General features: G+C 58.0%; 57 protein-coding genes, 1 tRNA gene and 1 pseudogene (1 of these 59 only partly in view). 27 read left to right on the forward strand and 32 right to left on the reverse strand.

All coding sequences use genetic code 11. The features are described 5' to 3' along the window. Positions 1-751, forward strand: a 751-nt coding sequence (locus HMPREF1255_RS09990) for a CHAP domain-containing protein (protein WP_024111650.1), incomplete at its 5' end; no start/stop codon positions are given. On the opposite strand, the gene HMPREF1255_RS08960 is transcribed toward HMPREF1255_RS09990, so the two are convergent. The 13 genes from HMPREF1255_RS08960 to pta form a co-directional block, all read right to left on the reverse strand. Further along, positions 752-1,579: a hypothetical protein gene (locus tag HMPREF1255_RS08960; protein ID WP_155938212.1), complete on the reverse strand. Its 828-nt coding sequence runs from the start codon at positions 1,577-1,579 to the stop codon at positions 752-754. Then, positions 1,566-2,225: a hypothetical protein gene (locus HMPREF1255_RS08965; protein WP_016454935.1), complete on the reverse strand. Its 660-nt coding sequence runs from the start codon at positions 2,223-2,225 to the stop codon at positions 1,566-1,568. The genes HMPREF1255_RS08960 and HMPREF1255_RS08965 overlap by 14 nt, the downstream gene beginning before the upstream one ends. Before the next feature lie 76 nt (positions 2,226-2,301). Then, complete coding sequence (locus HMPREF1255_RS08970) at positions 2,302-2,556, reverse strand: DUF6457 domain-containing protein (protein WP_016454934.1); 255 nt, start codon at positions 2,554-2,556, stop codon at positions 2,302-2,304. 2 nt (positions 2,557-2,558) lie between these two features. After that, a complete protein-coding gene (locus HMPREF1255_RS08975) occupies positions 2,559-3,344 on the reverse strand; it encodes a twin-arginine translocase subunit TatC (RefSeq protein ID WP_024111684.1) in 786 nt (261 codons plus the stop codon). Positions 3,345-3,352: 8 nt separating this feature from the next. Beyond that, positions 3,353-3,547: a Sec-independent protein translocase subunit TatA gene (gene tatA, locus HMPREF1255_RS08980; RefSeq protein WP_016454932.1), complete on the reverse strand. Its 195-nt coding sequence runs from the start codon at positions 3,545-3,547 to the stop codon at positions 3,353-3,355. Beyond that, on the reverse strand, positions 3,544-3,936 hold the full coding sequence (locus HMPREF1255_RS08985; protein WP_016454931.1) for a hypothetical protein: 393 nt from the start codon (positions 3,934-3,936) through the stop codon (positions 3,544-3,546). Before HMPREF1255_RS08985 ends, tatA begins: the two co-directional genes overlap by 4 nt. Positions 3,937-3,970: 34 nt before the next feature. Beyond that, positions 3,971-5,101, reverse strand: a complete 1,131-nt coding sequence (locus HMPREF1255_RS08990; RefSeq protein WP_024111641.1) for a thiolase family protein — start codon at positions 5,099-5,101, stop codon at positions 3,971-3,973. Beyond that, positions 5,094-6,047: an o-succinylbenzoate--CoA ligase gene (locus HMPREF1255_RS08995; RefSeq protein WP_231477463.1), complete on the reverse strand. Its 954-nt coding sequence runs from the start codon at positions 6,045-6,047 to the stop codon at positions 5,094-5,096. Before HMPREF1255_RS08995 ends, HMPREF1255_RS08990 begins: the two co-directional genes overlap by 8 nt. Positions 6,048-6,131: 84 nt before the next feature. After that, positions 6,132-7,121: a DmsC/YnfH family molybdoenzyme membrane anchor subunit gene (locus HMPREF1255_RS09000; protein ID WP_024111659.1), complete on the reverse strand. Its 990-nt coding sequence runs from the start codon at positions 7,119-7,121 to the stop codon at positions 6,132-6,134. 2 nt (positions 7,122-7,123) lie between these two features. Next, complete coding sequence (locus HMPREF1255_RS09005) at positions 7,124-7,810, reverse strand: DMSO/selenate family reductase complex B subunit (RefSeq protein WP_024111669.1); 687 nt, start codon at positions 7,808-7,810, stop codon at positions 7,124-7,126. A 540-nt stretch (positions 7,811-8,350) separates the two neighbouring features. Further along, entirely contained in the window at positions 8,351-10,417 is a 2,067-nt protein-coding gene (locus tag HMPREF1255_RS09010) for a CocE/NonD family hydrolase (protein ID WP_024111662.1), read from the reverse strand. A gap of 20 nt (positions 10,418-10,437) precedes the next feature. Then, on the reverse strand, positions 10,438-11,982 hold the full coding sequence (locus tag HMPREF1255_RS09015; RefSeq protein ID WP_016454925.1) for a peptide MFS transporter: 1,545 nt from the start codon (positions 11,980-11,982) through the stop codon (positions 10,438-10,440). A gap of 249 nt (positions 11,983-12,231) precedes the next feature. Beyond that, the gene (gene pta, locus HMPREF1255_RS09020) at positions 12,232-13,734 is read right to left on the reverse strand and encodes a phosphate acetyltransferase (RefSeq protein WP_016454924.1); all 1,503 of its coding nucleotides are present in this window, start codon (positions 13,732-13,734) and stop codon (positions 12,232-12,234) included. A 63-nt stretch (positions 13,735-13,797) separates the two neighbouring features. Between pta and HMPREF1255_RS09025 the strand changes: the two genes are divergently transcribed. Then, positions 13,798-14,592: a deoxyribonuclease IV gene (locus tag HMPREF1255_RS09025; RefSeq protein ID WP_024111660.1), complete on the forward strand. Its 795-nt coding sequence runs from the start codon at positions 13,798-13,800 to the stop codon at positions 14,590-14,592. Positions 14,593-14,649: 57 nt separating this feature from the next. Next, the gene (locus tag HMPREF1255_RS09030; protein WP_024111666.1) at positions 14,650-16,338 is read left to right on the forward strand and encodes a formate--tetrahydrofolate ligase; all 1,689 of its coding nucleotides are present in this window, start codon (positions 14,650-14,652) and stop codon (positions 16,336-16,338) included. 3 nt (positions 16,339-16,341) lie between these two features. Here the strand turns inward: HMPREF1255_RS09030 and HMPREF1255_RS09035 are convergent, their stop codons facing one another. Continuing rightward, on the reverse strand, positions 16,342-17,694 hold the full coding sequence (locus HMPREF1255_RS09035) for a histidine kinase (RefSeq protein WP_155948525.1): 1,353 nt from the start codon (positions 17,692-17,694) through the stop codon (positions 16,342-16,344). Positions 17,695-17,965: 271 nt separating this feature from the next. On the opposite strand from HMPREF1255_RS09035, the gene HMPREF1255_RS09040 reads away from it, so the two are divergent. From HMPREF1255_RS09040 to HMPREF1255_RS09080, 9 genes are all read left to right on the forward strand, one after another. Beyond that, a complete protein-coding gene (locus HMPREF1255_RS09040) occupies positions 17,966-18,685 on the forward strand; it encodes an SAF domain-containing protein (RefSeq protein ID WP_024111671.1) in 720 nt (239 codons plus the stop codon). Then, positions 18,682-19,461: a hypothetical protein gene (locus HMPREF1255_RS09045; RefSeq protein ID WP_024111676.1), complete on the forward strand. Its 780-nt coding sequence runs from the start codon at positions 18,682-18,684 to the stop codon at positions 19,459-19,461. The genes HMPREF1255_RS09040 and HMPREF1255_RS09045 overlap by 4 nt, the downstream gene beginning before the upstream one ends. Continuing rightward, positions 19,458-20,897, forward strand: coding sequence for a CpaF family protein (locus HMPREF1255_RS09050; RefSeq protein WP_024111656.1), 1,440 nt, complete (start codon positions 19,458-19,460; stop codon positions 20,895-20,897). The genes HMPREF1255_RS09045 and HMPREF1255_RS09050 overlap by 4 nt, the downstream gene beginning before the upstream one ends. After that, the gene (locus HMPREF1255_RS09055; protein ID WP_016454917.1) at positions 20,894-21,715 is read left to right on the forward strand and encodes a type II secretion system F family protein; all 822 of its coding nucleotides are present in this window, start codon (positions 20,894-20,896) and stop codon (positions 21,713-21,715) included. The genes HMPREF1255_RS09050 and HMPREF1255_RS09055 overlap by 4 nt, the downstream gene beginning before the upstream one ends. Beyond that, positions 21,712-22,596, forward strand: coding sequence for a type II secretion system F family protein (locus HMPREF1255_RS09060; RefSeq protein ID WP_016454916.1), 885 nt, complete (start codon positions 21,712-21,714; stop codon positions 22,594-22,596). Before HMPREF1255_RS09055 ends, HMPREF1255_RS09060 begins: the two co-directional genes overlap by 4 nt. 107 nt (positions 22,597-22,703) lie before the next feature. Beyond that, positions 22,704-22,907 carry a hypothetical protein gene (locus tag HMPREF1255_RS09065; protein WP_016454915.1) on the forward strand — a complete coding sequence of 68 codons (204 nt, stop codon included), beginning with the start codon at positions 22,704-22,706 and terminating at the stop codon, positions 22,905-22,907. Next, a complete protein-coding gene (locus HMPREF1255_RS09070) occupies positions 22,908-23,261 on the forward strand; it encodes a hypothetical protein (RefSeq protein ID WP_016454914.1) in 354 nt (117 codons plus the stop codon). Position 23,262: 1 nt separating this feature from the next. Beyond that, on the forward strand, positions 23,263-23,658 hold the full coding sequence (locus tag HMPREF1255_RS09075; protein WP_016454913.1) for a TadE family protein: 396 nt from the start codon (positions 23,263-23,265) through the stop codon (positions 23,656-23,658). Beyond that, on the forward strand, positions 23,646-26,213 hold the full coding sequence (locus HMPREF1255_RS09080) for a LysM peptidoglycan-binding domain-containing protein (protein ID WP_024111646.1): 2,568 nt from the start codon (positions 23,646-23,648) through the stop codon (positions 26,211-26,213). Before HMPREF1255_RS09075 ends, HMPREF1255_RS09080 begins: the two co-directional genes overlap by 13 nt. Here HMPREF1255_RS09080 and HMPREF1255_RS09085 read toward each other — a convergent pair. The 6 genes from HMPREF1255_RS09085 to HMPREF1255_RS09105 form a co-directional block, all read right to left on the reverse strand. Beyond that, positions 26,200-27,534: an MFS transporter gene (locus HMPREF1255_RS09085; protein ID WP_024111667.1), complete on the reverse strand. Its 1,335-nt coding sequence runs from the start codon at positions 27,532-27,534 to the stop codon at positions 26,200-26,202. The genes HMPREF1255_RS09080 and HMPREF1255_RS09085 overlap by 14 nt on opposite strands. A gap of 3 nt (positions 27,535-27,537) precedes the next feature. Next, the gene (locus HMPREF1255_RS09090) at positions 27,538-28,209 is read right to left on the reverse strand and encodes a GNAT family N-acetyltransferase (protein ID WP_024111683.1); all 672 of its coding nucleotides are present in this window, start codon (positions 28,207-28,209) and stop codon (positions 27,538-27,540) included. A gap of 51 nt (positions 28,210-28,260) precedes the next feature. After that, on the reverse strand, positions 28,261-28,440 hold the full coding sequence (locus tag HMPREF1255_RS09875; RefSeq protein WP_155948527.1) for a hypothetical protein: 180 nt from the start codon (positions 28,438-28,440) through the stop codon (positions 28,261-28,263). Positions 28,441-28,442: 2 nt separating this feature from the next. Beyond that, a complete protein-coding gene (locus HMPREF1255_RS09095; protein ID WP_024111655.1) occupies positions 28,443-29,081 on the reverse strand; it encodes an RNA polymerase sigma factor in 639 nt (212 codons plus the stop codon). Positions 29,082-29,173: 92 nt separating this feature from the next. After that, entirely contained in the window at positions 29,174-29,845 is a 672-nt protein-coding gene (locus tag HMPREF1255_RS09100) for a response regulator transcription factor (RefSeq protein WP_016454908.1), read from the reverse strand. A 52-nt stretch (positions 29,846-29,897) separates the two neighbouring features. Next, positions 29,898-31,106 (reverse strand): sensor histidine kinase, encoded by a 1,209-nt coding sequence (locus HMPREF1255_RS09105; protein WP_024111651.1) that lies wholly within the window; start codon positions 31,104-31,106, stop codon positions 29,898-29,900. Between the two features lie 111 nt (positions 31,107-31,217). Here HMPREF1255_RS09105 and HMPREF1255_RS09110 point away from each other — a divergent pair, with 111 nt between their 5' ends. Continuing rightward, on the forward strand, positions 31,218-32,990 hold the full coding sequence (locus tag HMPREF1255_RS09110; protein ID WP_155948529.1) for a hypothetical protein: 1,773 nt from the start codon (positions 31,218-31,220) through the stop codon (positions 32,988-32,990). Here HMPREF1255_RS09110 and HMPREF1255_RS10105 read toward each other — a convergent pair whose 3' ends face one another. Continuing rightward, on the reverse strand, positions 32,991-33,119 hold the full coding sequence (locus HMPREF1255_RS10105; protein WP_231376291.1) for a DLW-39 family protein: 129 nt from the start codon (positions 33,117-33,119) through the stop codon (positions 32,991-32,993). It lies immediately after the preceding gene. 127 nt (positions 33,120-33,246) lie between these two features. On the opposite strand from HMPREF1255_RS10105, the gene HMPREF1255_RS09115 reads away from it, so the two are divergent. After that, the gene (locus tag HMPREF1255_RS09115) at positions 33,247-33,696 is read left to right on the forward strand and encodes an HIT family protein (RefSeq protein ID WP_024111668.1); all 450 of its coding nucleotides are present in this window, start codon (positions 33,247-33,249) and stop codon (positions 33,694-33,696) included. Positions 33,697-33,706: 10 nt separating this feature from the next. After that, positions 33,707-34,069: a hypothetical protein gene (locus HMPREF1255_RS09120; protein ID WP_016454904.1), complete on the forward strand. Its 363-nt coding sequence runs from the start codon at positions 33,707-33,709 to the stop codon at positions 34,067-34,069. Between the two features lie 95 nt (positions 34,070-34,164). Here HMPREF1255_RS09120 and HMPREF1255_RS09125 read toward each other — a convergent pair. Beyond that, positions 34,165-34,237, reverse strand: a tRNA-Ala gene (locus HMPREF1255_RS09125). A gap of 117 nt (positions 34,238-34,354) precedes the next feature. On the opposite strand from HMPREF1255_RS09125, the gene HMPREF1255_RS09130 reads away from it, so the two are divergent. The 4 genes from HMPREF1255_RS09130 to HMPREF1255_RS09145 all read left to right on the forward strand — a co-directional run bounded on the left by HMPREF1255_RS09130 (position 34,355) and on the right by HMPREF1255_RS09145 (position 39,347). Beyond that, positions 34,355-34,771 carry a DUF5318 family protein gene (locus HMPREF1255_RS09130; protein WP_024111648.1) on the forward strand — a complete coding sequence of 139 codons (417 nt, stop codon included), beginning with the start codon at positions 34,355-34,357 and terminating at the stop codon, positions 34,769-34,771. Beyond that, positions 34,764-36,941, forward strand: coding sequence for a transglycosylase domain-containing protein (locus tag HMPREF1255_RS09135; RefSeq protein ID WP_024111645.1), 2,178 nt, complete (start codon positions 34,764-34,766; stop codon positions 36,939-36,941). The genes HMPREF1255_RS09130 and HMPREF1255_RS09135 overlap by 8 nt, the downstream gene beginning before the upstream one ends. 113 nt (positions 36,942-37,054) lie before the next feature. Beyond that, the gene (locus HMPREF1255_RS09140; RefSeq protein WP_231477466.1) at positions 37,055-38,287 is read left to right on the forward strand and encodes a glycosyltransferase family 87 protein; all 1,233 of its coding nucleotides are present in this window, start codon (positions 37,055-37,057) and stop codon (positions 38,285-38,287) included. Then, positions 38,277-39,347, forward strand: a complete 1,071-nt coding sequence (locus HMPREF1255_RS09145) for a mannosyltransferase family protein (protein WP_024111664.1) — start codon at positions 38,277-38,279, stop codon at positions 39,345-39,347. The genes HMPREF1255_RS09140 and HMPREF1255_RS09145 overlap by 11 nt, the downstream gene beginning before the upstream one ends. An 18-nt stretch (positions 39,348-39,365) precedes the next feature. On the opposite strand, the gene HMPREF1255_RS09150 is transcribed toward HMPREF1255_RS09145, so the two are convergent. The 9 genes from HMPREF1255_RS09150 to glf form a co-directional block, all read right to left on the reverse strand. Further along, complete coding sequence (locus HMPREF1255_RS09150) at positions 39,366-40,220, reverse strand: PfkB family carbohydrate kinase (RefSeq protein ID WP_024111647.1); 855 nt, start codon at positions 40,218-40,220, stop codon at positions 39,366-39,368. Further along, positions 40,217-40,483, reverse strand: coding sequence for a GNAT family N-acetyltransferase (locus HMPREF1255_RS09155; protein ID WP_024111644.1), 267 nt, complete (start codon positions 40,481-40,483; stop codon positions 40,217-40,219). Before HMPREF1255_RS09155 ends, HMPREF1255_RS09150 begins: the two co-directional genes overlap by 4 nt. Next, positions 40,480-40,809, reverse strand: coding sequence for a hypothetical protein (locus HMPREF1255_RS09160; protein WP_024111638.1), 330 nt, complete (start codon positions 40,807-40,809; stop codon positions 40,480-40,482). The genes HMPREF1255_RS09155 and HMPREF1255_RS09160 overlap by 4 nt, the downstream gene beginning before the upstream one ends. Before the next feature lie 43 nt (positions 40,810-40,852). Further along, on the reverse strand, positions 40,853-41,866 hold the full coding sequence (locus HMPREF1255_RS09165) for an acyltransferase (protein WP_036917853.1): 1,014 nt from the start codon (positions 41,864-41,866) through the stop codon (positions 40,853-40,855). A gap of 323 nt (positions 41,867-42,189) precedes the next feature. Continuing rightward, positions 42,190-43,395 carry a glycosyltransferase gene (locus tag HMPREF1255_RS09515; protein ID WP_024111661.1) on the reverse strand — a complete coding sequence of 402 codons (1,206 nt, stop codon included), beginning with the start codon at positions 43,393-43,395 and terminating at the stop codon, positions 42,190-42,192. Then, a complete protein-coding gene (locus tag HMPREF1255_RS09520) occupies positions 43,386-44,477 on the reverse strand; it encodes a glycosyltransferase family 2 protein (RefSeq protein ID WP_024111658.1) in 1,092 nt (363 codons plus the stop codon). The genes HMPREF1255_RS09515 and HMPREF1255_RS09520 overlap by 10 nt, the downstream gene beginning before the upstream one ends. Positions 44,478-44,598: 121 nt before the next feature. After that, positions 44,599-45,351 carry an ABC transporter ATP-binding protein gene (locus HMPREF1255_RS09180; RefSeq protein ID WP_024111678.1) on the reverse strand — a complete coding sequence of 251 codons (753 nt, stop codon included), beginning with the start codon at positions 45,349-45,351 and terminating at the stop codon, positions 44,599-44,601. Continuing rightward, positions 45,351-46,220, reverse strand: a complete 870-nt coding sequence (locus HMPREF1255_RS09185; RefSeq protein WP_024111663.1) for an ABC transporter permease — start codon at positions 46,218-46,220, stop codon at positions 45,351-45,353. The genes HMPREF1255_RS09180 and HMPREF1255_RS09185 overlap by 1 nt, the downstream gene beginning before the upstream one ends. A gap of 16 nt (positions 46,221-46,236) precedes the next feature. Beyond that, positions 46,237-47,400, reverse strand: a complete 1,164-nt coding sequence (glf, locus tag HMPREF1255_RS09190) for a UDP-galactopyranose mutase (RefSeq protein WP_024111639.1) — start codon at positions 47,398-47,400, stop codon at positions 46,237-46,239. Positions 47,401-47,541: 141 nt separating this feature from the next. On the opposite strand from glf, the gene HMPREF1255_RS09195 reads away from it, so the two are divergent. The 3 genes from HMPREF1255_RS09195 to galE are packed head-to-tail and all read left to right on the forward strand — an operon-like array spanning position 47,542 to position 52,516. Continuing rightward, a complete protein-coding gene (locus tag HMPREF1255_RS09195; RefSeq protein ID WP_024111642.1) occupies positions 47,542-49,518 on the forward strand; it encodes a DUF6541 family protein in 1,977 nt (658 codons plus the stop codon). Between the two features lie 26 nt (positions 49,519-49,544). Further along, on the forward strand, positions 49,545-51,491 hold the full coding sequence (locus tag HMPREF1255_RS09200) for a DUF6541 family protein (RefSeq protein ID WP_024111640.1): 1,947 nt from the start codon (positions 49,545-49,547) through the stop codon (positions 51,489-51,491). A gap of 44 nt (positions 51,492-51,535) precedes the next feature. Next, positions 51,536-52,516, forward strand: coding sequence for a UDP-glucose 4-epimerase GalE (gene galE, locus HMPREF1255_RS09205; protein WP_024111657.1), 981 nt, complete (start codon positions 51,536-51,538; stop codon positions 52,514-52,516). 54 nt (positions 52,517-52,570) lie between these two features. On the opposite strand, the gene HMPREF1255_RS09210 is transcribed toward galE, so the two are convergent. Further along, positions 52,571-53,452, reverse strand: coding sequence for a glycosyltransferase family A protein (locus HMPREF1255_RS09210; RefSeq protein WP_024111652.1), 882 nt, complete (start codon positions 53,450-53,452; stop codon positions 52,571-52,573). Positions 53,453-53,642: 190 nt separating this feature from the next. Between HMPREF1255_RS09210 and HMPREF1255_RS10235 the strand changes: the two are divergent. From HMPREF1255_RS10235 to HMPREF1255_RS09220, 5 genes and pseudogenes are all read left to right on the forward strand, one after another. Then, positions 53,643-53,699 (forward strand): annotated as a pseudogene (locus HMPREF1255_RS10235) (lipoprotein); the annotation flags it as partial. 33 nt (positions 53,700-53,732) lie between these two features. Next, positions 53,733-54,251, forward strand: a complete 519-nt coding sequence (locus HMPREF1255_RS09215; RefSeq protein ID WP_024111674.1) for an Ig-like domain-containing protein — start codon at positions 53,733-53,735, stop codon at positions 54,249-54,251. After that, positions 54,194-54,334, forward strand: coding sequence for an Ig-like domain-containing protein (locus HMPREF1255_RS10240; RefSeq protein ID WP_197017002.1), 141 nt, complete (start codon positions 54,194-54,196; stop codon positions 54,332-54,334). The genes HMPREF1255_RS09215 and HMPREF1255_RS10240 overlap by 58 nt, the downstream gene beginning before the upstream one ends. Continuing rightward, the gene (locus HMPREF1255_RS10000; protein WP_024111673.1) at positions 54,331-54,459 is read left to right on the forward strand and encodes a L,D-transpeptidase; all 129 of its coding nucleotides are present in this window, start codon (positions 54,331-54,333) and stop codon (positions 54,457-54,459) included. Before HMPREF1255_RS10240 ends, HMPREF1255_RS10000 begins: the two co-directional genes overlap by 4 nt. Before the next feature lie 445 nt (positions 54,460-54,904). Next, positions 54,905-55,881, forward strand: the 5' portion of a protein-coding gene (locus tag HMPREF1255_RS09220) for a sodium:proton antiporter (protein ID WP_024111649.1). The gene runs 460 nt beyond the window's last position; only the first 977 of its 1,437 coding nucleotides appear in the window; the start codon lies at positions 54,905-54,907; its stop codon lies off the right edge, out of view.

A 55,881-nucleotide genomic window follows, 5' to 3' on the forward strand; every position in this document is an offset into this window, starting at 1 on the left:
TTTCGCAGCAAAAGACACCAAGAAGATCCTCGATCCTCGCAAGCTGCTCGCCGCCACCGGCGTGCTGGCAGCAATTGGTGCCACCACCGGCGCACTGCTATCCGGCCCGAGCGTCGTTATGGCCGCAACTCAGCCCACCGCTGCTGAGACCGTCGCGGACGCAACCATCGATCCTGTTTCCCAGGACGCCGTCGCTACCGCCGCAGAGCTTAACCGTCAGGCAGAATTGGTCAGCCGCGACTCCGCGCGCCGGGCCCTTTCAGAATGGGAAGAGGCCGAAGCTGCGGAGGCCGAGCAGCAGAAAATCGAAGAGATCAAGGCATACGATCCTTCGCAAAACTTTGCTCCAGGACAGCTGACTCCATTCACCGTTGAGCAGGCTATGGCGCGAGCCGCGTCTCTAGTCGGCAATCACGGCTACGAGCAGATGTGCCTCAAGCTTTCCGCTGATATCTACGGCTACTCATCCTCCGGCACCGCGAGCGCAATCATCGCCGCTCGAGCAATCGAGGCTGCAGGCCAGATGCACACCGACATGGAGAACATCCCCGTCGGCGCTCTGGTTTGGTACGACGGCGCCCCAATCGGAAACCCGTACGGCCACGTCGCCGTTTACGCTGGCGATGGAATGATCTACAGCAACGGCGCATCCACTGGCGTCGGCAAGATGTCCATCAACGAGCCGGCCACCGGCTGGGGACAGCCGATCATCGGCTGGTCCGGCGTCTGGCTGCCGGCAGCTACAAAGTAGCTAGCCACCGAGCCTTTTTCTTAAGGCTTCGGGTAATTTTTCTAAAACCTCGGGCGGCATAGTCGCTTCGAATGGGCGCTCGCTGCGCCATTTGCAAAGCGCGCAAAGCTTGCCTTCGCTCTTCGGGTGCAGATTTCCACATTCGACGCACTTCGCCTGAGGAAGTTCTTTCCGCGCCTCGAATGCCTCTAACAGGCTCAGGCCGATCTCGTCTTCTCGTTTGGTTTCGTCGTCGGAGAATTCCGCGCAGTAGTGCACGCTGACCCGACACGCCAGGCAAGATTCCAGCCACCCCTCATCGGTTAACCAAGAAACCTTGCAGTCCGACGCGTGCGCGCTGCAACATGGGCAGCGCATGGCGTGCAGACGCTCCTCTGCCGTCATTTCGGGCAGGGGGATAGCCTGTTGGGTAACGAGCTCGTGAAAGGCTTCGTAGGCCAGATCTTGATCGTCCTTTTCGCCGATCCCGGTGACGGCGAAAAGTTGCCTGCGCGGGAACGGCACGGACGCCATGTCCAGCCCCTCGCCCTGACCGATCCGATTGACCTCTTCGTACGGGCCGATCAGGTCGCCGAGCGCGCTCTTCCAAGCGTCGGAGGGAAGCTCGCGTTCGGGGCAGGCGTAAACCTGAAGATAATTGCAGCCGTTCGCCAGCAACACGGCCAGGGGACGAACGTCGACGTTGGCGAGGCAATCGTCCCAGCGGATGGAAAGGCAGCGTCTAGCCACCTTTGGTCTTTCCGTATGCGGGCAGTGGAGAACCGCGGTATCGATTTCGTCGTGCGCGGCCAGCCACCTGACCAGGCGGGCCAGGTTAGTCATCTTCAAGCGCGGTCTTAGCGAGGTCCGCGGTTTCGTCCAGGAAACCCTTTAGCAGGTAGCCGGCTGCCTTGTAGGTCTGGCTTTGGGCCAATTCCTGCAGACCGTCGGCGATGAAGGTGCCCAGCGGCATTGCCCAGCCGTTCACGAGGTCTCGTAGGCGATAGGCGAAGTCGATCTTGACGTCCTTGGTCGCGGTCCTCGCCGCAGCCGTCATTTTGCCGGCCAACGTGCCGCAGCTGCCCAGGATGTTAGAGATGTGCTCGTCGGGCAGCTCAGGGTAGCGCTGTAGCCCAACAACCTCCTTGGAGTTCTTCAGGCACAGCTCGCAGGGCCCCTCGTGATTGGTCAGTTTGTGAAACGCGCTCCCGGTATTGATAAGCGTGCCGTTGAAACCGAAAAGCCTGCGGAAATCTCGTGCCATCACGCCACTGTGTTCGTCGCTGTTCAGCAGCATCCGGATGCCCTTCCCGGACGTCTCGTCGCGAAGGGGCCATAGCTTCAGCAGTTCGGGATTTGTGATGTTTTCCAGCAGCCCTGCCTCTGGGGCTTGGGCGAAAAGCATAGATAGCACGCTGGCGGCTGTCGCCACCCGCACTCCACGCCCGATGAGGTCGTCTTTGTCTGATGCCTCGGTGGGGTGAAACTCATGCATTTATTCGCCTCTTTCATTGGTTATTAAGCGGGAATCTACGCTCTCGCTAACTTAAATTTAACCCTAAATATAACCCCTATGAGTTCCAGTTTTTAGCCAGCTCAGCAAGGTCGTCCGCCGCTTTGGAAGCGTCGATTCCCTTGGCTCCCGCCGCGTAACCAATCAGGTATGCGGTGATCGGGGCAGCGGGACGGCTCGGGCCGTGCGCCACGCGAGCTGTCATGTTTAATAGCGAGTCCTGGGCTGCCAAAACTTCTTCGTCGATGCCCAGCTCAGCGATAACCCGCTGCAGCCACTCCATGTGTTCCTTGGATTTTGCCGGATCGGACATTCTTACTCCTTCGTATAATCAAGTTTCTTACGTTGTGGATCGGACGTTTTTTGGTCGGCCCTGCGTCGCTGCAGCAGCCAGGTGACTAGCACTGCCAGGAAGTAGAGCGCCAGCAGAATGAGCGCCTGAACCACCATCGGCCACGGGCTCGGTAGTGGGTTAGCGACGCCCGCAAAGATAAACGCGATCATCGTCGCCCAGCGCCAGCCTTTCAGCATCGACTTGGCGCTCAGCAGATCGAGCGCGCCGAGCATCACCAGAACTTCGGGAGCCAGAAACGAGATGCCGAACGCGATGACCAGCCGCATGTAGAAGGTCACGTAGCTGGACGCCAAAATCAGCGAGTAGGCGCCATCGGGCACGAAGCTCTGCAGGATAGTTACGGCCTTTGGGGCCACCCAGACGCCCGTCGCCGAGCCCGCCACGAACAGCACGACACCGGCGATTCCGAAGAACGCCAACCAGCGTTTCTCCGAGCGTTTCAGGCCGGGGGCAACGAACGCCAGAATCTGGAAAATCCACCACGGAGAGGCAATCAAAATGCCTAGCCAGATAGAGATCTGCAGCTTCAAGTCGAACGCGGCGCCGATGGTCTGAAAATTAATCTGGGTCTTCGGGCCGGCGATTTCACGCAGCGGCTCGAGCATGAAATTCAGCACCGGATCCACCAGGAACCAGCCGCCGATCGCGCCCACGACAATGCCGACGAGCGCCCAAAGCACTCGCCTCCTGGCCTCTCTTAGGCGCCCGAGGATGCTCATCCTCGCCTCGGGGTCGCGTCGGCTCACGGGTTAAGTTATTCCTTGTCCTCGGACGGCTTGGTCTCGTCCTTGCCGTCGGTTACCGCTTTGTCGTCCTCAGTGAGATCGGACAGCTCGGACTTGAGAATCTTCGCCGACTTACCCAGCGAGCGGGCCAGCTCAGGCAGCTTGGAGGCGCCGAACAGCAGGATGATGACGATTGCGATGATTATTAGGTGGCTTGGTCTCATTGGTTATCTCCGTCATTCGCCGGCTTAGCCGGGGGATTGGTTAACTCCGAGCCGGTGTTGGCCGGGGCATTATCCTTCTTGAATTGTGCCGGCGAACCGGCCGATTTCAGCCAGGCGTCCAGTTCCTCCTGAACGGTCTGGCGGATCATCGTCTTTGGGTTGTATGACGACAGGTCGAGGCTGCGTAGTTTGCGCAACTGCTCGATGTCTTCTGGCGCTATGGAGCCCAGGTCGACGCTGGTGTCCGCCCGAAGCTGGGCGCTCCAACGACGAAACTGCTCGAGGATGCTGCGCAAACCCCTGATCGCCTGCGCGATATTTTTGGGGCCGAGCACGAGGGCGGCTACAATCAGCAGAATTATGAACTCGCTCGAGTTAATACCGAACATCTTCGCCTCCTTGCCTAGTAACCATTTTGCCGCATCAACACGCTTCGACGAGCATCGCGGAACCCTGCCCGCCGCCGATCGCTATCGCCGCCAACCCTAGCCGACCCGGCCACCTGCATTGGCGTCCATGACCGACTAGCTGGCTAAACAGCCTGACCGCCAAGACCGCGCCCGACGCGGCCCACGGGTGGCCGAGCCCGATCGCTCCGCCCTGCGGGCAGATGCGGGCTTCGTCGATGCCCAGGCCGTCGGCGCAGGCGAGCACTTGTCCGGCGAATGCCTCGTTGAATTCGAGTACAGTATCGGGGTTTTGAACGATTGCTTCGGCACCGAGTTTCCGCACCGCCGGGACGATGCCCCAGCCCGGACGATCGGGGCTGCAGGTTGCGCTGACCGCACGCAGCACGCGAAGGCCTGGGACGTCGAGCTTCTCGAAGGTTTCCCCATCAACCATCAGGACGGCCGCCGCCGCGTCGTTGACCCCGCAGCAGTTGGCTGCTGTGATGGTTCCGCCCGGTCTGAATGCGGGACGGAACCTGGCCAGCCTATCCATGGTGAACTTGCGTGGACGCTCGTCTGTCGCCTGGCCGGTTACGGGGACAATCTCGTCAGCGAAGACGCCGGTCTCGCGCGATTGATATGCCCGTTGGTGGCTGAGCAGCGCGTATGCGTCCTGGCGCTCGCGGGTGATCTGGCATTCCTCGGCCAGCAGATCGGCGGCTACTCCTAGCTCCGGATCGTCCCAAGGCGGGGGAGCGAAAGGTGCCTTCGTGAAGGGCTCTCCGGCATTCGGGTGTCCTGGCGGCCAGATTGTGATCGGTTGGGTGCTGGCCGCCTGCACGCCGCCCGCAATGACGACGCCTGGCTCGCTGCGCAGCCGGTGGTAAGCGTATTCGATTGCGGCCATCCCGGATCCGCACTGCCGATCTAAAGTAACGGCTGGGACGTTTTCTAAACCGGCCGCGAGCGCTGCCAGCCTCGCCGGGTTACCGCCCGGCCCCCGGACATTGCCGAGGACGACCTCGGTGACCTCGGAAAATTTTTCCGCGAGCCTAGCAACGACGGGCGCAGCCAGCTCGGTGGTGTCTAGGTTGGCGAACATTCCGCCGGTTGTCGCGATCGCTGTCCTTGCTGCGGCGATTATGACGGGGTTGCGTTCAGTCATTTCGCCCCGCAATCTTCCGGATCTCGCGCTCATCCACCTTGCCCGCGGGTGTCAGCGGCAACTCCTCGCAGGCGATCCAGCGCCTAGGCCGATCCGCACCTTTCAGATTGCTGCGCGCCCAGTCGCGCATTATCGGCAGGTCGGTGGGGGAACAGATCATCGTCAACACCTCACCGATACTCTCGTTGTCGAGCCCGCCTAGCCAAAAGACGCCGGTGGCAAGTCTGGAAAATTTTTCCCTCAGGGGCGCCAGCAGTACCGTTTGGCCGGCCGTGGTCACAGCTCCGGGCCGCCCAAGCAGCCGCAGGCTATCTCCGTCTAGCTCCGCGCGGTCGCCGACGCTGACGAAGCCATCGGCGTCTTCTTGCAGCTCTACCAGACCGTCAATCTCCTCGGATTCGTCGTAGAGGTAGCCCATCGCGCGCCAGGGTGAGCGCACCCACAAGACGCCACCCACCAGCTTCGCAGAGACATATTCGAACAGCCGAAGATCGTCCGCGCAGCTCCCCACTGCCACAAGCGAAAGCTCGGCTGCGCCGTAGTAATGGTGGACGGCTAGCTCGGCTACTCGGTCGCGCAGCCGGCGGCTCAGCCCGTCACCAGCGACGATCGCGTTTTCGATGCCGCTTGGCACTTCCTCGGTTACTAACCGTTGCAGGGTCGCCGGAGTCAGTTGCGCCGTGTTCTTGCCCTCCGGGGTGGTTCCCCAACTGCCGCCCACGTGCTCTGCCAGGCAGGCCGCGAAGAGGTTCATCGTCGAAGATATTGGCCCCGGAATCCACATTTGGGTGGACGAGTCCAGCCCGAAGTCGCGGGCGAGCGCGTCGAAGCTATTCACCCAAGAGTCGGTGGTTCGCACGATCAATCGCCCCGCCCCTGTGGTGGTGCCGGACGTTCGCAGCCCAATCGGCTCGCCCAGCTCGTGGGCTCGCCAAAACTCACTCACGGCGGCTGGGCTAGAAGACAAAATCATGGTGCTAAAAGAATAGCTGGCCAACCCCTCGGGCCGGCCAGCTAGCTTCGACTGTTCCTATCCGTACACCGTATTTATGCCGTCTCGCACCAGGCCCTCGTAGTGCAGGCCGCGGCCGAGCAACTCCGTCGCAACCGCAAGCACCAGGCAAATGGTGAGCAGAGTCACGAGCTTGCGGGTCGGGGTCTTGTTTGCAAGTGCGTTACCGCGGGCGGCGAGCACAACCAGCACGACGGTCAGTGCCAGGCTGACAAGGCGGATCGCCAGGTATCCGTTGTGCATCATATTCTGGGCCACCTGCTGCTGAGCCGCGGTGCCCAGGCCCAGCTGAGCCATGTGGAACGGGTAGGCCACCAGCATGACGGCCCCAGCAATGACGGAAACTGCGGTTAGCGTCCTGATGGAACGGGCCGTCAACTCGCCAACTTCGTTGGGAAGCTCTCCCGCAGGGAATAGCCCAGCGGACAAGAAACCGCGAATGCCACCCTGTTTGCCCACAGAGCGATTGTGCTGCTGCCAGGTGGCGGCCAGCGCAAGCGCGACGGCCAGCGAGCCGGTGAATGCTGCGGAACCGAAGAACAGCACCCAAGTGAACCAAGAGTTCCAGGCGGGTACGGTGGGAAGGCTCGCATAGACGCCAACCATCGACACCACGAGCGCGATGCCGCTGAGCGCAGTCAGCACCGCCAAGACGTCCCTGACCTTTCGGCTGAGCCATCCGAACCACTGGGTCAGCGCGAAAGCTAACCCGAAGGCGCCGTAAAGAACACCGAACAGGATCTCCCTAGAAAGCCAGGAGCTCTGGAAGTGCAACATGGTGTAGAGCGCGTGGAACGGGTCGTTCAGGTGGAAGAACGCGGCGAAGAAACCCAGCACGAGCAGCGGGCCGGCGGCGTACATGCCGGCATTCGTCACCCGGTCGATTGCCTCGTTACGCACCCCGCGTAAGCGGCCCGCCAACTGGATGCAGCCCAGGATGACGAACGCGCCAACAGACATCTGGGCGATCGTCGTGAAAATAATCATCGGTAATTCGTCGAGGTGCATGATCAGATCTCTTTCGGGTTCTGGACGATTCCGGTGCCCGCGTCCCAGCTCTGGGCGTCACGGTGTGGCTTAACAACTAAGTGCGGTTTGGTGATCGACGGGTCGGGCAGCGGTGCAACACCGGCCTCGGAGCCGAACTCCTCCACCAGAGCGTCGTATTCACCCCAGCCGAGCGCGCGGGTCGGACAGGCATCGACGCAAGCCGGGTTCTGCCCGCTGGAGCGGTAGTCGTAGCACAGGTCGCACTTACTCATGTGGCCGGTGCGGGCGTCGAGCTGCGGCGCGCCATACGGGCAGGCCCACTGGCAGTAGCGGCAGCCGACGCATTTGTTTTGGTCGACGTAAACGGTGCCGTCGTCGCGGATGGTCATTGCCGTGGTGGGGCAAACCTCAACGCAGATCGGGTCTTCGCAGTGGTTGCAAGCAATTGACGTGTAGTAGGCGAACACGTTCGAGGCGAATGTGCCGTCCGATTTGTTTTCGTGCCAGGTGCCTCCGGTGTATTCGACGACTCTGCGCCAGTTCATGCCGAGCGGCAGATCGTGCTTGTCTTTGCACGCGATCTGGCATGCCTTGCAACCGTTGCAGAGGTTCTGGTCGAAGAAAAATCCGTACTTAGCATCTGGCTTGGTGAACGGTTCTTCGGCGGTGTCGTGGCGCCCGCTCTCGGGAATGGCCGCGTTAGACATTGCCGCTCCTTTCAGTTTTTCCTAAACATTCGTTGTTGTCGCTCATTAGGCTTTCACCACTTAAGAAAGGTTCGGCGCGTGGCGGTGAGGGTTGATGATTTTCCGCTTTGATTAAGCACCAGACTCTCCTACCCCAGATAGTTTTCCGAGTGTAAAAACTATATCGAAAAGCGTAGGGAAATATGTCCAGAGGGCGATGTTTTTGGGGCCTTTGTGGCACCAGGGAACTAGAGTTTTTCTTAATCTCTTAAATACCGAAAACGGACGCTCAAAAACGCTAAAAATCGGAATTTTTATCTCGCGTTTTTAGGTTCACCTAATGAAGTGTTCCTTTACAAATTTCGACGAACCGCGACGTGGAGGCCCTGCGTATGTTGAGCACTACTACCTTTCGGAGCAGGCCTCAGCTTTCGTTCAATGGTGCGAAGGCTGCTGCCTCCAATTGATTAGACCCGCCTGGCCGCTTTGTTTTCGCAGGTTTTATTTAGCCGTCCAAAAAATAATTGGCCCGTAACTCGGGCCAATTATTCGTTTTATTCGTTAGCTAGCTTCGCGCGGAATGGTTTCTTCCCAGGTCTTGGAAAAGATCTTTTCGTCCTCATCAAAGCATTCGACGATCGACTGCGTGTAGAAGTTCTTCTCGTCGCAGCGGATCCGGGTGTCGGCGGTCAGCGAGGCCTCCCAGTCCATGTCCGGACGGGTCAGCTCCACCCTCCACTGCGCCTCGGTGCGTGCGCTAGTGGGGTCGTCCCAGTTGATCCAGTAACGCTCGACGGCGTCCTCGTTGTAGTGCAGGCCGTCGGGGTAGATCCTGGTGCCACCGTACATCGGGTCCACCTGAATCAGCGTTTCCTGCTTGGCCACGTCGAAGCTAATCAAACGTTCCGGGCGACGGGCGCCGGAGCGGCCCTCCTCGGGGTACTCGACGTCGATGAGCGGCGGCTGAACCGGCTCGCCGAAGACCACCGATTTGTCCAGCTCTTCCTGAGCCGAGCCCTGCTCGTGTGCCAGGCGCTCCGGAACGACGAAGCGGCTGGCGGTTAGGTCAATCTCGACCGCCTCGTTCTGCGCTTGCGGCCAAATCCACGGCCAATACGCCGTGGAAACCGAGAGCCGCAACGTGTGACCCTCGGGCACTCGGTAGGCGATGCCGGTCATCGGAATAGTGACGTCCACCCATTCGCCGGCGGGGAACTCCACCACCTTGTCGCGGCCTTCACGAGCCGTCAGGTTCAGGTTGCCGCGGGTAATCAGCGTCGATGCGCCGTCGGGGGCGACGTCACACAAGCGCACGTAAACCTGGCCGCGGGTTGCCTGCGTCGTTATCTTGAGGTTCACCTGGGCGTTGCCCAAAATCTGCAGCGGCTTGCTCAGCGGGAAATCGAACGTCGTGCTGCGGCCGTCGTCGGGGCGCTGATCGACCGGAAGGTCGGTGTCGTTGCCGAACGGGAAGTAGCGGCCGGCAAGCTGCCCGACGTCCTGCGGGCTCTTGACACGCGCAATCTGCTTGCCGTTCTGGTCTTGGGCGGGTGGGCAGCAGGCGCCATCTGCAAGTAGGAGCGTCCTCGCCTCGAATGCCGGGTTCGGCCATTCGCGCTCGGCGATCCAGCGTCCGGGCATCTCATCGTAGACAGACTTGGGCTCGTAGCCATCGAGCATCCAGGTGCGCAGCAACGGCTCGTCCATGACGTCGTTATCTTCTTCCTTCAGCCACTTGTCCCACCAACGCAGGGTTTCGCCGAGGAAGTCGATGTGCGGGCCCGGGCGCAGGTCGCGGTCCGGGTATTGGTGCGACCAGGGGCCGATGATGCCCTTGACGTTCTTGCCTTGCGCAGAAAGGTTTTCCACGAGCCGCAGGACGGTGTCGCGGTACGGGTCGAACCAGCCGCCGACTGCCATGACGGCCGCGTTGATGCGCGAGTAGTCCTCGCACACCGAGCCGTGACGCCAGTAGTCGTCGCGGGTCTGGTGGGCCAGCCAGCGGTCGATGAACGGACTGAGCTTGTTCAGCCTGCCAACCCACTGCTCGCGCCACTTGTCGCCCCAGACGCGCTTGTCTACCGGGCGAGATTCGAAAGCCATCATGGTGGCTGCCCAGGCGTGCATGTCGACGGCCAGCATCGAGCCGCCCATGTAGTGCACGTCGTTGTCGTAGCGGTCGTCGGTGGAGCAGACGGTGACGATTGCCTTCAGCGGCTCGGGCTGCAGGTAGGCCAGCTGAAGCGAGTTAAAACCACCCCATGAAATGCCGAACATGCCAACATTGCCGTTCGACCATTCGCGGCTGGCAAGCCAATTGATGACCTCGACGCCGTCGGCGTGTTCCTGGGCATCATATTCGTCGCCGGGCACGCCCTCGGAGTTGCCGTGGCCTCGAATGTCGACGCGAACAGAAGCGTAACCGTGACCCGCGTAGTAGGGGTGACGCTCCGAATCGCGCGGCCAAGTCCAGTCGCCTGCACGGTAGGGCAGGTACTCAAGAATGACCGGAACCTTTTCTTCGGTTTTAGGCAGCCACGCCTTCATCCACAGCCTGGTGCCGTCGGAAAGCGGAATCCAGTCTTCGACGACCTCCACCTCGTAGGGAAAATCGGAGATGTACTTCATATTTCCTCCTTCGAATAGATTTAACCGACTACGGTCATGCGTTTACGCATCCATGGCGTCAAAATAATCAGCATGACGCCGACTGCGCCGATGGCAACCGCCTGCCAGCCGAAGTAGCTAATGATGTTGCTCATGTGTTCGTAGTCGAAAAGTTTGACGATTTGTGCCTGCAGCCCCTGCGTCATGGCCATCGCAGAGAACCACACGGCCATCGTTTGTGCGGCGAATGCGCGCGGGGCCAGTTTGGTGGTGGCCGACATGCCCGATGTCTGCACGAATAGGTCGCCGATCCCCATGAAGATGTATGAGACGACGATCCACCACATCGCGAATAGGTGGCCATGGTCGGTTAGAGCGCCGGCCAGCGCGATGATGGCGAACGAGATCGCACCCAGAATCACGCCGATGCCCACCTTCGCGGAGACGGGCGGCTGATGCTTGCCCAGTTTGATCCACAGCGCCGCGAGCAGCGGACCCGCGGCAACCTCCACCAGCGCGATCATGGGGATGTACCAAGTTCCGGGGAACTCGAAGCCCAGAATGTTGTTGTTCGTGTGCTGGTTGGCGATGAAGTTCAGCGTGTTGCCGGTCTGGAAGTAGGTGATGTTGTAGGCCACCAGCGCAACCAGAAGCAGGGCGTAGGGGCCCAGGTTGGCCTTCTCGGTCTTCGTCACTTTGGGCGAAAAGAACATCCACGTCAGATACGCGATTGGTGCGATGATCGTGACCGCGGTCACCATGTTGATGATTAGGCCGAGCGGGTTGCCAGCCATTGCAGAGAAGCCGACGGCGAGTGCTATCACCACTGCAACCAGGCCGATGGTCAGCCAGAAGTATTTGTCGGCCTTGAACATCATGCGGATCTTGACCGCCTGCTCGCGTCCTGCCAGGTTTTTCTCGCTGAAGATGTACTGGATTACGCCCAGCACCATGCCGACGGCCGCAGCGGCGAAGCCGGCGTGCCAGTTGACTTCGGGGCCGAGGTAGCCGACGATCAGCGGGCCTAGGAAGGCGCCGATGTTGATTCCGGCGTAGTAGATGGAGAAGCCAGCGTCGCGCCTGGCGTCCTCCGGTGCGTAGAGCTCGCCAACCTTGGTGGAGACATTCGGTTTCAGCAGGCCGGTGCCGACGATGATTAGTCCCAGCCCGATCCAGGTGGTCACCTCAGCCGGGATGCCCATCGTGATGTGGCCGGCGGCGATGATGATCGCGCCCCAAAGAAGTGCGCGGTGGGTGCCGGTGACGCGGTCCGCGATCCATGCCCCTGCGATGGAAAGCAAATACAGCAGCGCGCCGAACGCTGCAACGATTGAAGAGGAGACGTCCTTGTCGTAGCCCAGACCGCCTTGAGCGATTGACGCCGCGAAGTAGAGCGCCAGAATTGCCTGGAAGCCTAGGTATGAGAACCGCTCCCAAAGCTCCAGTCCAAAGAGCGTGTAAAGGCCTTTCGGTTGGCCCATTAATCCCTTGCTGGACTGCGCCTTTGCGTCGAGTGTGCGGGCTTTTTCTAGTTTTGCTTGAAATTTTTTGGCTTTTTTGCCGGTTAAATTAATTTCATTGTTCATCAGAAAAGATGCCTAACCGTCGGTTTGTTGAACCCCAAGCGCATAACTAGTTATGTGTCTTGGCTCTACGCACGGGGCAGTGCTTTGGCGGAATCCTCCTCACCGAATAGACGACAACGAAATCCAATTTTAGTTGTTTTTGGTTAAAACCTAAGGCGGCTGCACCCTAATCGCTGGCTTAAGAAGTCGTTTTTGAGCGTAAAAAGGCGGGCAGAAAATTAATTTCCACCCGCCTTTTTATCGGTATTTTTAGCCCTGCTGTGCCTGAATTGCAGTCATGACGATCGTGTTGACAATGTCGTCGACGAGTGCGCCGCGCGATAGGTCGTTGACTGGTTTCTTGAGACCCTGCAGAACTGGGCCGTTGGCCTTGGCGCCTGCAGTTCGCTGAACTGCCTTGTAGACGGTGTTGCCCGTGTTCAGCTCGGGGAATACGAATACGTTGGCGTTGCCCGCAACCGGGTTCTCGGGCATCTTCTTCTTGCCCACGACCGGGTCGATGGCGGCATCGAATTGGATCGGGCCAGCGAAGGCGAAGTCAGGCTCGCGGGCGGCCAGCAGCTCGGTGGCCTCGCGCACTGCATCGACGTCGGGGCCAGCGCCGGAGGTGCCGGTGGAGTAGCTGATCAGCGCCACGCGCGGCTCGATGCCGAACGCGCGGGCCGTGACGGCCGAGCTGGCTGCAATGTCAGCCAGCTGCTCGGGAGTCGGGTTCGGGGTTACCGCGCAGTCGGCGAACACCAGGACGCGGTCGGCAAGCGACATCAGGAATGCGCCCGAAACAACCTTCACGCCGGGCTTGGTCTTGATGAACTCGAGGCTCGGGCGGATGGTGTTTGCGGTGGTGTTGTTCGCGCCGGAGACCATGCCGTCGGCCTCCCCCTCGTGAATCATCATGGTGCCGAAATAGCTGGCAACCTTCATCTTCTCCCGGGCCGCCTCGACGGTTACGCCCTTGTGCGCGCGCAGTTCGGCGTACTTGGCGGCGTAGCGCTCGACGTAGCTTTCGTCCTTCATCGATACGATCTTCGCGCCGGAGACGTCGACGCCAAGCTCTGCGGCCTGCTTCTTGACCTCGTCGGCCTCGCCCAGCAGGACGATGTTGGCCAGGTCGCGCTCGAGCACGATTGCGGCGGCCTGTAGAATTCGGGCGTCCTCGGCCTCGGGCAGCACGATGGTGCGCTTGTCTGCGGCGGCCATCTTGTTGATTTCGTACTCGAACATGGCCGGGGTGCGCAGCGCCTGCTTGCTGGTGGCCAGCTTCTCGGCGATCTCGGCTGCGTCGGCGTCAGCGGTGGCCAGGACGTCCACGCCCTTGGCTTCGAAACGTTTAGCTGCGAACTTGGCGGTGGCGTCGTCGCCAGCCAGCACGACTGCCGGAGCGTTCAGGGTTGCTGCGAGGCTGGCGTTGATGTCCAGCTCGGCCGGGGCGATGGCGGTGTCGTAGTCGGAGCCGACAACGACGACTGCAACGTGTGCGGCCTTCAGCGCGCCGAACTTCTTGACGATCTGTGCCTCAGCAGCAACAGCATCCTCGGCGAATTTATCGGCGGGAACACCGATGGCGTCCTCTGCCTTCTGGTCGGTACCTGCGGCATTGATTAGGCGACGGACAACCTCGTCCGAGGCGGGGGCGATCGGTCGGAAAACCGCAACCGAGCCGCTCTTGGCTAGTTCTTTAACAATCTTTTCGGCAACCTGCTCTTTGTTGACGTTGGAGCCGGCTGCGGCTACGTAAATGCTTTTGCTCACACTCTAAGAGTAACGGTGCAGGGGCTTGCCCGCGAGCTTTGAGGGCATAACTAGTCTGGATGCATGAACTTGATCGGTGCCCACGTAGACGAGCTATCCGCAATCGACGACGCTTCGAGCCTGGACGTGCCCATCGTCCAGATCAGCCTCGGCGATCCGCGCAGCTGGAAGACCCCCAAGATTTCCTTCCCAGGCGGTGCGGAGGGGCTGCGGTCGGCTGCCGAGGAGGCGAGAGTAGGCATCTATGTGCACGCTGCTTACGTAATTAATGTGGCGTCCACCAACAACCGCATCAGGATTCCCAGCCGAAAGCTGCTGCAAAAGACGCTCGATGCGGCAGCGTCCATCGGCGCCAGGGGAGTGGTGGTGCACGGTGGCCACGTCACGGCCGAAGACGACCCCGAGGCCGGCTACGAGAACTGGTTCAAGGCCGTCGACGGCCTGGAGATTTCCTGCCCGCTGCTCATTGAAAACACCGCAGGCGGCAAAAATGCCATGATGAGATTCAGCGATTCCATTGCCCGCGTTTGGGAAAAAATTTCTGCCTCCGACAACATCGAACACGTCGGCACCGTTTTCGACACCTGCCACGCCAACGGCTCCGGCGAGGACATTCTTCAGATGATCGACAAGGTTCGCGAGATCACTGGCGGCATCTCGCTGCTACACCTAAACGATTCTCGCGACGAGCCCGGCACAGGCGCCGACCGCCACGCTAACTTGGGCTCGGGCACGCTCGGTGAGGAGCTACTGATTGAGGCCGTCAACAGGGCCGATGCTCCGGCGATCTTGGAGACGCCCGGCGGGCTCGAGGGCCACCAGGCAGACCTGGCGTGGTTGGCTGAGAGAGGAAAATGACGCGTTTGATGGCAAGAAACTGGTCGCTAACTCCTAAGACAGTGTTGAATAGGGGCTATGGCCAGCGATCTTGAAATAGCACAATCCGCAAAACTTCGTCCCCTCGCAGAGATCGGCGAGCAGCTGAGTCTCAGCCCAACGGACCTCGAACCCTTCGGTCACTACGCCGCCAAGATCGAACCCGCGAAACTTCGCGAGGCTGGTAGCCAGCGCGGAAAATACGTCGTAGTGACCGCCGTCACCCCGACGCCGCTGGGCGAGGGCAAGACAACCACCGCCATCGGCCTAGTTCAGGGCTTGGGTAAACTGGGCAAAAAGGTCGTCGCGACGCTGCGTCAGCCTTCGCTCGGGCCGGTCTTCGGCATCAAGGGCGGTGCAGCCGGCGCGGGCTACTCGCAGGTCGTGCCGATGGAGACCCTCAACCTGCACCTGACAGGAGATTTCCACGCCATCACCGCCGCGCACAACCTGCTGGCCGCAATGGTTGACAACCACCTGCAGCACGGCAACAAACTGGACATCGAGCCGCACTCCATTACCTGGGGACGAGTGCTGGACATGAACGATCGCGCGCTGCGTAACATCGTCGTAGGGCTCGGCCGAAAGGTCGACGGCGTGCCCCGCCAATCCCGTTTCGACATCACCGCGGCCAGCGAAATCATGACGATCGTCGCACAATCTGCGGATCTTCCCGATCTGCGCGCCCGGCTCGGGCGAATCGTCGTCGGCTTCAACACCTCAGGCGAGCCCGTCACGGCCGAGGACCTCAAGGCCGCAGGAGCCATGGCTGTTCTGCTGCGCGACGCGCTACGACCCAATCTGTTGCAGACGCTCGAGGGCCAGGCCGCGCTGATTCACTGCGGCCCGTTCGGCAACATCGCCACCGGGAACAGCTCGATCATCGCTGACAAGTTCGCCCTAGCAAACACCGACTTCGTTGTTACGGAGGCCGGCTTCGGAGCGGATCTGGGTTACGAGCGTTTCGTCAACGTCAAGTGCGCCACTTCCGGTCTGGTTCCGGATGCTGCCGTGATCGTGGTTACGGTCCGCGCACTGAAGCTGCACTCCGGACGCCACAAGGTTGTCGCCGGCAAGCCGCTGCCGCCCGAGCTGCTGGAGGAGAATAGCGCGGACGTCGAGGCCGGCCTATCAAACCTGGCTCACCACCTGGACATCGTCCGCAAATCCGGCGTGCCCGCGGTGGTGGCAATCAACGCGTTCCCTGACGATCACGAAAGCGAACACCAGGTCATCAAGGATTTCGCCGCCAGCAAGGGCGTGGCGTGCGTGGTTTCGACGCACGTCGCCGACGGCGGCGAGGGTGCTCAGGAGCTGGCGAAGGCGGTCGTCGAGGCAGCCGATCAGGCCACAGACCTGCATTTCAGCTACGAGCCCGAGGACGCTCTGGAAGACAAGATCAATTCAATCGCGACGAAGGTGTACGGCGCTGACGGCGTCAAGATCGAGCCGGCGGCCGCCAAACAGCTGGCCAGGTTCACCGAGCTAGGTTTCGGAAAGCTGCCGGTCCTGATCGCGAAGACCCACCTGTCCACCACCGCAGACCCGGCCGATCGCGGCGCACCGACGGGCTGGACGCTACCTATCCGCGAGGTGCGCCTGGCGGCGGGCGCCGGTTACGTGTACGCCCTGGCGGGAGCCATGCAGACCATGCCCGGCCTGGGCACGCATCCGGCCGCAGAGAAGATGGACATCACCCCGGATGGGCGAATCGTCGGACTCTTCTAAGGTCTAGAACTGGCTCGCGATCTGACGCATCGCCTCGATGGTCTGGTTCATCTGGTCGGCGTCCGGCAGTTCGCTGGGCCCGGAGATGGACTCCAGCTTTTCGATGACCTGCTTGGAGCGCTCAACCTGCTCGGAGATCTTCGGTGCGATATCCGCCACCTCGGCGGGCAGTTCGCGGCCCTCGTTGCCGGCAACCCAAGAACCCAGCAGGTCGACGAGCATCTGCAGCAGACCAGCCACCTGACGGGCGTTGTCGGTTGCCTTCTTGGACTGCTGCGAGTAGTTGCTCGCCTGCTCGTTGAGCTCTTGAATGGCCTGCGAAATGGCTCGGGTGAGCAGCCCGATGTTCGAGGTGATCTCGCTGGCTGCCGGATCCGTCACCAGTTCCGCGACAAAGTTGCCGATCATGGTGGCGTGCAGCCTGGCCAGAGCGATTCGGAAGCGCGTGTGGCTTGCGGTCGATGATGTCTCTTTGAGCGTTTCGGTCAGCTCGTCGGTTAGGCCGCGAATCTCCGCATCCATGGAGCTCCACAGCGTCAACGGCATGGTCAGCGTACGCTTTTCGATGGAGTCCGAAGGCAGCTGGTTGACGGCCTCGGACACCTCGTTGGTTGCCTCGAGGATGCCGCGCAGCACGTCGGACGCTTCCTGCAGCTGCGTCGACTGATCCTTCAGATTCTGCAGATCGGACATCGCGACGCCGAGCTGCTGGTGCAGCTGGCCGACAGTCTGCAGCATCTCGCCGTAGACGCCCTCGGCGTTGCACTCGGGCATAACGTGGCCGGCCTTCTCGCGAGCCTCGATCTCGGCGGGCAGCGTCTCGAGCATGAAGTCTTCGTAGCTGTTGAAACCTGCCGCGTTGAGCAGCTCAGCGAGCTTTTCCGCGCCCACCGTCGCGGCTTCGTGACGGTTCGCTCCGTCGGCCTTCGCGATCATCTCCACTGCTAGCGCCTCTTTATAGATCTGCTCAGCGGCACCGAACGGCACAGGGCACATCGGGCGGGTGCGGACGGAAAGATAGCCATCGTCGAGCGGGGTGATGGTGGCGAACACGTCGTAGCGGCTGCCGTTATTGGCGAGGTTGTGGACGTATGCCGCGAACGGGCGTCCAGACTCTAGCGTCTGCCACATCAGCCTGAACGCGCCACCGGGCATCATCTGGTGACGAATGATGTTGTGTGCAGCGCCGATCAGATGTTCTCTGGGCCAACGCGATAGCCGGACGAATACAGAGTTCGCCTCTTCGATGACGCCTTTAGCGTCGGTCGTGGAGAAAAACAGTTCGTCAACTCCGACTTCGTGTTGTTCTCCCGAGGGCAGGATCATTCCCGGTACGAACCTGAAAGTTTCCGACATGTTTGGCCTTTCTATTCCCCCAATAGAGCAGGGTGTCATGGCTGAATCTAATGAAATCGCTAACGAATTAACTAATTTTTTAAATAGATACCTGAAGCTTGGGTTAAGGCATTAAGTCTTTCTTAAGTCTTGTTCTTGGCTTAATCGCGGATCCCCAGGAATTTAGTTAGGGAACTTAAAACCCGTTGATAACTGTGGTTTGGCTAAATTTCATCTCGTTAATATAAGCGGGCCTTTGGCATTTCTGCACACCCCAATTTCAGGAGACCAGATGGCAAATCCCCTTAGCTTTGTCGAGTCATTTTCCGGCGACGAATCGCATGCGCGGATGGTCGAATTTAAGGGTTCAAATGGAGCCGACAATGTTAGTCATAGCGCCGTTTCTAGCGGCCGAAAGGTTAATTCTGTCGCTCCTGCCAGGGCTAAACGCAATTTTCGTTTGGCAATTGCGGGCATTCTTTTCTGCGCTTTGGGTGCGCTCCTGATGGTCTGGGCTATCGCGGCCAATGGCAACACTCGTGACGTTGTTTCCGCCACTCGAAACATTCAGCGTGGCGAGGTCATCTCGGGCTCCGATCTGGCCAGCACGAGCGTCGGGGCTGCAGCGGGAGTGCCCGTCGTCGAGAAGACTGAGGCGCAGAGCCTCGTGGGGAAGATTGCGCGCACCGATATTCCGTCGGGTTCCTTGCTCGCCCCACAGTCGGTGGGCGACGCGGAGGTCGACTCAGGCTCAGCCATGATCGGGCTCAAACTTGCCACTGGCAGGCTGCCGGCAAAGGATCTGCCGGCGGGTGCCCGCGTCACATTGGTGGAGGTTGCCGACGGCGGCCCGGGGCAGGAATTCGCGGCAAACGTTGTCAGCCAGAGCGGCGTGCTCGACGGTCAGACCAAATTAGTCGACGTCACCGTCAGCAGTGAGAACGCGTCTGTAGTTGCGGCCTTGGCCGCTGCAGACAGACTGGCTCTGGTCAGGCAGGCGGATGCCGCATGAGCGTTTACGTCTTCTGCAGCGCGGGTGGTAGCCCCGGCGTAACCACAACCGCCCTCGGGCTGGCTTTGTCTTGGCCAAGGCCGGGGATGATTATCGACGCCGATCCGCACCCCAGCCAGTCCGTGCTTGCCGGGCTGCTAGCAGGGCGAACCGAACCGAGCACGGATCTTGGAGACTTCGCCGAGGCAGTCCGGTCGGGCGAGATTTCCGCCGATCTGCTTTCCGCCATCGCAATACCGCTTCCTGGTGTGACGCATGCCTCTTTCGTCCCGGGCTTCAGAAATCCGAAGGCTCCCGCGCTGTTTTCTTCGGCGCTGCCCGCGCTGATTTCCCAGGTAGAGCGGCTCTCCGATTCTGGCACGGACATATTTTTCGACCTGGGACGCCTAGACGTCACGAATTCTTCCGCGCAGATATTCGCCGCAGCCGACGCCTGTTACTTAGTTACACGCAGCAATCTGCCGTCGTTGGCTTGCGCGAAACTATGGCTGCCTACGCTGCAATCTTTGTACGACTCAGCCGCAGGGGAGCTCGGCATTATCCTCATCGGCGCCGGGCGACCGTATTCGGGGCGTGAGATTTCCGCCCAATTCGATCTTCCCGTGGCCGGCGATGTGGTTTGGGCGCCGAGCGTCGCGGCGAGGCTGTCGGATCAGGCCCCGAAGGCCGCTGTTTTGGGTCAGCGGAACTATCGCAGATCGCTTCAACTTCTGGTGGAAAAGCTCTTCGAGGTTAGCGCGCTGACGATTCGTCCCGAGCAGATGGAGGCCCGATGAACGCCAAGCGGGGAGCGGCCGCATTAGACCTGAGCAGTGCGCTGACGACGCTAGATAGGCCGCAGGTCGAGCCGGCGCCGCAGCCAAGTGTTCAACCGCGGCGAACGCTGACGATTGACGCCGGAGCCAGCATCGACTGGAAGCTGGTTGTGGAGCTACGGAAAGAGGCGTCGGAAAAGATCAGCCGTCGCCTAGAGACGTGGGGCTCCGGTGAGCAACTCGACGATGACGACCGTCAGATGATGGGCCGCGCCGTAATCCGTCAAGTGGTTCGCGCCTACGCCGAGCACCTGAGCACCAGCGGTCAGCAGCTTTGGCCGCTGGCGCTGGAGAGACGCTACGCGCAGGCCGTCGAGAACGCCATTTTTGGTTACGGCAGGATGCAGCCGCTGTTCGAGATCCCGGATGCCGAAAACATCGAGATTCATGGCTACGACTCCGTGGTTGTGCAGTATAGCGACGGGCGACGCGTCAACCATCCGCCGGTTGCCGACAGCGACGAGGAGCTCGTGGAGGCCATCAGGTTCTTCGGGTCCAGCGCGAATCCGCCGCGCGCCTTCGACGATGCCCACCCCATGATGACCGTAGCCGTTGGCAGGGATACCTCAGATCAGTTCAGGATCCACGCCGTCGGGTTCGGGCTCAGCTACCGCCCGTCGATCGTGATCCGCCACCACATTCTCACCAGCATCAGGCTCGACGACCTGGCCGCCCGCGACATGATGCCGGCAAGCCTGGCCAATTTTCTGCGGCTGGCGGTGCTCGCGCGCAAATCGATCGTCATATCTGGCGACCAAGGGGCCGGAAAAACCACGCTGCTGCGCGCCCTGATCGATGCGATCCCCGCGAACGAGCGCTTCGGCACCATCGAGACCGACTACGAGTTGCTGACGCATCTGCAGCCTGGACGTAAGAACATGCTCGCGATGCAGGCGAAAACTGGGCTCGGAGAGCTAGTGGACGGCAGGCGGCTTGGCGAATACAGCGTCGCCGAGCTGGTTCCGGAAGCGCTGCGGCAGAACCTGAGCCGGTTGATCATCGGTGAGGTGCGTGGCAGCGAGGCCGGCGCCATGTTCGAAGCAATGCAGATCGGCACGGGTTGCCTGTCCACGACGCATTCGCATTCGGCCTCCTCCACGATGGATCGGCTAGCTACGCGCGTCGCATCCGGTGCGGCGTTGAGCCTAGACCAGGCGTTTCGGCAGATCGCACTGAACCTGCATCTGCTCGTGCACGTCAACCTCGTCGACGACACCTGGCGCGGTGGCTCCCGCCGCCGATTCGTGGCCGAGGTACGGGCGTTGACGGGCGCAATCGAGAATGGCCGCCCGGTGACGCACCTGGTCTACCAGGCGGGCATCGACGGGCGTCCTGCGCTCTTCGATCCGCCGGTCGAGCTGCTCGCCGAGCTGTCCCGATACGAGGCGCAAGCGTGAACGCGCTGGTCGCCGGCCTTGGGGCATTCCTGTTTTTATTCGGCGCGTTCGTAGTGGTGGTGGGCGCTCGTTCCAGCAGTAGCCGGATCGTTTCTAAACCGCTCAACCTGCCCAAAATCAGCGTTAGGACAGGGGGTGTGCTCGCGCTGAGCGCCTTGTTTGCGCTGGTCAGCGGGTGGTTGCCCGCGTTGATCGTCGGCCCCGGAGTCGGGCTGGTTCTGCCCGATCTGTTGCGGCCCAAACCCAATCGCGAGGTGCAGTTATTAGCTGCGTTAGACCGCTGGGTTCGGCTGCTGACCGCGTCTGTAGCCACGGGCAAATCCATTCCGGACGCCATGCGCACCACCTATGCTCAGTGCCCGAAGATGTTGAAGTCAGGTGTTTCAACAGCGCTCGCGCGGCTTCGCGGCCGTTGGTCCGTTCGAGAATCGCTGCTGGCTCTCGCCGACGAGTGGGACTCCACAGACGCCGATGCCGTGCTCGCCGCCTGCATACTGTGTTCTGAGCGTGGTGGCCTGGGCGCGCACCGCACGCTTGACGCGCTAGCGGACAGCGTCTCTGACAGGCTCGCGGCGCTCCGCGAGATCGACGCGGAACGGGCCAAGCCGAGGGTCGTCGTTCGCCAGGTGACGATGATCACGGTCGTCGTTTTGGGTGCCGGGGTAGTCATTAATCCGTCTTATTTTGCGCCTTTCACCACTCCCATCGGGCAGGTGCTGGCCATCGGTTTCTTCGTCTGTTACATGCTTTCGCTGCGGATGTTGCAGCGCATGTCCAGGCCGCAAAAGCGCGAGCGAATCTTGCAGGTGAACCAATGATCGTCCAACTGTTAGCCGGCGCTGCTCTGGGCCTCGGTGTGTGGAGCTTCTTCGCCATGCTTTACCCGCCTGCCTTGCGGTTGTCCGATGCGTTAGAACTGCTGGGGAATAATGAGGCCGCCCCGCAGCCGACCACCGTTTTAGTGGCAGACGAAAACTCTCGGCTGGAGAGATTCGGTGCGTGGGTATATCGACGGTTGCCGGTGCCGCTTTCGCAGTCCAATATGGCGCTGCTGGGTCTGCAGGGCCGTTCGATTGGCGACTTCTTTCTACTCAAAACGGTGTTCGCGCTTGCCGGTTTCCTGCTCCCGGCCATGGTGGTCGGGGTGATCGGAGGGTTCTCATCCGCGCTGGGCGTTTCGCTGTTCGCGGGTCTGGTCGGCGGGATTGCCGGCTGGTTCCTGCCCACTTTGCAGCTTCGTCAGCAGTTCACCCAGACGACGCAGACAGCTGCCGAAGTCGTCCACACATACATCGACCTGGTTTTCTTGGAGCGCCTGGCGAATCGTTCCGCGGTGCAGGCGCTGTCCGCGGCGGCGGAGATCTCGCCCGCCCCGCTGCTGGTTCGGGTGCAGGCTTGCCTGACGCGCGCCCGCCTGGAACAGCGCTCGCCGTGGCCGGATCTCGAAAGGCTTTCTGAGACGCTGGGTGTGCCGCAGCTTTCGGACGTCGCCGACATTATGCGCCTGGACGAGCAGGGCGCCGCGATCGCCGACACCCTCGCCCAGCGCGCCAAGGAACTGCGAACCCAGCACCTAAACGGCGCGAAGGAACAGGCGCATGCGGTCAGCGAGCGGATGACGCTTTGGATGTCCGTGCCCGTGCTGATTTTCGCCTTCGCCTTCATCACCCCGCCACTTTTGCGAATGGCCATGCAGTGAGGAAGTAAAAAAGTTCCCTGTGGATAACTCTCTAACCACATTTTTAATACGGAAAAATAAATAGCCCGCGGCATCCTGCTTGCGGCTCGGCAGAAGGAAAAGAAAATATGCAATTGATCAGGCTCAGGGACAAGGCAATCGGGCTCTACGTTCAGGCGAAGGCTCCGGTCAGGCGCGACGAGCGAGGGCTCTCGCAGTCGACGGAGAACGCGGTGCTGCTCACGGGTGCAGTCGCGTTGGCCGCCGCGGTGATCGCAATCGTCGGCGTCTACGTGAAGGGCAAGCTGGCGACGCTGGGAGCAGAGGGGTAGATGGGCGACGAACGCGGGATGAGCCAATCGGTCAGCTGGGCTGTGCTCGCCCCGTTGGTCATGGGCGTAATCCTGCTTGCCATCGCCGCTGGGGTGCACGCGCACGCAAAAAGTGCGGCCCAGCAGGCAGCGATGGCCGGCGCCGAGCGCGCGGCTGCCGTGTATGGCGATTGCCGTCAGGGCGTCGAGGTCGCCAAACGGTTGGCGGACCGAGCTGGGCTGAAGGACGTCGAAATTAGGTTCGACGAAAACCCCTCCAGCGTTCGGTTCGAGCTCATCGCCACCACGAATTCGCCGCTGCCAGGGCCACTTTCTAGGGTCGAAGCGCAGGCCTTCCGGCCGAAAGAATTTTGAGATGAACAGCAAAGATATCAGGGGCATGGCCAGCGTGGAGGCTGCAGTGATCTTGCCTGCGATATTCCTTGTGGTCTGTCTGATCATCATTGGGGCCAGGCTCTATTGGGCGAAGGCGCAGCTTGCCGACGCCGTCTCGGCCGGTGCCCGCGCGGCCTCTGGGCAGTGCGCTAGCTGCGTGGATCCCCGCGTGCGTCAGGTGGTGGAGTCAGACCTGGCGACGTCCGGTTCCTCGTGCCGGAACCTGAAGGTGTGGACGGATTCTGCGGACGGGTTTGTGCGGGCGAGCGCCTCGTGCCAGATCGACATGACCCAAATCGGTGGTCCTAGGTTGACGCTGACCCAGACCGCAAGGGAAAAGATAGACAGTTTTAGGAGCAGCACATGCGAATGCTGAAGGCCCTCGGGGCCGCACTGGTGATGATCGCGATTGTCTTCGTGGCCCCGGTAGTGCTCGTTAGGATAGGCCGCCTCGACGCGCTGGGCTCGCTGCAGCCGACTTTCGCCTCGGTGCCGGACTTGGCGGTCGGCGTGCTGACCATCGTCGCCTGGCTTGCGTGGGTAGCTGCCTGCCTCAGTTTGGTTTTCGAGTTCGTCTCGGCACTAACCGCCGGTCAGGTTCGGTTGAGCGTGCCCGGCCTTCGGGTGTTCTCTTCCTCCAGCGCGCTGCTGGTCACCGCCTTGCTGGGCCTGGGTGCGTCGGCGGTCAATTCTGTTCCTGAGGCTCCGGCAATAGTTCAGCAGGCCGACGTTTCTGCGACGAATCATGCGCAAGAAGAAGCGCAGCGAAACGACGAGCTGTTGAGCTACACCACTTCAGCCGGGGACGATCTTTGGACCTTGGCCGAGGAGCATCTGGGTGACGGCATGCGCTGGCGGGAAATCGCCGAGCTAAACGACACAGTTTTGGGCTCTCCGACTCAGGTTTTGGACGCGGGAACTCGTCTGCTGATCCCGCACGAAACTCACGCCGTATCGCTGGCTTCTGTGCAGGATGCCGAGGAGAGCTGGTCCAGCGAGGTGGAGGTAGAGAAGGGCGACAGCCTGTGGTCGATCGCGGGTGAGCAGCTCGGAGATCCCAGCAAGTGGCCCCAGATCTTGGCAGCAAACAGCGATCTGATCAAAGATCCAGCCTTGATCAAGCCTGGTTGGCGCCTGAGCATCCCAGACGCACAGCAAGTCGATGCCCTGGAGTCTGCGGAACAAAATTCCACGCCTGTTGAGGAGGCTACGCCGGAGCTTCCGGCTGAAGAGGTGCCCGACGACCTGGTCGCCCTAGCCGACGTCGTGCCGTGCCCGACACGGGTGGAAAAGTCGCTTTCTCTTGAGTCTCCGAGGCTCGATGTTGCCAACCAGTTAGACGTTGGCCCGAGCGTGGCCAGCGTCGTCTCAGCTGTCGGTTCCTCGGCCGGTGTGTCTTTGGCGTTGGCAGCGACGCTTTCTGCGGCAATCTATCGTCGTCGCAATCGCCAGCAGGTGCAGCGACCATTAGGCAGGGCAATCAGGCGCCCGGAACATGCGGCCGGGGAGCTAGAATCCGCGATTTCGACGCTCGGTGGCCTGTGCAACGAAACCGCGAGAATCCTTTCCAGCCACGCGCATGGCCTACATGTCGGGCACGAGCTGACCGACGATTCTAAGCCCATCAGCTACGACTTCTTTGACGCTGGAATCACCTCCATCTCGGGCGACGCTGAGCGGGCGAATGCGTTCGCCACCGGCATCGTGCTCTACGTCGCAGCAAGCGAAGAGCCAGACGCGGACATAGTTTCGGCGGGCTCTGGCTTCGATTGGCTATCGACCATGGACGAGCCCAGCTTGCAGACCGCCGATGCTGCGGTGGCGTATCGAATGTTGATGGCCGATCTGGCAGGCCGAAGCGAAGCCTCGTCGCCCGATTCTTTACGTCCAAGGCTTTACGTGTTCGAACAAATGCCGTCCAACCTGCCAGCCGCCGAGGATCTGCGACGCTGCGCTCTTGGCGTGCTGGTCTGTGAAGCAAGCAACGAGCACCCGATGTTCCAGGTCGCCGACGCCACCGCAAAGATGCCAGGTGGCAGGGTCTTCTCGCCGGAACTAGTCAGCGCCCCCGCTCGACGCGGGCTGGCGGAGATCTTCGAGAAGTCGTCGAGCACCGAATACGAGCAGGCCGAGTGGTGGGGCCGCGAAACAACCGAACTAGCTGGTCAGACAGAGCGCGATCAGGAGGCACAAGTGAATAATTCCAACCCGATTCTTCTGATGCTCGGCCCCGTCACTCTAGAGTCCGCTCGTGGAAAAATACCCCCGAGGGCGCTCAAACAGTGCCAGGAATACTGCGCCTGGCTGCTCGAGCACCCGGGAGCCAGCGCGGCTCAGATGACCAGGTCGCTGCTGGTCGCCGAGGGCACCCGCCGCTCCAATATGTCTAGGCTGCGCAGCTGGCTCGGCTCCGACGAGGAAGGCAACCCGTACCTGCCAGAGGCGTATTCGGGACGCATCCGTTTGCACCCGGGTGTTTCTTCCGACTGGGAACAGTTCAGGACGATGCTGGTGGGTGGTGTGGATCGCGCTTCCGAGACCGTCCTTAGGCGGGCGCTGGAGCTGGTTCGTGGAGCACCGCTTGCGGACGCGGCCCCAGGCCAGTGGAGTTGGGCGGAACCCCTGCGAGTGGCGATGGCCAGCATGATTCGCGACACGGGGCTTCGTCTCGGGCGGTTAGCTCTGGAACACGGCGACATCGAAACGGCCCGCTGGGCGGCTGCCAAGGGTCTGTTGGCCGTCCCCGAAGACGAGCTTTTGCTTGGGCTGCGGCTAAAGACCGAGCATCTGGCCGGCAACGACGTCGAGGCCGACAGGTTAGTCCTGCACATCACTCGGCACGCGCGTCTGTTGGGCGTTGATCTGCTGGACGAGACGGTTGAACTGCTGCAACAAACCGTCGAGGGGCAGGCTAGGGCTAGAGCGATCTAGAAGATTGGCTGCGAGTTGTGCCTCGGTCATACGTCTCGGGCGATTTAGCGGAGACAACGGTGAAGATCGCCGCAACGACCAGGAACCAACAGATCATCGCCCAGAATGCCGCAGTCGATACCCCGTCGGCGGGCAGCGTGAATCCGGCTATCAATGCGCCGACCACGATGCCCAGGTTGTTGAAGATGTCGTAGATAACCATGACCCGCCCGCGATAGCGGTCGGTGGTGTGAGCCTGGACGATGGTGTCTCCGCACGCCTTGATGCTCTGCGCTAGCAGCCCGATGAGCAAGCCGCTGAACAACAACGAGATTGGCGAGAGCCAAGCGGCGGGCAGCACGAGCGTCAGCGCGGAGGCAAGCAGCAGCCCGATCACCGTCTTGCGGATTCCGAAGCTTCTGCTGGCTGGGGTGACGAGCACGCCGCATAGTGCGAAACCGAAGCCCGCGAGCCCGAACCAGGCGGCCATGTCCACCATCGCGGCCGCCTCTTGGGTCGAATCGTGGAAATGATGGCGGTAAAGCAGCACGACCGTTACGATCAGCGCTCCCCAGCACATCCTGGCGAAGAAAACCGTGGCGATCGCCCAAAACGCGGGGCGGGTCTGCCAAAGATTTTTTCCCGCGTCGACAAGCCCGCTTAGCACGCTCCGCGCGCCCGGCCCGAGCTTTGCGTGGGTGGGGCCCAGCTCTCTTCGGCCGATTCCTAGCGCAAGCCAGACTGCTCCCGCGAAGCAGACGGCCGCCAGGCAGAAGAGGAAGCCGTCGGCCTGGTTGGCTCCCCAGGCGTTACCGACCGTGATGCGGGCGATCGCAGCCGCGCCGCCGCCGGCCACCGCAGCGATCGGGCCAAGCATGGGCATCAGGCTGACCGCCTCGACGTATTCGTCTTTTTCGATCGCGAACGGCAGTCCAGCGGATAGCCCGGCTAGCTGCAGCCGGTTGATGCTGAGCGCGAATAGCAGCAGCATCATCAGCAATATCTGGCCGACTCCCGCCGTTGCGCCGGAGGCCACCGCAACCGCCATCGCGACGCAGAGCACGATTCGCGAGGCGTCGCAGACGATCGTTATCCGCTGTCTGCTGAATCTATCTAGCAGCTCGGACAAGAATGGCCCGACGACGCTGAACGGCAGCATCGTGATGGCTAAAACAGCGGCGATTGCTGGCCCAGAGGCTTGGGACTGCGGGTTGAACAGCACGTAGCTGGCCATGCCCACCTGGATCATCGAATCGCCGCCCTGGCTGAAAAGACGAAGTATTACGATTCGACGAAACAGCGGCCTGCGCATCAGATGCTGCAGTCGGCGAAGGAAATCCATGAACTACTTTCTGCTTGCCAGCCGCGACTTGTCGAACGCGTCCTGGTCGAGGTCGACAAGCTCCACTTCGTCGCCACGAAGCCCCGCCTCCAGGCGGTTCCAGGTGGGTTCGTATCCGCCGACATAGTCCTTCAAGAAGCGGCTCAGCGGCTTGGCGGGTAAAGCCGCGGGCAGTGGCTGCTGTGAGAAAACGATCAGCAACATGTCCATCGCGTTTTTGCCCGGTTCGATCGGGGGCTGTAGGTAGTCGAGCATCAGTGCCTTGGCGCCTCGCCTGGCGTAGAAGAGGCTGCGGGCGGCAGGATCGCCGTGGGCGACGGACGTGGGCGGCGTCGCCGGGTTCTCGATTTCCCCGATCAGCCACTTGGCGCCCAGTTTGGTGCCTTCGTCGATCGCGGTCTGCAGAAGTTTGCCACCGAGGCCGTGGCCGCGGGCGTGTTCGGAGGTGGATAGCCAAGAGATCAGGGCGAGGTCTTTCTCGTCTTGCACCTCAAGCGAAACTTCGCCGGCCCATCTTCCTTCGTGACGGGCTCCGTAAAGCAGCGTGCTCCCAGATATAACGGCGTCCACGAAGACGTCCGCCGATGATTTTTCGTCCGGAGGAAAGCTCACATCGATGAGCTCTTGGTGGATCTGACGGGCCTCGTCCGGGTCGGTGACACGATCAATACGCATGCATACAGGTTAGTCACCTGTTTGGCGGTTAAGGAAACAAGAATCGGCGTCTTAAATTGCCGTTAAATGAAAAAGCACCAGGGGGCTGCTAGTCACCCCTAACAACCCCCTGGGCGTCTGATATTGACTATATAAAAAAGCTTGTTCTTGCGCCAATTGAGTACGACCGCGGCATTGATATTTTGCGTTTTCTAAAATTTCTTCCAGCAGTTGGGTATATTTCTGCGCCATTTTTAGGCTGCTGCCAGCAGTTGTGGCGCGTGCAGCCGAAGTTTTCTGGCGGCCTGGCTGCAGCGGCTGCGAACCGCGTCGTGCGAGATGTTGTGGATTCTTGCGGCCTGGGAACAGCTGTATCCGCGGGCGTAGACCGTCTCCAAAACCCCCGCCGTCGACGCGCTGACTATGCCTAATGCTTTTCCGGTTGCGATTAGGTTGATTACTTCGGCTGTCGAATTTTTGTGAACATCCCTAATCGGCACTTTCTCGACCAGCAATTCCCTGCTCGATTTCGCCCCGGACCTGTTGAGCCTTTTCAGCGTGTCCAGGGCCAGATTGACGACGATGTTTTTGCGCATCCGAGTTTGTGGGAAACTCATCATGCGAAGCCAAAAGTCGGCAACAAAGTCGTCAAGGTAGTAGCGATTATGCGCCCGGGCAAGCATTTTTAGTCGGGGCAGTGTGGCGTAGAGAACCACAAAACCGCTCAACTCGTCGCCATCTTGGGCGGCCCGCAACAGCCGTGCGACCACGTCATCGTGTGCGCAAAGCTCAAGCGCTTGCCAGGCAGGGATGCGTTGCCCGAGGACCTGCGGGTCGAGTTCGTTATCGGCGATTGCGTGCCATTGCTGGTTAAGTTTGGTGGCGATGCTCATGCAAAAGAGACAACCCTGGCGGTGTTGCCACTAGGGTTGTCTCTTCGTGTGGTGATGTTGCCCGAAGGCTATAGGTGTTGTCCGGTTATTTATTAGCGGCCGATTCCGGCCTCTAGGGCGATCAGTACGAGCTGAACCCGGTCGCGAGCCTTCAGCTTGGAAAGTAGGCGTCCCACGTGGGTCTTGACCGTGCCCTCTGCCATGAACAGGGTGGAAGCGATCTCGGAGTTGGTGGCGCCCTTCGCGATCTCTGCCAGCACCTCGCGCTCGCGGTCGGTGAGCACGTCCAAGCGCTCGGAGTGATCTTCCGGCGAGCTGGGCAGGTTGGGCACGACGTGGTCGAGCAGCCTGCGGGTGGCGCTGGGGGCAACCACCGAATCGCCGGCGCTGACCGCACGGATGGCGTTGAGTAGGTCGATTGGGTGGGCGTCCTTGAGCATGAAGCCCGACGCGCCAGACTTGAGCGCGCTAAACACGTATTCATCGAGGTCGAAGGTGGTCAGCACCAGCACCTTGGCCGGAATCTTCTTCTCGACGATTCGCTTAGTGGTCTCGACCCCATCTAGGCCGGGCATCCGAATATCCATGAGCACGACGTCGACTTTCTGCTTGGCCAGCACGTCGAGGGCCTCGTTGCCGTCGGACGCCTCGGCCACAACTTCCATGTCGTCTTCGGCGTCGATCAGCATCCTGAAACCGCTGCGCACGAGGGCCTGGTCGTCGACAAGCATCACTGCGAGCTTGTTTGGTTCGTTTTCGGTCATATCGCTCCTTGAGTTACCTAATTCATTATGGCCTTAAACGGCCAGCAAAGTTCTAGCCTTTTCGGTTAACCGGAATTACCGCTTGCACTAGCCAACCCGCGCCGAGAGGCCCGGCATTGAGTTTGCCGCCCACGGCCTGCACCCTCTCGCGCATTCCGCGGATGCCGTATCCGGTACCGCTGACTTCGGCCGGGCGGGCTTTGTCCTCGCCGCCATCGTCGTAAATGGAGACCTCCACCTTGCTGGGTTCGTAGCGCAGCCCGACAGAAACTCTAGCGTCGGAGCCGGAGTGCTTCATGACGTTGGTCAGCGCCTCTTGAGTCACCCTATAGATGGTCAGCCCGACGGCCGCCGAGAGTGTCGGACGGGTGCCGCGCTCGGTTAGCGTCACCCTCGAACCGGCCCGCTTCACCAGGTCGCCGATGTCTGCCAGGCCGGGGCTGGGCGCGTATTCCGCGTCATTTCCGTTGCGCAGCACGCCCACGATTCGCCGCATCTCGACGAGTGCCTCGCGTCCGGTTTCGCCGATGGTTTCGAGGACGTCGACGGCCTTGTCCGGGTGCTTTTTGGCAAGCGCTTTGCCGCCTTCGGCCTGCACTACGATCACCGAAAGCGAGTGGGCGACGATGTCGTGCAGCTCGCGGGCGATCTCGTTTCGCACGCGCGTCTCGGTGGCGCGTTCGGCCTCCGCCTGCCTGGCCACCTCTGATTCGTAGCGCTTCCTGGCGCCCTCCGCGCGCTCAAGCTCCGCGACCGCGGTTTCTTGGTCTCGTCTGCCAAGCAGATAGGGGATGACGATCCACGCCAGGCACAGCAGAATCAACGCGACGGTGGACTCGATTTTTTCGCTTTTTTCAGAAATTCCTGCCGTCCAGCGAAGCGGGCCGATGACGGCTCCCAGCCCGCAGATCAGCGGCAGCCACCTTGCCGCGATGCCTTGCACCATCCGCGCCATCGAGTAGCTGGCGATCGGCACTGCCGCCAGCGCCCAAGTGGGGTGCGGCACCAGAATCAGTTGGGTGCCGCCGAATGCGCAGATGAGCGCCAGCATCAGCCACGGCTGGGAGCGTCTGAAGAACAACGAACTCGTCATGCCGATTGAAGTGACCACGGAAGCCAGGTAACTAGGCGATTCACCGCGATTGCCCCAGAGGTCTCCCCAGAAGCTGGTCGCGAACACCAGGACTATCGTCAAGACCGCGTCTAGGAGGGTCGGATACTTGGTCCGGGTTAGCGAGGAAGCCGAGTTATCTGTTGCCACACCATAAAATTAAACTCCATTGGCCGAAAAAAGAGCGAACAAGTTGCAGAATTATTAGTAGCGAGACTCAAGCAAGCAAGAAAGGTCAGTCGCGTGGGTAGTTGTGCGCTGGTGCCACCGCCCTTTGGGGAGCGCGGTCTCGATAAGGCCTACATTCTGAAGCTCGTCTCCAGGGTCAACGTCCGTCGGGCCGGCTGCGACATCGATCTCCTGCTGTTGCTGCGCGCCTATTTGACCGCAGAGCTGCCCGAAGAACTAATGCGCGTAGTTCGCGATTGTGTGCTTGGGTTCAGGTTCAATTTCTATGCCCAGGGCAACGACCAGTTGACCACTTGGACGGAGAACCGGCAGCTCACATTTAGCGTCGCACAGTTTATCTCCGCGCAGACTTTTGCCGGTGAGCGGTTTACTGATTCCAGGTTGGCCGAGGAACACCTCTTAGCGGCTGCCTCACGAATTCAGGTTTGGCTCTCCGACAGGTTCCGCTTTGGTTTCAGCGAGTGGCTTTCGCCCGCGCCCATGTCTAGGTGTGTGGGTGCGCTGACCATGCTGGTAGATCACTCAAACAACGAGAGCATCAGGAAACGTTCCGAAATGGTTCTCGATCTGCTCATTTTGGACGCGGCGCTGCATTCTTTCGAGGGGAATCTAGCCGTCGCTTGCGCCCGTGCAGAAGATGAATATCTACTTCGCCCGCAGAATTCTCCGATGGCCGCTGTCATGGCTTCTGCTTTCGGCACCTCGGACGTCGAAGTGGATCTGGGTAAGATCTCGAGCGTATTCATCACCCGAATGCGCTACCGAGTGCCCGAGGCGATTGCGTACATCGGAACCCACGAGGAAGAGCGTCGGACTGAGATTTCGCAGGGCCTGAACGTCGACGAAGTTCTTGGCGAGCTGAAACGCCACCCGGACTATCCGAGAACATCGAAGTTGGACATCGCCCGCTTCTGGTGGGGGATGCAGGCAATCGTGAATCGCAGGTCCATCAAACATTCGATGCTTCTTGCTCGCGGAATTAAGGTGCGCGGAAACCGCATTCTGCGCCCGATTAAGGCGTTCAGCTGGCTGCCCAAGTTCGCGGTGACGTCCGTGCAGCATCTGATGAACCCATTCATGGCGGGCAAGGCCATTCAGCGCGGAAACGTCACGACGTTCGCCACCCGCAACTATCAACTGAGCAGCGCTCAGCGTTATCGCCCCGGCGAGTTCGGCGGCGAACAACACCTTTGGCACGCCCGACTGCGCGGCGGGGTGAATGTGTTCGGCAACCATCCAGCGGCCAAATCGAAGGGCAGGAAGTTCATCAGCCGGTGGGCGGATAACGGCATCAATCCCGATCTCGCCCAGCAGGGCAATGTGCTTCTTGGCATCCAGGATCTGCGCGGCCGGCACGGGTTCATGGAGGGTAAGCGGAAATACTACACGCACTTCCACTTCCCATTCGTCCAATTTGATCAGGCGCGAATCGGCCCGCACTGGGTTGCCGGCCGAAAGGGCAACGCCTTCATCGGCATTTTGGGCACTAACAATTTCGAGCAAGTCGGCGGCGACGAGTTCGTCCAGCGAGGAATTCTCACTGGTTACGTGGTGGTGCTCGTCGACGAGGAGGAATTTGGTTCCCTAGCCGAGTTCATTCGGCATCTGCGCTCGTATCAGATCGAGTTGACTGACGGCACGCTGTGGCTTTCCACACCGTTTGCCGATTACTCGTTGACTTGGCGGGGTGCGTTCACTTTTAATGGCCGCGATTTCGATACTGATTACGATCGTTATAACTGCGGGTCAGTCGCCACCGCCCGGCTGCCAAGACGCATCGAGGTTGCCGCGGGCGCACACAAGCTAGTGCTCGACTGGGACCGCCTTGAACGTTTCGACACCTAGTCATGGCAGTGGGTCTGTCGCGGAGCTCCAAAGCGCGGCCTCGTAAGCGCGTCGTCGCCTGGAGGCGAAAATGACGGCACTGATGGCTAGGCCAACAACCGATAGGAAGGCTAGGAGACGTCGACTCATGAAGCCAAATGTAGCCTGATTGCCCAAAGATTGTTACCGACGCGGTGGCGGTTGGGAACATGTGCCGTCGAAAATTAATTGTGCATAACTTCCGGGACGGCCGTTTTGGGGTCTTAAGCTTGGCTTCATGAGCACTGTTTTTACGAAGATAATCGACGGCGAACTGCCCGGTAATTTCGCCTGGGCCGATGACGTCTGCGTGGTTTTCGCTTCCATCAACCCCATCACGGATGGCCACATGCTTGTTGTGCCGCGTAAAGAGGTCGCCAAGTTCACAGATTTGGACGACGCCACTCTCGCTCACCTGATGTGCGTCGCGGCTGCTGTCGGGCGCGCCCAGGAGAAGGCTTTCGACGCTCCCCGCGCCACTATGATGATCGCCGGTTTTGATGTCCCGCACGTCCACCTGCACGTCTTGCCGGCTTGGGGCGAGGGCGAGCTGTCGATGGCGAACGCTGCAGAAAGCGCCGATCCGAAGGATCTGGCTAGGGCAACCGAGCGCATCCGCATGGCGCTCGTCGAGCAGGGCCACGGCGATAAGGTTCCGGCGAAGCTCGGCAGCGCGAGCGGCGAGTAAAATTTTTCTCATGGCTAATAAAGACGCAAAGCTGCTGACCGCGCTGCTGGCTGGAATGGGTGTTCTTCACTTCGTGAAGCCGGAGCCTTTCGACCAGATCATTCCGCCGGGCCTGCCCGGCAAGCCTAGGGACTACACGCTTGGCTCCGGCGTGGCCGAGCTGGCGACTGCCGGCCTCATCGCCTCCAAGAAGACGCGGAAGCTGGGTGGGGTAGCGGCGATACTGCTGTTCCTTGCCGTCTTCCCGGCGAACATCTACATGGCGTACCTGTGGCGCAAGAAACCGCTCGCGCTGAAGGCCGTCGCATATGGACGTCTTCCGCTGCAGGCGCTGCTGCTCAAACAGGCAGCCAACGTGATTCGCGAGGCGTAATTTTCATCACGAATTTTGTGGCGCAAGCCCTCTCGGGTTCGAGCCGCTGGGCATAAATAAATGTGGCTCCAAGGAAAATCTTGGAGCCACATTTGTGGAGCATATGGGACTCGAACCCATGACTTCCAGCTTGCAAAGCTAGCACTCTACCAACTGAGTTAATGCCCCTTATGAATGCCGCCTGAGCGGCTATTTTTTCGTTCCGTGCGTCACGGAACTTTAAGAACTATAGCGTATTTTCCCCTGCAGATGGAAACTGGCGTTGCGCGCGTTAGGCTTATGCACATGAAAACGCAGCGGGAACGGGTCAGTTACGCGCTTGCCAGACGAAACACTCTGGAGTCGATGCGCGGGCCCGAATCCGTCATGCTTCCCGACCCTTGCGACGCCCAGCCACTGCTGGTGACGTCCGCCCTAAACCACGGCGACGAGGCCGAAGAGCCCTGCCCCGTGTGCGCCAGCGATCACCTGCTAATTTTGCGTTACGTTTTCGGCGATCAGCTGGGGCAATTTTCGGGTCGGATTAAATCGCTGGCAGAATTAGCGGAAATGGAAACTCAATTCGGCGAGTTCAAAGTTCGTGTGGTCGAGGTCTGCCCAGACTGCAAATGGAACTTCATGATCGAGTCGTTTTCGTTAGGCGACGGCATCAAGAGAAGGCCGCCGAGGCGCCAACAAACGGTGGAGGATATCTATGGCTAAGAAAAATAGCCCGAAAGCAGCCAAGCGCGGCAAGCCTGAAAAGCCGCGGCGCGCCAAGAAAAAAAGATTCCCTGTTTTCAAGACGATTCTCGTCGTCATCCTTGCGTTTGCGGTGCTGCTTGGGTTGGGTGGTGCGTTGTTCTACGCCACCGTCGAGTTGCCTAACCCGAACGAGGAATTCACCACCCAGACCACCACGCTCTACTACGACGACGGGAAGACCGAGCTTGGCAGGCTGGCTATCCAAAACAGGGAAGCGATCGCCTACGACCAGATGCCGGATAACCTGAAAGACGCCGTGGTGGCTGCGGAGGACCGCAGCTTCTGGTCCAACCAAGGCATCGACCCTGTTGGCATGGCCCGTGCTGCGTTCGGAATCATCCGAAACCGCGAGATCAGTGGTGGCGGTTCCACCATCACTCAGCAGTACATCAAGATTCTTTACCTAACCAGCGAGCAGAAGCTGAGCCGCAAGCTTAAAGAACTTGCTCTCGCAATGAAGATGAACCAGGCCGAGTCGAAGGAGACAGTGCTGGCCGGTTATCTGAACACCATCTACTTCGGCCGTGGCGCATACGGCGTCCAGGCTGCCGCGCAAGCGTTCTTCGGTGTTGACGCTAAAGACCTGACTCTTCCGCAGTCCGTCGTGTTGGCGTCCGTCATTAACGCGCCAAGTAATTATGATCCGCAGCGCGGCCAGGCTCAGGCCCAGAACCTGGCCGAGCGCTACCAGTACGTGCTCGACGGCATGCTGGAGATGGGCACGATTTCTCAGGAGGAACACGACGAGGCCAGCGCTGGCCTGCCGGAAATCCCGAACTACGTCGCCCCGAACACCTACTCCGGCCCCAACGGCTTCCTGGTGCACATGGCAACCGAGGAGCTGCGCGCTAAGGGCTTCACCGAGGAGCAGATCAACGGCGGCGGGCTGAAGATCACCACCACCTTTAACGAACAGCGTCAGAAGGACGCTGTGGCAGCGGTTGATGCCACCGTCGAGGAAGTAATGGCTAAGGCGAGGACTAAGCCTGACGAGAACGGCAACCAAGTTAAGCCAAACGTGGATGATCTCCACACAGGTGTGGTCTCTATTAACGTCAAGACTGGCGAGGTGATAGCGCTCTACGGCGGTAAGGATTTCGTCCAAAATTCCAGAAACTGGGCAACCACACCGCGTTATCCTGCCTCGACTTTCAAGGCGTATGGCGTGATCGCTGGTTTGCGTAATGGCTTCGGGCTTAACTCGGTGCTGCGTGGTAACACGTTCACTCCGGAGGGCGATACCGTCCCGGTGCACAACAACGGTGGAGCGAACTACGGCCCTGTCACGCTCAAGAAGGCCACTAACTTGTCGTTGAACACCCCGTTTATCGACATGCTGCACCAGATCCCGAATGGTTACGACGAATTGGTCCGGGCAGCTACTGACGCCGGCGTGCCAGAGCACCCCAGCTGGAAGGAGCAGGGCGGCCGGCTTGTTTTGGGCATGGGCGAGGTCTCTGTTCTAGACAACACTGCAGGTTTTTCTACGATCGCTAACCAGGGTATGAGGGCTACACCTCACACCGTCAAGAAGGTTGAGGATCATAGCGGCAGTGTTCTTTATGAGGCTGACGATAATTCGACTCGGACAATCGAAGATCCGGTTGCTAGGGACACCATCTCTGCTCTGATGCGAGAGCCATTAGCCGGCCAAGCAGTTGCTTATAAGACTGGTACCGAGGGTGTTGACGCCGGTCAGGATGGTGCGGTTGAGGCTACCAACCGATCTGGTTGGACTGTTGGTTTCAGCCCCAGCATCGCCACAGGAGTGATGATGGTTTGTGGCCCGGACGGGCAGGGGAACCTGAACGATTACATGCCGGCTGGCGCTAGCTTCTACGGAATGATTTATCCGCATCAGATTTGGCAGAGTTACATGGCTAAAGCTTTCGCTGACATGCCCAACGAGCAGTTCCCCGCGCCGGGCAACATCAGCCCGACGATCGGCCCAACCTATATTCCGAGCACGGAAGCGTCTGCGCCTCAGGAGGAAGAGGAAGCCGAGGAGACCGAGCGGCCGGTGGAGACTCAAGAGCCTGAGCCGCGTCAGACTCAGACTCTGCAGCCAGCTCCGGCGGCAACCGAAACCCGGGTGCAGGAAGTTCCTGAACCGGCAGAAGAGCCGTGACGGTAAGGGAGTCCCTGACCCAGCGCATAGGCGGCCCTCTTGGGCCGCGGGCCCGTCGTCGAGGGGTGTGGTTTTCGCCGGGTGTGTTCGCGTTCGGCGCGGCCTTTTTCACGATGCTGGTGGCAATTTTGCGTCAGCTGCCGTGCCGAAACACCCCTCAAGATTTCCCGAACGCTTTCGTGCGCCTTTGTTACACGGACATTCCGACGCTCTTCCTGACCCGAGACATGGGCAAGGGCGGCGGAATCTACTCCGATATTGCCCTGGAATACCCGCCGCTGATCGGCTACATGATCGCCGCAACAAGGTGGTTTTCCGGTCTTTTCTACAACGTGGGCCCATCAGCAACGCACGCTGACACGGTTTGGTCGGCGGAGACTTTCTTCGTCGCAAACGCCGTTTTGCTGGGTGTGCTGTTCTTCGCGTTGGTGTTCGTACATCTGCGTCTGGACTCGGGCCGTCCCTGGGATGCCCTATTCATCGCAGCTTCGCCGCTGGTGATGACGAGTGTCCTGATTAACTGGGATCTTCTGGTGGTTGCCCTGGTGGCGTTCGCCATCTATGCCTGGGCCAATAAGCGCCCGCTGCTGGCAGGCGTGTTGATCGGGCTGGGAGTGTCGGCGAAGCTGTATCCGATTCTGCTGCTCGGCGCGATCCTGATTCTATGTTTGCGCGCAGAAAAGTGGCGGGCGATGGTTCAGGCCGTCGCAGGTGCCGTCATCGGCTGGGTTTTTGCGAATCTGCCAGTCGCCCTCGCAGCCCCCGAGGGCTGGAAGTATTTCTGGACGTTCAACGCCAACCGAGGCGCCGACCTCGGCTCGATCTGGTATCTGCTGAAGCTCATCGGCCTGGACGTCCCGAAGGTTTCGACGGTGGCCTTCTGCTGCATGTTCATGCTCGGTGTCGGCGTGGTGGTGCTTTCGCTGCGCGCGCCCAGGCGTCCACGCCTTGCGCAGGTTACGTTGCTGCTGACGCTGATCTTCCTCATGTTCAACACGGTCTATTCGCCGCAATACGCGCTGTGGCTGCTGCCGCTGGTTGTTCTGGCCCGTCCTAAGTTGTTGGACGTCGGCGTCTGGACGGTCGCCGAGCTGGTCTACTGGTTCGCGATTTGGGGTTTCCTGGAGGGCATTCTTGGCGTCGGGCAGAGCGCGCAGTGGGTTTACTGGATGGCGATCATCGTGCGCATCCTTGCCCAGCTGTGGATCGGGCTCCGAGTTGTAGATGACATCCAGCGGCCCTGGGACGACCCCGTCCGGGTTGGATATGTGGACGATCCTCAAGGCGGCGTGCTGGATCATGCGCCAGATTTTTCGCTGTTCCTGAGGGCCAAGAATGCGCAGTAATCCGCGCCTGGTCGCTTTCGTATGGTTGGCCACCAGGGCGCTGATGTTCGGCGTCGTCGTGTTGGCCTGCCAGCGTAACTCGCTGAGCCTTGAGCAGGCGTTTAGTCACTGGGACGTTCAGCACTTCATGACGGTCGCGAAAGCCGGCTACGAAAACCCCGTTGATATGGCGTTCTTCCCTGGCTTACCGATCGTGATGAGGGCTCTTTCGCTGGTGAACGTGCCGATGTGGCTGACGGGGGTTGGGTTCGCGCTGGTCTGCAGCGCGCTCGCCGTCGTCGCCCTGGACCGCATGTACGGTTCGGCCGCGGCCTGCCTGTGGCTGCTGGCACCGATGAGCGTTTTCACGATCGTCGGCTACACCGAGGCCCCGTTCGTTGCCGCCGCCTTCTGGGCGTGGGAGCGTGCCAGGTCCGGGCGCTGGGCGCAGGCCGGAATCTTCGTCGCGCTGGCCTGCAGCCTGCGAATCTCCGGGCTATTCCTGATCGCTGGTCTTGGCATCCTGGCCCTGACCCAAACCGAATACTGGTTCAAAGATCGCATCAAAAACGCTGCCTGGCTGCTGCTTGGTGCCGGCGTCCTCGGCGGGTTTGCTGCTTACTTACACTCCAAGACCGGTTCGTGGAGCGCCTGGTACAACGCTCAAAACGCCGGCTGGCATCGCGAGCTGAGCTGGCCGTGGGAGGCGCTGCAACGCACGATCCCGATGACCAGCGCCGGCTACTGGCCTGGACGCCCCGAGGTGCCCGTTATGTTCACACTGGAGATCGTCGCGGTGGCCATCGGATACCTCGTCCTGCTCGTTTGCATGTTCCGTCGACGCTGGGGAGAGGCCACATTCGTCGCGGCCAACGTCGTTCCGCTATCGTCCAGCGGCTGGTTCATGTCCGTCACCAGGGCAGTTCTGCTGTTGTTCCCGCTCTACGGCTGGCTAGGCGGGTTTGGTGGCAGACGCAGCAGCTCTTTCGTGCGGGCTGTTCTTGGCCTGATCCTCATCGGCGATTTAGTGCTGATGGGGTGGTGGACGTACTGCTTCGCAAGCGGCGCCTGGGCTTGCTGAGCGTGGCGCCTGGGCTTGCTAGCGTCCGTTTGTCCAACCCATCACTCCGTGGTGTTGGACGCAGGCTGTCGCCACCTTTGTAGCCGCCTTCAGCGCGTCTTGGAAGCTTTCCCCCTCTGCTAGGTAATGCGCCAGGGCGCCGTGCAGCACGTCCCCGGCGCCATTGGTGTCAACTGCCCACACTTGCTCAACCGGCAGCCAGTTGGTCTCGTAGCTTGGCGTCAATTCCTCGTCCCAGCTGAGCTCGCGGATCTCCACCTTTCCTGGGCCGTCGCTTCGGGCTAGGGAGTGAATCTTGTATTCGCTCAACTCGTCTAACGCGTTCTGCGGAGTCGAGTCTGGCGTTTTGAAGTCCGCGGAAATCACCGCAACGTCGAGCTGGGGGAGCAGCTTTTCTAAGCCTGGCTTCCAGGATCCGCCGTCAAGTAGGTGGGCAGGCTCGGGAACTTGGCTGAGCGGCACGGAAACCGGCAGCAGGTGTCCGTCGTGCAGAACCACGTTTGCGCCGGAGAGCACCTCCGCATCCGGCACGCGAACATCGTCCAGCGAGGTGTTGTTGGTGGAGACGACGCAGCGATCACCGTTGTCGGTCACCATAACCGTGGAGATGGGCGGCTGGAAAGACGCCGGGGCAACGTCGACGATCTCGATGCCGGCCAGAAACTCTCGGACCAGTTTCGATAGCGCGCTGTTACCCAGGGCCGTGACGAGCACAACCTGCGAACCGAGCTCGCGGGCGGTACGTGCGGCGTTGGCGGCTGGGCCTCCCGCGTCGATAGTGGAACCTTTGGCGACGATCTTTTTGTTCGGCTCAGGGAACGCGTCGACTCGCTGGGTGTGGTCGATTGTGGTGAGCCCGACGCAGACGATCATACAAGCAAACCTTCGCGTTCGGGATGCTCAGCAAAGTATTTGACGGTGTATGGGCAGACAGCTTTCACCTTCAGCCCAGCTGCCGCGATTTCGTCGAGTGCGTATTCGGTCAGTCGTCCGGCTAGGCCCTGGCCCCGGTACTCGGATTCGGTTCCGGTGTGGTTAATGCTGACGATGTCCCCAGAACGGGTGAAATCGATCCTGGCGGCTTCGGTTTCGCCGTCGAGTGCCAGGAATGAGTTGTCCTTGCGTGTGAAGTTCATAAGTCCTCGAGTGTCATTATCGGGTAGACGTGGTATGCGGGTTCTTCGTAAGGGTGGGCTGCCAGCATTGCCTCCAAAGCTGCCCGTGCTTTGGAGCGTTTGCAGACGCATTCGATTCGCTGCTCGGCAACTTCTTCGGGCTCGCCTGGGGTGCCGATGGTCGGGTTTGCCTTAAGCGACGGCTCGAAGCGTCCGGTGCCGGACGCGCTGAATGTGCACGCCCGATATTCGCCTAGCTCTCCTGCGCCCGCGTCGGCGAGGGCTCTGCGAATTTTCGGGGCGGCGTCCGCTGGTGAAAAAACCACGATGACCACTAAATCGCTCACAGTTACTGCCTATCACAGCTGAGGTAAAAAGTTCTCCGAGAGGTCAGGGGAGAACCCATCTCTTGGCGACAGGTATTTTTCTTAGTACCCAAACAGTCGCAACGCAGAAAGCCCAAGTGACGACGCAAACAAGCAAATCTGAACGAAAACCGTTATACCCAACAATACGGCGGAGAGCGTCTGCTGGCATGATGTGGATTAGGTAGATGCCGAAGGTTAATCTCGATAGTTTTGTTATTGCGTTGCAGATTTTTGGGCTTAGACGGGAGAAATTGGTCTGCTTGGTTAGCACAAACAAAGCTGCTGTGATGAACGGCACGCCAATGCCGAAGTAGCTGGTCAAGATTGATTGATGCTCCCAGCCTTTAAGCGACGTTATCGCTCCTAGGGCACCGAAGGATAGGAAGCCCAGGATGCCCAGGATGTAAACAGCTGCTCTTTGCTGTCTTGTTAGGTTGATTTTTAGGAGCACATATCCCATTACGGGGTAGAGGATGTATTCGCTTCCCGGGATTATGTCGAACTGAGATAAAAAACCTGGGATAAACGATCTGGCTATAGGTATTAGCACACTGCCAGCGAAACAGATTCCAACCAGATAGTAGTAGAACTTGGTGGGATCTTCGGTTTGATCTTCGATTGCCGTTATCGCTGCAGAAAAAAGTGGCATAAGTACGTAAATGCCTGCCAAAACCATTAGGAACCATAGGGGAGCATTTGCTTGTTGCAGATTGCAAAGAAGGGATATTGGGTTTTCAAAGATCTTTTTATTATCGAGACAAAAGAATTGGTATAAGGCTCCGACTATTCCCCAGATGAAATAAGGGATGATTATCTTAGAGAATCTCTTTTTGAAGAAATCCCTGATGCTCATTTTTCTTGTGAAGCCAATTAGATTTGCGCCACTTATAGCGAAGAATAGGGGGACTGCTGCAACTCCGATTCCGCTGATCAGGTATTCGATCCAGTAGCCGTTTACTGGCTGATTACTGAAATATGCCGTCCTGGAATGTAGAAACACGACGAGAAAAATGCCGACAACATTTAATACATCCATCCAGGCTCGTCTGTGTGTATTTTTTATCACGGCATAGATCTTATCTGGTGCGCAATGCTTGTTTGCGCCACAATGCAGTTTACTGGTCGTTTTGTATGCGTATCTTTTCGTCGAGACAATGAGTGCAAAACTGCCTTAGTGCCAATGCAAAAACTAAAAGCGGTAATCCTGCCAGTCTAAAGGTGCTGTTCGACGGCCATCTCGTCACCGATCCCGCGCTGTGGAAAGGCACGCCGCGAATCGTCATCGGCGAGTAAACAAGCAACAATAAAATGATCGGCTGCACCAGATTTCTCTGGGGCAGCCGATCAGTTATTTAACGGCTATTTTTCGCTCTGCTTGATTTCCCACTCGGAGATCAGCCGGTTGTAAGCCTGGGCATCCTCGATCGTATTGATGGTGACGTTATATGCCCGATCGATTCGCTTGTACTGGGTCAGGCTAGTGGCAGGCAGAACGCGCTTGGCCACCGCCCTAGCAGCCTTAACCGGGAACAACTTGGAGAACTTTTCCAGCACGGCCTTAGCGTCGTTAACCGGATCGTCCATGCCACGCAGCCCCAAGACAGCCAAGCTGCGAACCTTGTTCAGCGGATTCTTGGGTTGCTCAAGGCTCTGCAGAATTAGCCGAGTCTCGGCGTCCACCTCTAAATCATCGATCGGTCCGAAGTGCCTCTCGATCAGGTCTTGCATGTCCGCGATGGCTTTAGCCGAGTCTTTCGCGTGGAATGCATCGTAGCTGATGAGCTGCAAGAACCACTTAAGCAGTCCAGCTTTGTGCTCCTCGAAAATTTCGCTTTCGTGCCAGTGGGCGAAAACCTTGTCGGCCATAGCCAGGTGATTTTTGATGACATTAGCCTGCTTCTGCATCTGCATGTGCATCGCCGAACCCGGCCTGCTGTAACGGTAGCTATAGAGATCATCCTTGATGCTTACGGTGCGTTGCGATTTGGGGTATGCATCGAGATAGAAGAGTTGGTCCTCGCCGATGGCTAACTCCTCATCGAAACGCAAAGAATTGCGCTCGATGAAGTCTCGAGAGAACGCGGAAAGCCAGATGTAAGGACGAGCCAGACATTTTTTGAAAAGCTTCTCATCGAAACCCTCGACTACTCCGTCTTTCGGCTTGAGTGCATTCGCCAGCCACTGATGCGGTTTTTCGAACGAAATCGCCTCTCCACCGAACGTCAAAATATCCGGCTGTTTCTCACCGAATTCCCTCGCAACAGTTGCGCAGGCGCCCGGCTTGAGGAAATCGTCACTATCGACGAACATAACGATCTTGCCCGACGCCAGCTCCAGGCCATGGTTCCGGGCAGCAGACACGCCCTGGTTTTTCTGCTCAGCGACGACGATTCGTGGATCCAGATCGGCCGAAATTTTCAGCAGCTGCGGAGAGCTATCCGTCGAACCATCTTCGACGCAGATGATTTCGATGTCCTTGAATACCTGGCTCCTGAGTGAATCCAGGCACCGAGGTAAATACTTTTCAACGTTATAAACCGGGACAATAATCGAGATCAGCGCCACGATTTAGCCAGTCCTTTCGCCTTCTTGTATGCCTTATTGGCTGCCGTTTTTGCCAGGCCGACGAAACCGCGGTCCTGAATCAGCCTGCCAACCTTGTGGCTGAGCGCCTCTGGCTTAACGCGCCAGTCGTGGTAGTCCCGCGGATTAAGCAGGATCGTCCTCAGATCCTGCAGCTTCCACGGTTCGAACAGCCTGATGTCGACGTGCCCAGCTTTGAACTCGTCGAGGAACATGTCCCTGCCCTTTTCTAGCACCAGCACCTTGTTTTCCTCGGCCACCCGCTCGTAGTTCCAGATCAGCGCGTCATAAAGCATCTTGACCTTGACGGGGGAGAAGATCTCGCTCTTCTCCCCATCCTCGGAAAGCCAGCGGGTGATCTCGGAGTACTCGTTGAACAGGGCGTCCACCTTGGCAGGAGAATTCACCGACGAATTCTCGTTGTCCTGCCTGTAGTGCACAAGCGGCTTGTGGACGAAGTACACCTTGTCTGCCGACGCCCAAACCTTGAAGGTGAAGCTGGTGTCCTGGAAAGAGGCGCCGGGGGTCTCGAGGAAACGAATCTGGTTTTTATCCAAGAAAGATTTGCGATACATCGCCGACCAAATGGACGGCTTCGCGTGGAAGATGCCGTGATCGACGCTAGTGTCAATCAACCTACCCGCCTTATTGGCGGGGATGGCCTCGAAAAATTCGTTGCGCTCAGTCGGCGTCGACCAATACAACCAGAAGTTCGCCTTAACAACATCGGCACCGGACTCCGTGATCGCCTTGTGCAGAGTGCTGAGGGCGTACGGTTCCATGAAATCGTCGGACTCTAGGATCGCGATGAACTCGCCCTTGGCCTTCTCCAAGCCCCGGTTCATCGAGGCGCCGTAGCCTGAGTTTTCCTTGTCGATAACGGTGAAGCGGGAGTCCTTATCCAAAAATTCCTGGATGATGTCTCGGGAGCCGTCCTTAGAGCCGTCGTTGATGCAGATGAATTCGACGTCCGACATGTCCTGCGCAGCAAGCGAGCCCAGGCATTCGTGCAGATAGTCCTGCACGTTATAGATAGGAACCAAAACGGATATAGCGGGATTCATCAGCAATCTTCCTTCGTGTGACGACAGTTGTCGTCTTGGAACAAAACGAGCAATGCTATTTCGATCGGTATCTAACCAGCATACTAAATCCGTCTGTAAAGAAGTCTCTAAGAGCGCGGACTCACTCGTCCCTGATCCTGCCGACGGCCTTGTGAATATCACCGTCGAACACTACGTTTCCGTGCTCAAGGACGACCCCTCGGTCACACAGATCGGCCACCATGTTCAGGTCGTGGCTAACAATAACCAGGGCTTTTTCGCTGCTCTGGAGCTCGCGGATGCGGTTCAAGCATTTGCGCTGGAACGGCTCGTCGCCGACGGAAAGAATCTCGTCCACCAAAAAAACGTCCGGGTCGGTGTGCACGGCGACGGAGAATGCAAGACGCAGGAACATGCCGGAGGAATAGAATTTAACTTCGGTGTCAATGAACTGTTCGATCTCGCTGAATGCGACGATCTCGTCGAATTTCTCTTTGATCTGCTTCTCGGTCATGCCCAAGATAGCGCCGTTAAGGAAGACGTTTTCGCGTCCAGTTAGGTCGGGGTGGAAACCAGCGCCGACCTCGATTAATCCGGCCAGTCTTCCACGAACGCCGATTTGCCCCTCGTCAGGGCGCATAACACCGGAAATCAGCTTCAATAGGGTGGATTTGCCCGACCCATTAAGCCCTAGGAGCGCTGTGGTTTCGCCCTGATTGAACGAAAGATTGATGTTGTTTAGCGCTTTGAAACGGTTGACTTCGGCGTCTGGCTTATGTTTGAACTTCGCAACCACGAACTCTTTTAGCGAGTGTGTGTGACGAATGTTGAAAGTCTTAGTTAGATTCTCGATGCGCACGCATTCGTACGACTTAGCCAATGTGCTCTCGCTCATCACAGCTCCTGCGCGAATCGCCCGTCGAGCTTCTGGAACACAAGCTCGCCAATTAACAAGGTCAATGCGGAAATGCCCGCTGCAGTGAGGGAGAACTTAATCATCCCCGGGGGCATCGCATACGTCACGTCGGACGTTGGCGCCCAGAAGCAGTAGTGAAAGAGCTCTACGACGGGTGTGATGGGGTTTAGCTGGTAGATGGTCCACATCGTGCCCGAACCGATTGCCCGCACCACGAAATCCCAGTGGTAAAGAATCGGGGAAGTCCAGCTGATAACCATGTTGATCAGGTCGACCAGGTTCTCCGCGTCACGAAGAATCACGTTGACGGCGCCAAATAGCAGACCGAGCCCGAGGACGAACACCGCGATGATGACGAAACCCGCCAGCCCAGCGAGAATATTTAGAGGTCCCGGACGCCAGCCCATAATCAGCGCGCCCAACATCAAGACGACGACCTGCGGGAAGAAGTGAATGGCGGCCACCCACAACGAAGAAATGCAGAACAGCTCTCTTGGCAGATAGATCTTCTTCACCAGCGGAGAGTTGTCGACGATCGCCTTCGTGGCGTTCCTGAACGCCTCGCTGAAGAAGTTAACCACCACGATTCCAGAGAACAGGTAAACCGCGAAGTTCTCGACGGCCTGGTTCATCCTCATGAAGACGCCAACCGCGAAGTAGAAAACCAGGAACTGCACGCCGGGCTTGACGTAAGACCAAAGCATGCCCAGCACCGAGCCCCGGTAGCGAACGCGTAGCTCCTTGCGAACCAGCAATTTAAGCAGGAAGGGGTTCTTGAGCGCGTTAATCAGACCCCCGCCGGAGCCAGGGCGACTGAAGCCTTCCTGGGAAAGAGTTGTAGCCGTCAAATCTTAAAAGTCCTTACTACTTGGTCAGACTACGAAAATACTCGGCAACGTGATTATCGAAAAGTGAAAGCGCCGACGCGATTGCCATGTGCATGTCTAGGTATTTGTATGTGCCCAGACGTCCACCGAACCAGACGTTCGGCTCGTCCTTAGCCAGCTCGCGGTACTTGGTCAGGTGCTCGCGGTCCTCCGCAGTGTTGATGGGGTAGTACGGCTCGTCGTCGTGGTTAGCGAAGCGGCTGTACTCGCGGTAAATAACCGTCTTTTCTTTGGTGTAATCACGCTCGGGGTGGAAGTGGCGGAACTCGTGTATTCGGGTGAACGGCACGTCGAGGTCGGCGTAGTTCATGACCGGGCAGCCCTGGAAGTCTTCCATTTCCAGAACTTCCTTCTCCAGATCGATGGTGCGCCAACTCAGGTCGCCCTCGGAGTAGTCGAAGTAGCGGTCGATCGGGCCGGTGTAGACGACGGGGATCTTGCCGACGACGTTGTCCTTGCTGAATTCCTGGCTGGAATCGAAGAAGTCTGTGTTCAAAAGGACGGTGATGTTCGGGTTGTCCACCATGCGCTCGAGCCATGCGCCGTAGCCATCGGTGGGCAGGCCTTCGTAGGTGTCAGAGAAGTAGCGGTTGTTGTAGGTGTATCGAACCGGCAGGCGGCTGACGATCGACGCCGGCAGATCTTCCGGCTTGGTCTGCCACTGCTTGGCTGTGTAGTTCATGAAGAACGCTTCATACAGCGGGCGGCCAACCAAAGAGATGCCCTTCTCGACGAAGTTCTCCGGCTCCTTATCGCCCAGCTCCTGCGACTGCTCCTTGATCAGCGCCTTTGCCTCGTCTGGGCGGTATGCCGCGTTGAAGAACTGGTTGATGGTGCCCAGGTTGACTGGCATCGGGTAAACGACGCCGTTGTGGGTGGTGTAGACGTGGTGACGGTAGTTCGTGAAGGTGGTGAAGCGGTTGCAGTATTCCCAGACCCGCTCGTTGGAGGTGTGGAATAGGTGGGCGCCGTACTTGTGAACCTCGATGCCGGTTTCTTCTTCCGCCTCGGAGTAAGCGTTGCCGCCGATGTGTGGCCTGCGCTCGACGATGACGACTTTCAAGCCCAGCTCGTTGGCTGCTCGTTCGGCCATCGTAAGGCCGAAAAGACCGGAGCCTACAACTACTAGATCCGCGTTCACTGGCATCTCCTAAGGGGTCGGTTTTACGGCGGGTTAGCCATAAAAGAGTGTTGCAGTAGAGGACAATATAACCATGCTAGCGCGTTGAGGTCGTGTACCATCAGCATGGCGTGTTTAAAGGTGAGGCTTGGAGATTACTTGATGACCTGGATTGAATTTGTCCCCGTTATCCTCGTTGCTGCTGGACTTACGTACGGGCCAGGAATAATAATTTTACTGGGAGCTAGGCAAACTATGTTTAAAGTTCTAGCGATCGCGCCTGCTTTAACTGTACTAGTCAACGCAACGACGGCTATATTTTTTTCGGCTATCGGGATTAGCTGGAACTGGATAGTTCCTTTAATCGCATCTGTGATAATTGGTTCTTTTATCTTTTTCGCAAAAAAAAGCTCGGTATTTAGAGAAAATCAGTGCCAAAATCAAGATAGAATGGGGTGCTTGGTCGCCATACTCGTAGGGATGGTGGGCGCGTCTTTTCTTGCTTTTAGATTCTTTAGAATCATCGGTTCTCCATCGAACATTTCACAGACTTTTGATAACGTCTTTCACTTGAATGCAACACGGTTTGTTCTAGATTCCCAAAATGGCTCGCCACTTCATGTTCTAAAAGTTACGGGTGAGAATGGCAATGGTTTTTATCCGAATGGTTTCCATGAACTAGCCGCTTCAGTTCTGTATTTCTTCCCGAACAATATAGCCGAGGCGGTTAACTCATTAGTCTTCGTGATTTTTGTTTGCACTTGGATGATTTCATGCATGTACCTAGCTAAGATTATTTTCGGATCAAGCCCAACGTCTATGGCCTTTACGGCCTTGTTCGCTGCAGGACTGACAGGGCTGCCGATGCTTCCTATGTATTGGGGGGTTCTGTATCCTCTGTTATTGGCCTACTCTAGCTTGCCAGTGCTTTTAGCTCTTTTCCTTGAACTGTTAAAAGAGGATGCTCTGTGGCCTTCTCCTGGCTGGAGCCAGATAAGTCTCTTTATTCTAGCTGGAATAGGGTCGTGTTTCGCGCATCCTTCAGTCGCTCACGCTTTTGTTCTACTAGCTATCCCCGTTTTTGTTATGTGGAACGCAACTCTGAAAAAACGTTTCGGCCACTTATCGCACAGTAAAAACGGTATAGCCAACCTGGTGCTACTTGACGTAACTATCGCCATTGCTGTGGTAGCTCTGTGGATAGTCGGAACAAAAATGACCGGTGGAGCGCAGTGGGGGTCAAGCAGAAGGGCCGGCGAAGCGTTAGGTTCCGCTCTGCTAAACGGTGGGCCTATGCTTAGACCATTAATTGCTGTAAGCGTTCTTATGAACATAGGCATGTTCGCGGTATTTCGTTCTAAAAAAAATTGTTTTCTTTTGTTTTCATGGCTGACCGTTGCTTTTTTCTGGATTGCTGCCGTTTGTGCTCCGATTGAGACTGTCCGCGAATTTATGGTTGGGCCATGGTACGCAGATAGCCTCAGAATTTTGTCGATCCTTTCTATATTGGTCGTGCCGCTATGCGTTGAGGGATCCTTGTCAGTAGTTAGATGGCTGAACAATCACTCGCGCCTAGCTCGTTTTCAGACGAACCATTTGTTGATGGTTTCAATAGCTACAGCTTGTTTAATAACTCAGATCGAGCCTGGTTTGGTTACTTCTGATTCTTTTGCAGCAGAAACCTATCGATATTACTCAGACAAAGAGCCTTCCTGGAGACAGGCGAACTACATCAGAGACAAAAGCATGCTGCTAACAAAGGAGGAGAGGGAGATTATTGAATTTGCCGGAAATAACCTCCCATCTGATGCATTAGTTGCGACTGCAACGAATAATGGTTCTTCTCTCCTATACGCATTCACGGGAATAAAAACCATAAATACGCATATTTTTTATCAACCTACAAAAGATGTTGAGGAAGTCGAAGAGCATCTCGATGAGATTGGCTGGAATAAAGATGCCTGTGCGGCCACAAAACGGCTAGGCGTTGATTATGTGCTTGACTTTGGGAATCACTTGGTTACGTTGCAGAAGAGAGAATATCGTGGTTTGAACAATTTAAAAAATAATTCTTCCTTCAGAAAAGTGGCGTCAGAAGGTAACGCGGCTATCTATGAAGTTGTCGGCTGTAATGCTTAGCGATATTAAAAGAAGGTGAGTTTTACATGGATTGGTTAGGCCTTCTGCCGGTTATTTTGGTCGGCTTGGCGATGTTGTATTTGCCTGGTTTCGCCATACTAGTTTTGGCTAGACAACCTCTTTTAAGATCGTTGGCTATAGCACCTCTGGTGACAGCTTTTTTGCATGTTTCGACTGGTCTTGTATTCGGATTTTTTAACATTCCGTGGACGTGGCGAGTCCCCTCTGGTCTGAGTCTCATTATTTCAGTTTTGGTTGCTGTTATATATAGGAAGATTCCTTGTAAGATAAATTTTCGACCTCCTAGGACAAACTTAATTATTGTTTTGGTATTCTTGGCGGGAGTATCTCTGCTCGCCATGAGGTATGTTCGAATTGTTCGGCATCCTAGTAATATCGCTCAAACGTACGATAACGTCTTTCATCTCAATGCAGTTCGTTTTATCGTCGATACTAAAAATGGCTCTCCGTTACATGTCTTTTATGTGACAGGGGCAAACGGAAAGCAGTTCTATCCGAACGGTTTTCACGATATCGTTTCCGGAGTGCTCGAGATTTTTCCGAGTTCGTTAGGCGAAAGTTTCAACGCTGTAGTGCTGATCCTCTTTGCGGTCACATGGTTGATTTCGTGTTTTTATCTGGTGGAAACCGTTTTTGGAATGAAACCAGTGAACGTGATTGCTGCTACGGTACTTGTCCCAGCTTTCAACTCAATGCCGGTTACTCTTCTTGATTGGGTCCTTTATCCGCTTTTTGCTGCCTATGTGTTTTTGCCGGTATTGCTGGCGTTGGGTTTGCAGCTTTTTGATGTTGGAGTAAATAAAAAGCAACCTTTTTCTGAGACATTCGTGCTCTTATGCTTTGCCGGTGCTGGTGCTTGCTTAATTCACCCCACCGGCGCATTTGCTTTCTTTTTGATGATGATTCCCGTGACCATCATTTGGGTTGCCAGAAAATGTCGCTATAAGGCATCAGGTGAAATCTCGAAGAAAGAATTCCGTTTTTCTGTTGGCGTATTTTTCCTTATCTGGGTGATGATACTTGCTTGCTGGGCCTTGATTAGACCGATGCGAGAATCGGCCATTTGGGAGCCTAGCCAGACTTTTGACATGGCTTTCGGTTCTGCCTTGCTCAATGAGGGAATAAGGCATGGCGCGCTATACGTTGTTAGTTTCTTTTCTATTAGTGGCCTTATCATCTGCATTTGGAGAAGAAAACGTATTTGGTTGTTGATGATTTGGGGAATTGTAGTTCTTGCTTGGGGTATCGTCTCATCAAGTGCCATATCTTGGTTGCGTTGGGCCGTGACGGGTCCCTGGTACATGGACCCTTATAGGATTTTGCCTCTAATCTCTGTGCCAGCTCTGTTATTAGCGGTGATTGGTTTTAAGCTCGTCTTAAAGAGTCTGGTGCAACGTGCGGAATTAAAGCGAACCGACGTCAGAGTCATCGCGATTCTTTTTGTTTTATTCAGCCTTATCCTCTCGCAGGTTGAACCAGGCATTAGGCATTCTGATGAGAAGACAGCTGAAAATTACCAGATGGGTAGCACAGGTGACGATGGCTCGCCTATGCTCTTGGACAAGAATGAAATGAAGATCTTCGATATTGCTGAATACCGGCTACCCGATGATGCCGTTTTAGGCACAGTTCCAAATAACGGATCATCAATGATCTACGCGTACAAAGGTATAAAAACTATCAATACCCATTTGCTATACGAACCTACCGATGATGTTCGTATTTTGGAAGAGCACCTGGATGAGATAGGGCATAATCCGAAAGTTTGTGAAGCAGCTAAGCGCCTCGGGGTTGAATATGTCCTAGATTTCGGTGATCGCTACGTCGGTGAAAATGATAAGTCTTATGCTGGGTTTAATAATTTCAAAAATAATTCCAGTTTTGATCTGCTTGCTGTAAGTGGTAAAGCGGCTATTTATAAAATTGTCGGGTGCGACACAAGTCAGCAATGACGTGTCAGTTGATTGCGGCGCAAGTATGGGAGGAAATTAAGCGTATGAGCGTAATGGTAGTAGGCGGTGCCGGATACATCGGTGCTCACGTCACCAAGTTGCTGCGCGAGCAGGGTTCCGAGGTCGTCGTCGTGGACGACCTGTCGAATGCGACGGAAGATCGCGTGCAGGGAGCACCACTTGAGAAAATCGACATTGCTCCCGACGACGCCGTCGAGAAAATCCGCAAAGTAATCCGCGATTACAAGGTTGACGCGGTCATCCATTTCGCAGCCCAGAAACAGGTTGGAGAATCGGTGGAGAAGCCACTGTTCTACTACCGTCAGAATGTTGGTGGGCTGATCAACGTTTTGGCTGCAATGGAGGCCGAGGGTGTCAAGAAGATGATCTTCTCCTCGTCCGCATCCGTCTACGGCGCGCCCGAAGACGCAATAGTTAAGGAGGACGCGCAGCTTTCCCCGGTTAACCCGTACGGCCGCACGAAGGTCATCGGCGAGTGGATGATGGAAGACTGCGAAAAGGCCTGGGGCCTGAAGTGGGTTGCACTGCGCTACTTCAACGTTGCTGGTGCCGGCTGGCCGGAACTCGGCGACTCCGTCATCATGAACCTGATCCCGATGGTTCTGGACAGGCTCGCAAAGAGCGAGGCGCCGCGTGTATTCGGTGACGACTACGACACCCCTGACGGCACCTGCATCCGCGATTATGTGCACGTTAAAGAGCTGGCTCAGGCGCACATCGAAGCCATGCATGCTCTCGACGGCGACCTGCCTAACCATGCTTACAACGTCGGTACCGGTCAGGGCACATCGGTCAAAGAGATTGTTGAGGCGGTTGGTGAAGTTTCTGGCCTGGACACCACGCCCATCATCGAAGGCCGTCGTGCAGGTGACCCGCCGAAGCTGATCGCCGAGGTTGAGCGCATCAAGGAGGACATGGACTTCACGGCTTCCGCAGGTGTTCGCGAGATCGTCCAATCCGCATGGGATGCCTGGCAGGCGGGGCCTCGCAAGATCGAAAAATAAGATAAAAGTTTGGGGCCAGTTGGAAATCTCAGCTGGCCCCAAACTTTGCCTTTACTATTTGACCAAATGCCTTGTCAGGTTCTTGACGCCCTTTTTGTTGTTTTTCAAGGCGGCCTTCGGAAGCAGGGTCAATGCGTGAAGTCGGCTCGATAGGTGAATTTTCGCAATTCTTGACGCCTTCTTCCACCCTAACTCTGTCATCTCGTGACTCATGGTCTCGAAAAATGCGCGTTCCTCAGTGAACCGAGTTCCTTCTAGCGCTCTCCAAGACGAGTCTGATCCAGAGTGCCGGCGGTACAAGAAAGCGACGCAATCGTCCAAAAGTAGCGACCCGCCACGCATAAGGATGTCTAAAACCAAAGCCAGATCTTGAACGACATCGTATTCGGGACGGAAACTGATTTCTTTCATTTTTCCGGTACGCCAGGCGAGCGAAGGGAAGTAGAGCCAGTCGCCTCTCAGAAGAGAGGCAGCTGCCGACTCACCTTGAATTATTCGCTGTCCCTTCCCTTTTGGTCGATATGCGGATTTAACCTTCTCGACTAGCGTGTTGCTGTAGGCGCCATTCTCGTCGATTGATATCACGCCCGGCTGGAAGATGTCTACGTCGGGGTTGTTCTCAGCTGCGTTAACCAGCCAGTCGAGGTAGTTCGGGAGCATGATGTCGTCGGCTCCCATAACGACTGCTAGATCATTCTCTATCTTCGTGAGACATTTGCGATAGTTTCCATTGGCACCGAGGTTTTTCTCGTTGCGTTCGTAACTTACGCGTTCATCGTTTAATGACTCGAACCATCCTGGAATCGAATCATCCGGGTATCCATCGTCGACCACTACTAGACGGAAATCTGGGTTTTGTTGATTTAGCACGCTTCTTACAGCCTGCTTCATCAACTCAACATCCCCATAGTATGGAAAGAGGACATCGACGGTCATGAAACTCTCCTTTGTAGACGGTAGTCATAAATTTTAGCTGACCACCCCATTAATAGTGACAATAAGCCTCACTATGGCTATGGTTTCGTCGTTTTGTTTTAGGCCTGTAATTAGGCTGCTTAAGTATCAACCCAATTAGGCAAGGAAGGTAATGGAGCTTTAGCCAAGGGAACGTCTACTTGCAATAAGGATGAAGAGAATAGGTATCTTAGGCATTACCCTTGCCTTGATTCTGTCTGGCTGTAGTAGCCGGTCAATTCATGAGAATAGCTCTTCGGAAGTGGTCGCAAAAGCAGCGAAAATCGCTATCTCCACGGAGAATGGGCTGGGCAACATCAAGCCCCAAGATACCATTTCTGTCTCCGTCACCGGTGGCGAACTAGATTCTGTCGACGTGATCGATCAGAACGGCGAACCTGCCGCTGGCAAGGTCGCCGATGGCAAGTGGAAGGCGGACACCGGCTTGCCGCTGCAGCAGACCGTGACAATCATCACTAAAGCAACCGGCACTGACGGTAACCAGGTCTCCGAGCAGGTCCAGGCGCAGACGCCAGACCCGCAGTGGGTTGTCGCGGTTGATTTCCTCTTTGCAGGGGGCGTGCCGGCAGCAGGATGCTTGTGTGGGCTCGCTTCGATATGCCGGTCTACGGCCAGGCCGAGCGTAAAGCCATCATGGCCGTGGCCACCGTCAAAACCACGCCCGAGCGAGAGGGTTCTTGAGGCTGGATGGACGAGCACACCATGTATTGGCGTCCGAAATCTTATTGGGAACCCAACACCACGGCTCACGTCGAGGTGAACGCTGCGGGTCTGTTGGTGGGAGAAATGTGGGTGTTGAACAATGCTCAGGTGGACTACACCTTCGCCCTAATCGAGTCATGAAGGTGAACATCGAGAATCACAAGCTTTTCGCGTACGAGAACGGCAAGCAAGTGCGCGAGATCTACGTGACTTCGGGACGCAAGAGCTTCGAGGCTATGACCGGCACCAAACTCATCATGGAATAGAAGAACCCGGTGGCCATGGACTCTTCCGTCTTCGGAATCCCGCACGATTCTCCTGGCGGCTACAAGCTGGACGTCAACCTAGCCCAGCGCATCACCTGGGCGGGCGAATACCTGCACGCGGCGCCTTGGGGCGCAAAATTCGCACGGCTATGCAAACGTCAGCCATGGTTGCACGGACATGGCCACCGACAACGCTCAGTAGTTGTGGAATTTCACAAGCCCGGGCAATTTCTTTATGAAGAGGTGCTTTGTACATCTGTCAAGCCCGAAGTGGTAAAAACTAGAATACTATTTGATCGGCTTGCCTGTCAACGTGTTAGATGGTGAAAGTTCAAATCGGGTGGCTGGCGCTGTGTCAGAATCACTCATGTTGATAAAAAATAATTCTCTCTCGCCGTGGATAGCGAGCTGAGGCCATCCCAACCACAGAAAGTGGTGAAGTTAAGTGATTCCATTAGAGTCTGTTCCGGCATGGATGATCATCCCATTCGTGGTGATGTTGTTATCCATCGCCATCCTGCCCCTCGTGCCTGCGACGGCGGAGAAGTGGGAGGACTGGAGGTTCCAGCTCGGCATCGCACTTGTTCTCGGCGTGCCGGTCATCGCCTACATGGCGTATAACTTCGGCTGGGTGACTGTTGGCCACACGGTCTTCGAATATTTCCAGTTCATCGCTTTATTGTTTGCGTTGTTCGTCGTCTCCGGGTCGATCTATCTTGAGGGCGATATCAGGGCTACGCCTAAGAACAACACGATCTTTCTTGCCATCGGTGCTGCTATCGCCTCGTTTGTCGGGACGACGGGTGCGGCCATGCTGTTGATCCGTCCGTTGCTGAACATCAACGCCGAGCGCAAACGCAAAGCTCAGACGGTCATCTTCACGATTCTTATCGTCGCCAACAACGGTGGTTTGCTGACGCCGCTGGGTGATCCGCCGTTATTCCTCGGCTTCCTTCGCGGAGTCCCGTTCACCTGGACGTTCCACCTGATTCCCGAATGGCTGATCATCAACGGCCTTCTACTCGTGCTTTACTACGCGCTGGACACCGCCGCTTACGCGAAGGAAGAGGTAAGCGACAAGCTGCTGGACTACACCCACACGACGCCTATCCGACTTCTTGGAGCCATCAACTTCATCTTCTTCGCGATGATCATCGTTGGCGTTGCAGTAGTTCCGTCCATCGACCTGCAAGCCATCGAGGCTGGCACGGCCGCCTGGGCCTCTTGGGTTCCGTGGCGCGAACTGCTGTTCGGGCTTGCCGTTGTCGGCTCGTTTGTCTTCGGCAGCAAGAAGATCCGCTACGAACTTAACGAGTTCACCTGGGGTCCGATCGTCGAGGTCGCCGTGTTGTTCATCGGCATCTTCGCGACGATGATGCCCGCGCTGCGTTACCTGGCCGAGATCGCTCCGAAGCTGCCGCT

Origin of the sequence: Propionimicrobium sp. BV2F7 (assembly GCF_000510445.1) — a bacterium.
GTDB lineage: Bacteria > Actinomycetota > Actinomycetes > Propionibacteriales > Propionibacteriaceae > Propionimicrobium > Propionimicrobium lymphophilum.

Bases quoted from the DNA above. Each gene is read 5' to 3' on its own strand.
- HMPREF1255_RS08965 (WP_016454935.1), bottom strand. From the start codon at position 2,225: ATGCATGAGTTTCACCCCACCGAGGCATCAGACAAAGACGACCTCATC.
- HMPREF1255_RS08970 (WP_016454934.1), bottom strand. From the start codon at position 2,556: ATGTCCGATCCGGCAAAATCCAAGGAACACATGGAGTGGCTGCAGCGG.
- tatA (WP_016454932.1), bottom strand. From the start codon at position 3,547: ATGAGACCAAGCCACCTAATAATCATCGCAATCGTCATCATCCTGCTG.
- HMPREF1255_RS08985 (WP_016454931.1), bottom strand. From the start codon at position 3,936: ATGTTCGGTATTAACTCGAGCGAGTTCATAATTCTGCTGATTGTAGCC.
- HMPREF1255_RS08990 (WP_024111641.1), bottom strand. From the start codon at position 5,101: ATGACTGAACGCAACCCCGTCATAATCGCCGCAGCAAGGACAGCGATC.
- HMPREF1255_RS09000 (WP_024111659.1), bottom strand. From the start codon at position 7,121: ATGCACCTCGACGAATTACCGATGATTATTTTCACGACGATCGCCCAG.
- HMPREF1255_RS09005 (WP_024111669.1), bottom strand. From the start codon at position 7,810: ATGTCTAACGCGGCCATTCCCGAGAGCGGGCGCCACGACACCGCCGAA.
- HMPREF1255_RS09010 (WP_024111662.1), bottom strand. From the start codon at position 10,417: ATGAAGTACATCTCCGATTTTCCCTACGAGGTGGAGGTCGTCGAAGAC.
- HMPREF1255_RS09015 (WP_016454925.1), bottom strand. From the start codon at position 11,982: ATGAACAATGAAATTAATTTAACCGGCAAAAAAGCCAAAAAATTTCAA.
- HMPREF1255_RS09025 (WP_024111660.1), top strand. From the start codon at position 13,798: ATGAACTTGATCGGTGCCCACGTAGACGAGCTATCCGCAATCGACGAC.
- HMPREF1255_RS09030 (WP_024111666.1), top strand. From the start codon at position 14,650: ATGGCCAGCGATCTTGAAATAGCACAATCCGCAAAACTTCGTCCCCTC.
- HMPREF1255_RS09035 (WP_155948525.1), bottom strand. From the start codon at position 17,694: ATGTCGGAAACTTTCAGGTTCGTACCGGGAATGATCCTGCCCTCGGGA.
- HMPREF1255_RS09040 (WP_024111671.1), top strand. From the start codon at position 17,966: ATGGCAAATCCCCTTAGCTTTGTCGAGTCATTTTCCGGCGACGAATCG.
- HMPREF1255_RS09045 (WP_024111676.1), top strand. From the start codon at position 18,682: ATGAGCGTTTACGTCTTCTGCAGCGCGGGTGGTAGCCCCGGCGTAACC.
- HMPREF1255_RS09050 (WP_024111656.1), top strand. From the start codon at position 19,458: ATGAACGCCAAGCGGGGAGCGGCCGCATTAGACCTGAGCAGTGCGCTG.
- HMPREF1255_RS09060 (WP_016454916.1), top strand. From the start codon at position 21,712: ATGATCGTCCAACTGTTAGCCGGCGCTGCTCTGGGCCTCGGTGTGTGG.
- HMPREF1255_RS09065 (WP_016454915.1), top strand. From the start codon at position 22,704: ATGCAATTGATCAGGCTCAGGGACAAGGCAATCGGGCTCTACGTTCAG.
- HMPREF1255_RS09070 (WP_016454914.1), top strand. From the start codon at position 22,908: ATGGGCGACGAACGCGGGATGAGCCAATCGGTCAGCTGGGCTGTGCTC.
- HMPREF1255_RS09075 (WP_016454913.1), top strand. From the start codon at position 23,263: ATGAACAGCAAAGATATCAGGGGCATGGCCAGCGTGGAGGCTGCAGTG.
- HMPREF1255_RS09080 (WP_024111646.1), top strand. From the start codon at position 23,646: ATGCGAATGCTGAAGGCCCTCGGGGCCGCACTGGTGATGATCGCGATT.
- HMPREF1255_RS09085 (WP_024111667.1), bottom strand. From the start codon at position 27,534: ATGGATTTCCTTCGCCGACTGCAGCATCTGATGCGCAGGCCGCTGTTT.
- HMPREF1255_RS09090 (WP_024111683.1), bottom strand. From the start codon at position 28,209: ATGCGTATTGATCGTGTCACCGACCCGGACGAGGCCCGTCAGATCCAC.
- HMPREF1255_RS09875 (WP_155948527.1), bottom strand. From the start codon at position 28,440: ATGGCGCAGAAATATACCCAACTGCTGGAAGAAATTTTAGAAAACGCA.
- HMPREF1255_RS09095 (WP_024111655.1), bottom strand. From the start codon at position 29,081: ATGAGCATCGCCACCAAACTTAACCAGCAATGGCACGCAATCGCCGAT.
- HMPREF1255_RS09100 (WP_016454908.1), bottom strand. From the start codon at position 29,845: ATGACCGAAAACGAACCAAACAAGCTCGCAGTGATGCTTGTCGACGAC.
- HMPREF1255_RS10105 (WP_231376291.1), bottom strand. From the start codon at position 33,119: ATGAGTCGACGTCTCCTAGCCTTCCTATCGGTTGTTGGCCTAGCCATC.
- HMPREF1255_RS09115 (WP_024111668.1), top strand. From the start codon at position 33,247: ATGAGCACTGTTTTTACGAAGATAATCGACGGCGAACTGCCCGGTAAT.
- HMPREF1255_RS09120 (WP_016454904.1), top strand. From the start codon at position 33,707: ATGGCTAATAAAGACGCAAAGCTGCTGACCGCGCTGCTGGCTGGAATG.
- HMPREF1255_RS09130 (WP_024111648.1), top strand. From the start codon at position 34,355: ATGAAAACGCAGCGGGAACGGGTCAGTTACGCGCTTGCCAGACGAAAC.
- HMPREF1255_RS09135 (WP_024111645.1), top strand. From the start codon at position 34,764: ATGGCTAAGAAAAATAGCCCGAAAGCAGCCAAGCGCGGCAAGCCTGAA.
- HMPREF1255_RS09140 (WP_231477466.1), top strand. From the start codon at position 37,055: ATGCTGGTGGCAATTTTGCGTCAGCTGCCGTGCCGAAACACCCCTCAA.
- HMPREF1255_RS09145 (WP_024111664.1), top strand. From the start codon at position 38,277: ATGCGCAGTAATCCGCGCCTGGTCGCTTTCGTATGGTTGGCCACCAGG.
- HMPREF1255_RS09150 (WP_024111647.1), bottom strand. From the start codon at position 40,220: ATGATCGTCTGCGTCGGGCTCACCACAATCGACCACACCCAGCGAGTC.
- HMPREF1255_RS09155 (WP_024111644.1), bottom strand. From the start codon at position 40,483: ATGAACTTCACACGCAAGGACAACTCATTCCTGGCACTCGACGGCGAA.
- HMPREF1255_RS09165 (WP_036917853.1), bottom strand. From the start codon at position 41,866: ATGGATGTATTAAATGTTGTCGGCATTTTTCTCGTCGTGTTTCTACAT.
- HMPREF1255_RS09520 (WP_024111658.1), bottom strand. From the start codon at position 44,477: ATGAATCCCGCTATATCCGTTTTGGTTCCTATCTATAACGTGCAGGAC.
- HMPREF1255_RS09180 (WP_024111678.1), bottom strand. From the start codon at position 45,351: ATGAGCGAGAGCACATTGGCTAAGTCGTACGAATGCGTGCGCATCGAG.
- HMPREF1255_RS09195 (WP_024111642.1), top strand. From the start codon at position 47,542: ATGACCTGGATTGAATTTGTCCCCGTTATCCTCGTTGCTGCTGGACTT.
- HMPREF1255_RS09200 (WP_024111640.1), top strand. From the start codon at position 49,545: ATGGATTGGTTAGGCCTTCTGCCGGTTATTTTGGTCGGCTTGGCGATG.
- galE (WP_024111657.1), top strand. From the start codon at position 51,536: ATGAGCGTAATGGTAGTAGGCGGTGCCGGATACATCGGTGCTCACGTC.
- HMPREF1255_RS09210 (WP_024111652.1), bottom strand. From the start codon at position 53,452: ATGACCGTCGATGTCCTCTTTCCATACTATGGGGATGTTGAGTTGATG.
- HMPREF1255_RS10240 (WP_197017002.1), top strand. From the start codon at position 54,194: ATGTATTGGCGTCCGAAATCTTATTGGGAACCCAACACCACGGCTCAC.
- HMPREF1255_RS10000 (WP_024111673.1), top strand. From the start codon at position 54,331: ATGAAGGTGAACATCGAGAATCACAAGCTTTTCGCGTACGAGAACGGC.